Source organism: Microbacterium sp. 4R-513, assembly GCF_011046485.1.
Taxonomy (GTDB): domain Bacteria; phylum Actinomycetota; class Actinomycetes; order Actinomycetales; family Microbacteriaceae; genus Microbacterium.
In genome coordinates this window covers 2928512-2984512 of the sequence record NZ_CP049256.1, presented here as the reverse complement: position 1 = coordinate 2984512, position 56001 = coordinate 2928512, and the positions used below count along the sequence as shown (strand labels likewise).

General features: G+C 70.2%; 54 protein-coding genes and 1 riboswitch (2 of these 55 only partly in view). Of the genes, 23 read left to right on the top strand and 31 right to left on the bottom strand.

Translation table 11 applies throughout. The features are described 5' to 3' along the window. The 3 genes in view from G5T42_RS13100 to G5T42_RS13090 are tightly spaced (each overlapping or abutting the next) and all read left to right on the top strand, a layout consistent with a single transcriptional unit that may run on beyond the window. A protein-coding gene (locus G5T42_RS13100) for a CBS domain-containing protein (protein ID WP_165129131.1) crosses the window boundary here: on the top strand, positions 1 to 1001 show its 3' portion. Its footprint begins 292 nt before the window's first position; only the last 1001 of its 1293 coding nucleotides appear in the window; the start codon falls outside the window, past its left edge; the stop codon is at positions 999 to 1001. After that, on the top strand, positions 1001 to 1543 hold the full coding sequence (locus G5T42_RS13095) for a DUF1003 domain-containing protein (RefSeq protein ID WP_165129129.1): 543 nt from the start codon (positions 1001 to 1003) through the stop codon (positions 1541 to 1543). The genes G5T42_RS13100 and G5T42_RS13095 overlap by 1 nt, the downstream gene beginning before the upstream one ends. Beyond that, positions 1540 to 2682: an Mrp/NBP35 family ATP-binding protein gene (locus G5T42_RS13090; RefSeq protein ID WP_241245820.1), complete on the top strand. Its 1143-nt coding sequence runs from the start codon at positions 1540 to 1542 to the stop codon at positions 2680 to 2682. Before G5T42_RS13095 ends, G5T42_RS13090 begins: the two co-directional genes overlap by 4 nt. Before the next feature lie 6 nt (positions 2683 to 2688). On the opposite strand, the gene G5T42_RS13085 is transcribed toward G5T42_RS13090, so the two are convergent. Continuing rightward, positions 2689 to 3078, bottom strand: coding sequence for a Sec-independent protein translocase TatB (locus tag G5T42_RS13085; protein ID WP_165129127.1), 390 nt, complete (start codon positions 3076 to 3078; stop codon positions 2689 to 2691). Between the two features lie 72 nt (positions 3079 to 3150). Here G5T42_RS13085 and G5T42_RS13080 point away from each other — a divergent pair, with 72 nt between their 5' ends. Then, positions 3151 to 3786: a class I SAM-dependent methyltransferase gene (locus tag G5T42_RS13080; protein ID WP_165129125.1), complete on the top strand. Its 636-nt coding sequence runs from the start codon at positions 3151 to 3153 to the stop codon at positions 3784 to 3786. A 61-nt stretch (positions 3787 to 3847) separates the two neighbouring features. Here the strand turns inward: G5T42_RS13080 and G5T42_RS13075 are convergent, their stop codons facing one another. From G5T42_RS13075 to dapE, 3 genes are all read right to left on the bottom strand, one after another. Further along, positions 3848 to 4021, bottom strand: a complete 174-nt coding sequence (locus tag G5T42_RS13075; RefSeq protein WP_133543069.1) for a DUF3117 domain-containing protein — start codon at positions 4019 to 4021, stop codon at positions 3848 to 3850. A 95-nt stretch (positions 4022 to 4116) separates the two neighbouring features. Continuing rightward, on the bottom strand, positions 4117 to 5364 hold the full coding sequence (locus tag G5T42_RS13070; protein WP_165129123.1) for a hypothetical protein: 1248 nt from the start codon (positions 5362 to 5364) through the stop codon (positions 4117 to 4119). Next, positions 5346 to 6422: a succinyl-diaminopimelate desuccinylase gene (gene dapE, locus G5T42_RS13065; RefSeq protein ID WP_165129121.1), complete on the bottom strand. Its 1077-nt coding sequence runs from the start codon at positions 6420 to 6422 to the stop codon at positions 5346 to 5348. Before dapE ends, G5T42_RS13070 begins: the two co-directional genes overlap by 19 nt. A gap of 64 nt (positions 6423 to 6486) precedes the next feature. On the opposite strand from dapE, the gene dapD reads away from it, so the two are divergent. After that, positions 6487 to 7443, top strand: a complete 957-nt coding sequence (gene dapD / locus G5T42_RS13060) for a 2,3,4,5-tetrahydropyridine-2,6-dicarboxylate N-succinyltransferase (RefSeq protein WP_165129119.1) — start codon at positions 6487 to 6489, stop codon at positions 7441 to 7443. 24 nt (positions 7444 to 7467) lie between these two features. Here dapD and G5T42_RS13055 read toward each other — a convergent pair whose 3' ends face one another. Both G5T42_RS13055 and G5T42_RS17765 read right to left on the bottom strand, forming a co-directional pair. Then, positions 7468 to 8037, bottom strand: a complete 570-nt coding sequence (locus tag G5T42_RS13055; RefSeq protein WP_165129117.1) for a helix-turn-helix domain-containing protein — start codon at positions 8035 to 8037, stop codon at positions 7468 to 7470. A 138-nt stretch (positions 8038 to 8175) separates the two neighbouring features. Continuing rightward, on the bottom strand, positions 8176 to 8691 hold the full coding sequence (locus G5T42_RS17765) for a hypothetical protein (protein ID WP_241245819.1): 516 nt from the start codon (positions 8689 to 8691) through the stop codon (positions 8176 to 8178). Between G5T42_RS17765 and G5T42_RS17760 the strand changes: the two genes are divergently transcribed. Then, a complete protein-coding gene (locus G5T42_RS17760) occupies positions 8663 to 9598 on the top strand; it encodes an MFS transporter (protein WP_241245818.1) in 936 nt (311 codons plus the stop codon). The two genes, G5T42_RS17765 and G5T42_RS17760, sit on opposite strands and share 29 nt — an antisense overlap. A 67-nt stretch (positions 9599 to 9665) precedes the next feature. On the opposite strand, the gene G5T42_RS13045 is transcribed toward G5T42_RS17760, so the two are convergent. From G5T42_RS13045 to G5T42_RS13010, 8 genes are all read right to left on the bottom strand, one after another. Continuing rightward, positions 9666 to 10964 carry a citrate synthase gene (locus G5T42_RS13045; RefSeq protein WP_165129115.1) on the bottom strand — a complete coding sequence of 433 codons (1299 nt, stop codon included), beginning with the start codon at positions 10962 to 10964 and terminating at the stop codon, positions 9666 to 9668. A gap of 206 nt (positions 10965 to 11170) precedes the next feature. Continuing rightward, on the bottom strand, positions 11171 to 12277 hold the full coding sequence (gene dapC / locus G5T42_RS13040) for a succinyldiaminopimelate transaminase (RefSeq protein WP_165130243.1): 1107 nt from the start codon (positions 12275 to 12277) through the stop codon (positions 11171 to 11173). Positions 12278 to 12279: 2 nt separating this feature from the next. Next, positions 12280 to 12600 (bottom strand): ferredoxin, encoded by a 321-nt coding sequence (gene fdxA, locus G5T42_RS13035; protein ID WP_165129113.1) that lies wholly within the window; start codon positions 12598 to 12600, stop codon positions 12280 to 12282. 4 nt (positions 12601 to 12604) lie between these two features. Then, positions 12605 to 13015, bottom strand: a complete 411-nt coding sequence (locus tag G5T42_RS13030; RefSeq protein WP_165129111.1) for a DUF6113 family protein — start codon at positions 13013 to 13015, stop codon at positions 12605 to 12607. Between the two features lie 26 nt (positions 13016 to 13041). After that, complete coding sequence (locus G5T42_RS13025) at positions 13042 to 13356, bottom strand: AzlD domain-containing protein (protein WP_165129109.1); 315 nt, start codon at positions 13354 to 13356, stop codon at positions 13042 to 13044. Further along, entirely contained in the window at positions 13353 to 14114 is a 762-nt protein-coding gene (locus G5T42_RS13020; protein WP_165129107.1) for an AzlC family ABC transporter permease, read from the bottom strand. The genes G5T42_RS13025 and G5T42_RS13020 overlap by 4 nt, the downstream gene beginning before the upstream one ends. A 154-nt stretch (positions 14115 to 14268) precedes the next feature. After that, entirely contained in the window at positions 14269 to 16182 is a 1914-nt protein-coding gene (gene typA / locus G5T42_RS13015; protein WP_165129105.1) for a translational GTPase TypA, read from the bottom strand. A gap of 160 nt (positions 16183 to 16342) precedes the next feature. Further along, positions 16343 to 18154 carry an ABC transporter ATP-binding protein gene (locus tag G5T42_RS13010; protein WP_165129103.1) on the bottom strand — a complete coding sequence of 604 codons (1812 nt, stop codon included), beginning with the start codon at positions 18152 to 18154 and terminating at the stop codon, positions 16343 to 16345. A gap of 31 nt (positions 18155 to 18185) precedes the next feature. Here G5T42_RS13010 and G5T42_RS13005 point away from each other — a divergent pair, with 31 nt between their 5' ends. Continuing rightward, positions 18186 to 18794 (top strand): PH domain-containing protein, encoded by a 609-nt coding sequence (locus G5T42_RS13005; RefSeq protein ID WP_165129101.1) that lies wholly within the window; start codon positions 18186 to 18188, stop codon positions 18792 to 18794. 20 nt (positions 18795 to 18814) lie between these two features. Here the strand turns inward: G5T42_RS13005 and G5T42_RS13000 are convergent, their stop codons facing one another. The 3 genes from G5T42_RS13000 to G5T42_RS12990 form a co-directional block, all read right to left on the bottom strand. After that, on the bottom strand, positions 18815 to 20002 hold the full coding sequence (locus G5T42_RS13000) for an ABC transporter permease (protein WP_165129099.1): 1188 nt from the start codon (positions 20000 to 20002) through the stop codon (positions 18815 to 18817). Position 20003: 1 nt separating this feature from the next. Continuing rightward, positions 20004 to 21521, bottom strand: a complete 1518-nt coding sequence (locus G5T42_RS12995; RefSeq protein WP_165129097.1) for an ABC transporter permease — start codon at positions 21519 to 21521, stop codon at positions 20004 to 20006. 178 nt (positions 21522 to 21699) lie between these two features. Then, complete coding sequence (locus tag G5T42_RS12990; protein ID WP_241245817.1) at positions 21700 to 23547, bottom strand: ABC transporter family substrate-binding protein; 1848 nt, start codon at positions 23545 to 23547, stop codon at positions 21700 to 21702. Positions 23548 to 23705: 158 nt separating this feature from the next. On the opposite strand from G5T42_RS12990, the gene G5T42_RS12985 reads away from it, so the two are divergent. Beyond that, positions 23706 to 24569, top strand: a complete 864-nt coding sequence (locus G5T42_RS12985) for a CPBP family intramembrane glutamic endopeptidase (RefSeq protein ID WP_165129095.1) — start codon at positions 23706 to 23708, stop codon at positions 24567 to 24569. Positions 24570 to 24685: 116 nt separating this feature from the next. On the opposite strand, the gene gcvP is transcribed toward G5T42_RS12985, so the two are convergent. The 4 genes from gcvP to G5T42_RS12965 form a co-directional block, all read right to left on the bottom strand. Next, a complete protein-coding gene (gene gcvP / locus G5T42_RS12980; RefSeq protein ID WP_165129093.1) occupies positions 24686 to 27571 on the bottom strand; it encodes an aminomethyl-transferring glycine dehydrogenase in 2886 nt (961 codons plus the stop codon). Beyond that, positions 27571 to 27951, bottom strand: coding sequence for a glycine cleavage system protein GcvH (gcvH, locus tag G5T42_RS12975; protein ID WP_165129092.1), 381 nt, complete (start codon positions 27949 to 27951; stop codon positions 27571 to 27573). Before gcvH ends, gcvP begins: the two co-directional genes overlap by 1 nt. Next, on the bottom strand, positions 27948 to 29093 hold the full coding sequence (gcvT, locus tag G5T42_RS12970; RefSeq protein ID WP_165129091.1) for a glycine cleavage system aminomethyltransferase GcvT: 1146 nt from the start codon (positions 29091 to 29093) through the stop codon (positions 27948 to 27950). The genes gcvH and gcvT overlap by 4 nt, the downstream gene beginning before the upstream one ends. A 155-nt stretch (positions 29094 to 29248) precedes the next feature. Continuing rightward, positions 29249 to 29340, bottom strand: a riboswitch (glycine riboswitch). A 61-nt stretch (positions 29341 to 29401) separates the two neighbouring features. After that, on the bottom strand, positions 29402 to 30574 hold the full coding sequence (locus G5T42_RS12965) for a MarP family serine protease (protein WP_165129090.1): 1173 nt from the start codon (positions 30572 to 30574) through the stop codon (positions 29402 to 29404). Positions 30575 to 30712: 138 nt separating this feature from the next. On the opposite strand from G5T42_RS12965, the gene G5T42_RS12960 reads away from it, so the two are divergent. Genes G5T42_RS12960 through G5T42_RS12935 form a run of 6 tightly spaced genes read left to right on the top strand, consistent with a single transcriptional unit; the run spans position 30713 to position 37390 of the window. Beyond that, positions 30713 to 31438 (top strand): NUDIX domain-containing protein, encoded by a 726-nt coding sequence (locus G5T42_RS12960; RefSeq protein WP_165129089.1) that lies wholly within the window; start codon positions 30713 to 30715, stop codon positions 31436 to 31438. 12 nt (positions 31439 to 31450) lie between these two features. Beyond that, positions 31451 to 32800: a quinolinate synthase NadA gene (nadA, locus tag G5T42_RS12955; protein WP_165129088.1), complete on the top strand. Its 1350-nt coding sequence runs from the start codon at positions 31451 to 31453 to the stop codon at positions 32798 to 32800. Beyond that, positions 32797 to 34404, top strand: a complete 1608-nt coding sequence (gene nadB, locus G5T42_RS12950; RefSeq protein WP_165129087.1) for an L-aspartate oxidase — start codon at positions 32797 to 32799, stop codon at positions 34402 to 34404. Before nadA ends, nadB begins: the two co-directional genes overlap by 4 nt. Continuing rightward, positions 34404 to 35267, top strand: coding sequence for a carboxylating nicotinate-nucleotide diphosphorylase (nadC, locus tag G5T42_RS12945; RefSeq protein WP_165129086.1), 864 nt, complete (start codon positions 34404 to 34406; stop codon positions 35265 to 35267). The genes nadB and nadC overlap by 1 nt, the downstream gene beginning before the upstream one ends. A 9-nt stretch (positions 35268 to 35276) precedes the next feature. Continuing rightward, the gene (locus G5T42_RS12940) at positions 35277 to 36422 is read left to right on the top strand and encodes a cysteine desulfurase family protein (protein WP_165129084.1); all 1146 of its coding nucleotides are present in this window, start codon (positions 35277 to 35279) and stop codon (positions 36420 to 36422) included. Continuing rightward, positions 36419 to 37390, top strand: coding sequence for a glycosyltransferase family 2 protein (locus G5T42_RS12935; RefSeq protein ID WP_165129082.1), 972 nt, complete (start codon positions 36419 to 36421; stop codon positions 37388 to 37390). The genes G5T42_RS12940 and G5T42_RS12935 overlap by 4 nt, the downstream gene beginning before the upstream one ends. 123 nt (positions 37391 to 37513) lie before the next feature. Here G5T42_RS12935 and G5T42_RS12930 read toward each other — a convergent pair whose 3' ends face one another. After that, a complete protein-coding gene (locus tag G5T42_RS12930) occupies positions 37514 to 39559 on the bottom strand; it encodes an ABC transporter ATP-binding protein (protein ID WP_206535640.1) in 2046 nt (681 codons plus the stop codon). A 48-nt stretch (positions 39560 to 39607) separates the two neighbouring features. On the opposite strand from G5T42_RS12930, the gene G5T42_RS12925 reads away from it, so the two are divergent. Next, positions 39608 to 39814: a hypothetical protein gene (locus G5T42_RS12925; protein WP_165129080.1), complete on the top strand. Its 207-nt coding sequence runs from the start codon at positions 39608 to 39610 to the stop codon at positions 39812 to 39814. Positions 39815 to 39832: 18 nt separating this feature from the next. On the opposite strand, the gene G5T42_RS12920 is transcribed toward G5T42_RS12925, so the two are convergent. Further along, positions 39833 to 40477: a DUF1345 domain-containing protein gene (locus G5T42_RS12920; RefSeq protein WP_165129078.1), complete on the bottom strand. Its 645-nt coding sequence runs from the start codon at positions 40475 to 40477 to the stop codon at positions 39833 to 39835. A 116-nt stretch (positions 40478 to 40593) separates the two neighbouring features. On the opposite strand from G5T42_RS12920, the gene G5T42_RS12915 reads away from it, so the two are divergent. After that, on the top strand, positions 40594 to 42114 hold the full coding sequence (locus tag G5T42_RS12915; RefSeq protein WP_165129076.1) for an MDR family MFS transporter: 1521 nt from the start codon (positions 40594 to 40596) through the stop codon (positions 42112 to 42114). A 104-nt stretch (positions 42115 to 42218) separates the two neighbouring features. Then, positions 42219 to 42800, top strand: coding sequence for a carboxymuconolactone decarboxylase family protein (locus tag G5T42_RS12910; RefSeq protein ID WP_165129074.1), 582 nt, complete (start codon positions 42219 to 42221; stop codon positions 42798 to 42800). A 15-nt stretch (positions 42801 to 42815) separates the two neighbouring features. On the opposite strand, the gene G5T42_RS17925 is transcribed toward G5T42_RS12910, so the two are convergent. Then, complete coding sequence (locus G5T42_RS17925) at positions 42816 to 42938, bottom strand: hypothetical protein (RefSeq protein WP_277601754.1); 123 nt, start codon at positions 42936 to 42938, stop codon at positions 42816 to 42818. Between the two features lie 147 nt (positions 42939 to 43085). On the opposite strand from G5T42_RS17925, the gene G5T42_RS12905 reads away from it, so the two are divergent. Together G5T42_RS12905 and G5T42_RS12900 are read left to right on the top strand one after the other, a co-directional pair. Beyond that, entirely contained in the window at positions 43086 to 43634 is a 549-nt protein-coding gene (locus G5T42_RS12905) for a type 1 glutamine amidotransferase domain-containing protein (protein WP_165129072.1), read from the top strand. Positions 43635 to 43703: 69 nt separating this feature from the next. Then, positions 43704 to 44054, top strand: a complete 351-nt coding sequence (locus G5T42_RS12900) for a hypothetical protein (protein WP_241245816.1) — start codon at positions 43704 to 43706, stop codon at positions 44052 to 44054. Positions 44055 to 44064: 10 nt separating this feature from the next. Here G5T42_RS12900 and G5T42_RS12895 read toward each other — a convergent pair whose 3' ends face one another. From G5T42_RS12895 to G5T42_RS12870, 6 genes are all read right to left on the bottom strand, one after another. After that, entirely contained in the window at positions 44065 to 44895 is an 831-nt protein-coding gene (locus G5T42_RS12895) for a DNA-formamidopyrimidine glycosylase family protein (RefSeq protein WP_165129070.1), read from the bottom strand. Positions 44896 to 44954: 59 nt separating this feature from the next. Continuing rightward, entirely contained in the window at positions 44955 to 46922 is a 1968-nt protein-coding gene (locus G5T42_RS12890; protein WP_165129068.1) for an acetyl-CoA carboxylase biotin carboxylase subunit, read from the bottom strand. Between the two features lie 8 nt (positions 46923 to 46930). Continuing rightward, positions 46931 to 48517, bottom strand: coding sequence for a carboxyl transferase domain-containing protein (locus G5T42_RS12885; protein WP_165129066.1), 1587 nt, complete (start codon positions 48515 to 48517; stop codon positions 46931 to 46933). A 104-nt stretch (positions 48518 to 48621) separates the two neighbouring features. Continuing rightward, on the bottom strand, positions 48622 to 49632 hold the full coding sequence (locus G5T42_RS12880) for an alcohol dehydrogenase catalytic domain-containing protein (protein ID WP_165129064.1): 1011 nt from the start codon (positions 49630 to 49632) through the stop codon (positions 48622 to 48624). Positions 49633 to 49659: 27 nt separating this feature from the next. Next, on the bottom strand, positions 49660 to 51369 hold the full coding sequence (locus G5T42_RS12875) for an IlvD/Edd family dehydratase (RefSeq protein WP_165129062.1): 1710 nt from the start codon (positions 51367 to 51369) through the stop codon (positions 49660 to 49662). Between the two features lie 126 nt (positions 51370 to 51495). Beyond that, a complete protein-coding gene (locus G5T42_RS12870; protein WP_165129060.1) occupies positions 51496 to 52272 on the bottom strand; it encodes an alpha/beta fold hydrolase in 777 nt (258 codons plus the stop codon). Between the two features lie 69 nt (positions 52273 to 52341). Between G5T42_RS12870 and G5T42_RS12865 the strand changes: the two genes are divergently transcribed. The 3 genes from G5T42_RS12865 (at position 52342) to G5T42_RS12855 (ending at position 54794) form a co-directional block, all read left to right on the top strand. Further along, the gene (locus G5T42_RS12865; protein WP_241245815.1) at positions 52342 to 53496 is read left to right on the top strand and encodes an aminotransferase class I/II-fold pyridoxal phosphate-dependent enzyme; all 1155 of its coding nucleotides are present in this window, start codon (positions 52342 to 52344) and stop codon (positions 53494 to 53496) included. Positions 53497 to 53652: 156 nt separating this feature from the next. Next, positions 53653 to 53958 (top strand): YciI family protein, encoded by a 306-nt coding sequence (locus tag G5T42_RS12860; RefSeq protein ID WP_206535639.1) that lies wholly within the window; start codon positions 53653 to 53655, stop codon positions 53956 to 53958. Between the two features lie 68 nt (positions 53959 to 54026). Then, positions 54027 to 54794, top strand: a complete 768-nt coding sequence (locus G5T42_RS12855) for a patatin-like phospholipase family protein (protein ID WP_165129058.1) — start codon at positions 54027 to 54029, stop codon at positions 54792 to 54794. Between the two features lie 57 nt (positions 54795 to 54851). Here the strand turns inward: G5T42_RS12855 and G5T42_RS12850 are convergent, their stop codons facing one another. Continuing rightward, the gene (locus G5T42_RS12850; protein ID WP_241245814.1) at positions 54852 to 55325 is read right to left on the bottom strand and encodes a VOC family protein; all 474 of its coding nucleotides are present in this window, start codon (positions 55323 to 55325) and stop codon (positions 54852 to 54854) included. A gap of 179 nt (positions 55326 to 55504) precedes the next feature. Here G5T42_RS12850 and G5T42_RS12845 point away from each other — a divergent pair, with 179 nt between their 5' ends. Continuing rightward, positions 55505 to 56001, top strand: partial view of an MATE family efflux transporter gene (locus G5T42_RS12845; RefSeq protein WP_165129056.1) — the 5' end (the start) only. It continues 1033 nt past the right edge of the window; the window shows 497 of its 1530 coding nt (coding positions 1-497); the start codon lies at positions 55505 to 55507; its stop codon lies beyond the right edge, outside the window.

Below are 56001 nucleotides of genomic sequence, written 5' to 3'. Positions count from 1 at the left end.
AGGTCTACCTCACCGACGGCTCGGGCGTCGCGGTCATCGAGGACGTCGCGATCGAGCGCAACCGCCTCGGCGAGTGGGACATCGGGCAGCTCTTCCTCCGTCGCCCCAAGACGAGCGCCTCGCCGTTCGCGAAGGGCCCCACCACATTCGCGGAGTGGTCGCAGGTGCGCGAGACGCAGGTTCCCGGCGAGGCGCAGTCCGCCGAGCAGCTCGTCGCGACGTTCTCGGAGCTCAAGCCCGCCGACCTCGCGAACACGCTGCTCGACCTCCCCGACGAGCGCCTCCTCGAGGTGGCCGAGGAGCTCCCCGACGACCGCCTCGCCGACGCGCTCGAAGAGATGCCCGAAGAGGACCAGGTCCACATCCTCGAGGCACTCGGTGATGAGCGGGCGGCCGACATCCTCGATGCGATGGAGCCGGACGACGCGGCCGACGTGCTCGCGCAGCTCCCGGAGGACCGGCTCGAAGAGCTCCTCGACCTCATGGAGCCCGAGGAGGCCGAGGACGTCCGCGCACTGCTGAAGTACGGCGCCGACACGGCGGGCGGGCTCATGACGCCCGAGCCGATCGTCCTGTCCGCCGATGCGACGGTGGCCGAGGCGCTCGCGCTCATCCGACGCCACGAGCTGCACCCCGCCCTCGCCGCCGCCGTCTTCGTCACGCTCCCGCCCTACGAGACGCCGACGGGGCGCCTCCTCGGCACGGTGCACTTCCAGCGGATGCTGCGCTACCCGCCGCACGAGCGTCTCGGGGCGATCATCGACGACACGCTCGACCCGGTGCCCGCATCGGCGTCGGCCGCCGAGGTCGCCCGGCTCCTTGCGAGCTACAACCTCGTCTCGGTGCCCGTGGTCGACCAGGCGCATCGCCTCGTCGGCGCCGTCAGCGTCGACGATGTGCTCGACTACCTCCTGCCGGAGGACTGGCGATCTCACGACGGCGATGAACCCCTGGCGGAATCCGTCCCGACCACGACCGCGAGCATCCCGAGGAGGCGCTGATGGCACGTCCCAACCGCCAGCCGTCGCTCGACGCCCCTCGCGGGCGCTCGGGCATGCTCGCGCGCACGCCTCAGCCCTCGCGCGATCGCTTCGGCCGCTTCTCCGAGGCCTTCGCGCGTGCGATGGGAACCTCAGGCTTCCTCATCGGCATGACGGTCTTCGTCCTGGTGTGGCTGAGCTGGAACATCTGGGCCCCGCCCCAGCTGCAGTTCGACCCCGCGAAGACGAACTTCACGCTGCTGACGCTCATCCTGTCGCTGCAGGCCTCGTACGCCGCACCTCTCATCCTGTTGGCGCAGAACCGCCAGGACGACCGCGACCGCGTGCAGATCGAACAGGACCGCCAGCGCGCCGAGCGCAACCTCGCCGACACCGAGTACCTCGCTCGCGAGGTCGTCGCCCTCCGCATGGCCGTGACCGACTTCTCCGACGAGGTGGTGACCCGCGACGTGCTCCGCGCCGAGCTTCGGTCGCTGCTCGAGCAGCTCGAGGCGCGGCCGGCCGCGGAGCTCCCGAGCGGGCCGACCGGGTCGGCGCGGTGACCGATTCCGCAGCCGCCGTCCACGCGGCGGTCGGCGCCGTCGTCGACCCCGAGCTGCGCCGCACGCTCGACGAGCTCGGCATGGTCCGCGACGTCCGGGTGGAAGGGCAGACGGCGCACGTCGCGATCCTCCTGACGATCGTCGGCTGCCCCGCGGCCGATCGCATCTCTCGAGAGGTGACGGATGCCGCGGCATCCGTCCCCGGCATCGCCGAGGTCGACCTCGAGGTCGGTGTCATGTCGCCGGAGCAGCGCCGGGCGCTCACCGAGCAGCTGCGAGGCGGCCGCGCGGCGCGGACGATGCCGTTCGGGCCCGATTCGCTCACCCGCGTCATCGCCGTGACGAGCGGGAAGGGCGGCGTCGGCAAGTCCACCCTCACCGCCAACCTCGCCGTCGCCCTGGCGGCGAGGGGTCTGAGCGTCGGCCTCGTCGACGCCGACGTGCACGGCTTCTCGATCCCCGGACTCCTCGGCCTCGTCGACGCCGACGGCCGCACGGTCAAGCCCACGCGCATCGACGAGCTCATCGTGCCGCCCATCGCCTACGACGTGAAGACGGTCTCGATCGGCATGTTCTTGCGCGAGGGAGAGGAGCGCTCGGCCGTCGCGTGGCGGGGGCCCATGCTCCACCGCACCGTGCAGCAGTTCCTCACCGACGTGCACTTCGGCGACCTCGACGTGCTGCTCCTCGACATGCCGCCGGGGACGGGGGATGTCGCGATCTCGGTCGGTCAGCTCCTCCCCCATGCCGAGGTGCTCGTCGTCACCACCCCGCAGGCCGCGGCATCCGATGTCGCCATCCGCAGCGCGCTCGTCGCGCGTCAGATCGGACAGCGGGTCGCCGGGGTCATCGAGAACATGGCCGCCATGGTGCTCCCCGACGGCACGACGGTCGACGTCTTCGGCTCGGGCGGCGGCGCGTCGGTCGCGGCGAGCCTCTCCAGCGAGGCGGAACCGGTGCCGCTGCTCGCGTCGATCCCGCTCAGTCCCGCTCTGCGGTCGGATGCCGATGCCGGCGTTCCCGTGGTCGTGGCACACCCCGACGACCCGGCCGCGCGAGCCATCGCCGAGGTGGCGGAGCGCATCGCGGTCAAGCCCCGCGGGCTGGCGGGCCGTTCCCTGCCGATCAGTCCCCGCTGACGGGCGTCAGGTCGCCTCGCCGTCGAAGGGCGGCGTCTCGTTCGGCGCGAAGCCCCGGATCGCGCCCGGCGGCGGAGGGGGCGTGCCCGTCGCCTCGATCGCCGCTCCGGCCGACGCGGCACGGACTGTCGGCACGGGCGCATCGTCGAGGAGCGCCTCGCGGATGATCCGCCGAGGGTCGTAGCGGCGGGGGTCGAGGGTCCGCCAGTCGACGTCCTCGAACTCCTCGCCCATCTCGTCCTGCACGCGCGTCTTGGCGTTGCGGAGGAAGTCGCGCGTGCGGGTCGTGAGGTGCGCCAGCGTCTCCGCATAGCGGGGCAGACGCTCGGGCCCGATGAGGAGCGCCGCGATCACACCGATCACGAGGAGCTTCTCGATCGTCAGGCCGAAGAACATGCTCACAGGTTACCGCCGCGCCTGATCAGCGCGGACGAGGCGGGCGCTTAGGCTGGCCCGGGAGGAGGCCGCATGAGCGAGCAGGACGCGAACCATCGCTTCGCGAATGAGGCGACGGTCGAGCCGGATCAGATCGCCCGGGCGCGTGCACACGCCCTCGAATTGGGCGCGGCGCCGATCAGCGCCGCGGTGGGCGCCCAGTGCGCGCTGCTGGCCGCGGCATCCCAGTCACTGAACATCGTCGAGATCGGGACCGGTGCCGGCGTCTCCGGCCTCTGGCTGCTGCACGGCGCGCCGCGGGCGACGCTCACGACGATCGACAGCGAACCCGAGCATCTCGCCGTGGCACGGAAGGCCTTCGCCGACGCCGGTGTGCCGCCGGCGCGGGCCCGCTTCATCACCGGACGGGCATCCAATGTGCTTCCGCGCATGAACGAGGCGTCGTACGACATCGTGCTGGTGGATGCCGACCCCGACGGCGTCATCGAATATGTCGAGCACGGCCTGCGCCTGGTCCGCGCGGGAGGAACCGTCCTCGTCCCCCGCGTCCTGAACGGCGGTGCCGTCGCCGATCCGGTGCGACGCGACGCCGTGACGAGCGCATACCGCTCGCTCATCCAGGAGACGCAGTCCTCGCCGGCCGTCCTCGGCGCGCTCTCGATCGTCGGAGAGGGGCTGCTGCAGCTCACGACAATCCCCGCAGACTGAACCCCCGCGCATACGAGAACGGCCGGTCGAAAGACCGGCCGTTCTCGTGATCCCGCTCGTGTCAGGCGGCGTTGACCACGTCGCCCAGCACGTCGTAAAGCTCCTTCGCCTCAGCGTCGTTCACGGAGACGACAAGGCGGCCGCCGCCCTCCAGGGGGACGCGCACGATGATCAGGCGACCCTCCTTAACGGCCTCCATCGGTCCGTCTCCGGTTCTCGGCTTCATGGCTGCCATCGCGGCTCCCTTTCGTCGTAGGTCTGCCCGTCAAGTTTATCGTGCGCCTCCGACCCGGGGATAATCCGCCCACAGGCCGACCACCGGGCGCCGGCTCAGGGCACGGTCCAGATCGCCGTTCCGGCAAGTGCATACACCGTGTGGATCCACCACCACTGCCCCACGAGGCATGCCGCGAGAACTCCGACGCGCCAGGTGTTCGACCGGGGCATCGCCGCGGCGCCCCAGAGCGGCGAGATGGGGACGAGGAGCCGGAAGATGCTCGACTGCGGGAAGAACACCGCGAGGAGATACACCGCATAGCTCGCGCTCCACAGTCGCAGGTCGGCACCGAGTCGCTTCACGTGCGGGTCGAAGAGGAGCAGAGCCGCGAAGCCGCCGACAGCGAGTGCGACGAGCGCGAGCACGAGTGCCTGACTCGTTCCCCACTGTCCGGCCCAGAACCCGGCGGCCTGGACGAATCCCTCGAGCGGCACGAAGTGGGCCGGTGCATCGAGGATCCAGTTGCGTCGCCACGCCATCTCGGTGCTGAGGTAGGCGGACGGATCGCCCGTCGCGATCGAGGCGATGACCTGCCACGAGAAGCCGACGGCCGTCGCGAGCAGCCCGAGCAGCACGATGTGCGCGATGTGCCGTGCGGGGAGCGGTTCCCGTCGCCGGGTGATCCAGCGGGAGATGCCGTGAAGGCCCAGGAAGAGCGCGAAGGCGAGAACACCAGGGCGGGTGTAGCCCATCAGCGGAATGAGCAGGTACAGCCACGCGTACCGCCGGCGCATGACGCACCACAGCGCCAGGAAGAGCCAGAGGAGGAAGAGCGACTCGGCATACCCGATCTGGAAGAGCGCCGCGACCGGGGCGCACGCGAAGAACAACACGGCCCACGTCGCCATGGCGTCGTCGCCGCGCATCCGCAGCATCCTGTAGAGCACGAGGCACGAGAGATAGCCGGCGACGAGCGACACGACGACCGCCCCCGCGACCCACGAGCCGAAGAGCGCCCCCACCCCGAGCGCGGCGTATGCGTAGAGCGGCATGAATGCCCAGGCGTTCTCGGAGACGAGCCCGGCGTCGTTGACCGGCAGCGTCGTCGGATAGCCGTAGCCCGCGACGTACCAGTACCACCAGGCATCCCACCCCGCTGCGAAGCTGCCGACCGACGCGTCGCGTCCGAAGCGGGACCAGTTCGGTGCCAGCTGCGCCGCTGCCACGAAGAAGAGCGTCGTGACGAGCCGGGCGAGGATGTACAGGATGCCGATCCGCACGGCGACCGGAAGACCGGCGAGCCGGCGCCACGGCGTCGGGCGGACGGCGGGCGGCGCGGGCGTCAGGAGCTCGTCAGCCACGCCCGGAGCCCACGCTCGACGTCTTCGATCTGGTCGATCGGGACGCGCTCCTCGTCGTGGTGCGCGAGGTGCGGGTCGCCGGGGCCGTAGTTGACGGCCGGTACCCCGAGCGCCGAGAACCGGGCGACGTCCGTCCAGCCGTACTTCGGCCGGGGCTCGGCCCCGACGGCGGCCACGAACTCCTGCGCGAGCGGCGCGTCGAGGCCCGGTCGGGCACCGGCGGCGCTGTCGATGACCTCGACCTCGAATCCGGCGAGCACGTCCTCGACGTGGGCCGTCGCCTCCTCGACGGAGCGGTTCGGCGCGAAGCGGTAGTTGACCTCGACTTCGCAGAGGTCGGGGATGACGTTCCCCGCGACTCCACCGGCGATGCGGACGGCGTTGAGCCCCTCGCGGTAGACGAGGCCCTCGACGGGCACCTCGCGCGGCTGATACTCGGCGAGGCGGGCGAGGATGGGCGCCGCCTTGTGGATCGCGTTCTCGCCGATCCACGCCCGCGCGCTGTGCGAGCGGACGCCGTGCGTCCGGACGACGGCGCGTAGGTTCCCGTTGCAGCCGCCCTCGACCTGGCCGTTCGACGGCTCGCCGAGGATCGCGAAGTCACCCGCGAAGAGGTCCGGCCGTGACGCCGACAGCCGGTTCAGTCCGTTGAGCGCGGCATCCACCTCTTCGTGGTCGTACCACATCCAGGTGATGTCGATCCGCGGGTCGGCGAGCTCGGCCGCGAGCTTGAGCTGCACCGCGACACCGGCCTTCATGTCGACCGTGCCGCGGCCCCAGATGTGCGGGCGGCCGTCGATGTCGACGTCGCGGGTGGGGACGTTGTCGTTGATCGGCACGGTGTCGATGTGCCCCGCGATGACGACCCGTTGCGGCCGCCCGAGATCCGTGCGCGCCACGATCGTGTCGCCGTCCCGGAAGAGATCGAGGTGGCCGAGTCCGCCGATGGCACGCTCGATCGCATCGGCGAGTGTGACCTCATCGCCGGAGACGCTCGGGATGTCGCAGATGGCCCTGGTGAGGTCGACGGATGTCGCGGACAGATCGAGCTCCGGCATCCCCCGAGTCTACCGACCGACCCTCTGCCGCGAGCCGCCCCGGCGGGCGCGCTACCGTGGAGGGATGAGCGACGAGCGGTGGGTATGGGGCATGGGCCTCGCGACGACGGCGGCCGACGGCACGGTCCTCGACACGTGGTTCCCCGAGCCGAAGCTCGGCCACATCCCGCTCGGACTCGACCCCGCGATGCCGCCGGAAGACCTCGAGCACCTCGCGGTGCCCGACGCCCGGCGCGCCGTCGCGGTCGAGGTGGTCACGATCGAGGTCGACCTCGACGCGCCGCCGGCATCGACGTCTGATGCCTACCTGCGTCTGCAGGCGCTGTCGCACCGCCTCGTCAAGCCTAACGAGGTCGATCTCACCGGCATCTTCGGCCACCTTCCCAACGTCGCGTGGACGAGCGCCGGCCCGGTCCACCCTGACGACCTCACGCGGCTGCGACCCTTCCTGCAGCGCGACGGCATCCAGGTGCAGGGCCTCGACAAGTTCCCTCGGCTCCTCGATTACGTCACGCCGCCCGGGGTCCGCATCGCGGATGCCTCGCGCGTGCGCCTCGGCGCGTACCTCTCCCCCGGAACGACCGTCATGCACGAGGGCTTCGTCAACTTCAACGCCGGAACTCTCGGCGCCTCGATGGTCGAGGGCCGCATCTCGCAGGGGGTGGTCGTCGGCGACGGAAGCGACATCGGCGGCGGCGCATCGATCATGGGGACGCTCTCGGGCGGCGGCTCGCACCGCGTCTCGATCGGCGCGCGGACCCTCCTCGGCGCCAACGCGGGCATCGGGATCTCGCTCGGCGACGACTGCGTGGTCGAGGCGGGACTCTACGTGACCGCCGGTTCGAAGGTGGTCCTGGCGGACGAGGCGCCGAGGGCGGACGGCTCGCGTCCGACGGTGAAGGGCACCGAGCTGTCGGGGCGCGACGGCATGCTCTTCCGCCGCAATTCGCTCACGGGCGCGATCGAGGCCGTGCGCCGGGCGGGCGTCGGCGTGACGCTCAACGAAGCACTGCACGCCTGATCGGGCGGATGGCGTCCGCTGGAATCAGATGCGGATGCCTCGGATGGCAAGGTTGAGCACGCGCTTGCGCTGCGCCTCGTCCTCGTAGGACGAGACCGCCGCGACACCCGAGACGAGGCGCACGACGTCGCTGATCGTGACGTCGGGATCGACCTTCCCCGCCTTCTGGGCGCGGACGAGCAGCGGCTCGCCGGCCTCGAACATGATCGCCCGGCACTCCCCGAGCACGGTCGACTCGCGGTTGAGGCTGTCGAGAAGGGCGTGCTTCGTGCCGACGTACTGCACGAAACGGTCGAGCCACGCGGCGAACGCCTCCCACGGCTCCAGGCCCGACACGTCGTCGGCGGCGTCTGCGAGCGCTTCGACCTCGCGGATGTACAGCGTCTCGACGAGATCGTCCCGGGTCGGGAAATTGCGATAGAGCGTGCCGATGCCGACGCCCGCGCGTCGTGCGATGTCTTCGAGCGAGGCCGCCGATCCCTCCTCGGCGAAGACCTCCCGACCGGCCTCGACGAGCGCATCGAAGTTCCGCGCCGCGTCGGCGCGCCGAGGGCGTCGGGCGTCGAGGGGACGCACGCGTTCCGAGACCGCCATCATTTCCTTTCACGAGGTTGCTAACCGGAGGCATCCTCCGCTATGGTTCTAAGCGGAGGCATCCTCCGATCGGAGCCACCCTCCAATTCTAGACCGACATTCGTCGGATCGCATCCTCTGGAAGGACCCCTCGTGCGCTCATCCTCGACACGCGCGTTCCTCGCACTCGCCCTCAGCGTCGCATCCCTGGCGCTTCTTCAGAACCTCGTCATCCCCGTCATCCCCCTCATGCAGTCCGACCTGGGGGTGACGGCCGACGCCGCCTCGTGGACGATGACCGCCTGGCTCATCGCCGCAGCAGTCGCGACGCCCGTCCTGGGCCGCGTCGGCGACCTGCGCGGCCGCCGCGCGACGTTCCTCGCCGTGCTCGTCGTCATCGTCATCGGCGACCTCGTCGCGTTCAACGCCTCCAACCTCGGCGTCCTGCTCATCGGACGCGTCCTGCAGGGCGTCGGCGGCGCGCTGTTCCCGCTCGCGTTCGGCCTCATCCGCGACACCGTCCCCCGCGAGCGGGTGACAGGCGCGATCGGCGCCATGAGCGCCATCATCGGCATCGGAGGCGCCGGCGGGAGGCGTGCTCGCGGGCCCGCTGTCGGAGTCGGTGGGCTGGAGGGGACTGTTCCTCGTGCCGCTCGTCCTGTCGGTGGTCGGCATCCTGCTGACGGTCGCGTGGGTGCCCCGCTCTCGAGCCGTAGCCCAGGGCAGGCTCAACGTGGTCTCGGCGGTCCTGCTGTCCGGATGGCTCGTGGCACTCCTCATCCCGCTCACCTCAGGCGCGCGCTGGGGCTGGACGAGCCCCCTCGTCCTCACGCTGCTCGGCCTCGCCGCGGTCCTCTTCGTCGCATGGGTCATGGCGGAGCTGCGCTCCAAGGAGCCCCTCGTCGACATCCGGATGCTCCTCGACCGCGCGATCTGGCCGACGAACGCCGCCGCCTTCCTCGTCGGCGCCGCCGCCTTCGGCTTCTGGGGCTACCTCCCCCAGTTCCTCGAGACGGCGTCCGCGACGGGCTGGGGTCTCGGCCTCGACGCCCGGGGCGCGGGACTCGTGCTCGTGCCCCTCCTCATCGGCATGTCCGCGATGGGCTTCGCGACCGGCGCGATCGCCCGCGTCCTCCCGCTGCGGATGCAGCTCGCCCTCGGCTCGGCCGTCATGGGGATCGCCGTCGCCGGCGCCGTGGCGTTCCACAGCCAGGTGTGGCAGCTCGCCCTCGCCGGAGCGCTCTTCGGCATCGGCATCGGCGCCTCGTACGCCGCGGCCGCGAGCATCATCGTCCAGAGCGTCCCGAGCGACCGGGTCGGCGTCGCGACGGGCGTCAACGCCAACCTGCGCACGATCGGCTCGGCCTTCGGCTCGGCGCTCACGAGCGCGCTCGTGTTCGGGACGACGGATGCCTCGGGCTCGCCGTTCGAGGGCAACTACGACGCCGCGTGGCTCACGATGGCCGCTCTCGCCCTCACGGCCGCGGCGATCGTCGTGACGACCACCCGCCGGCCGCGCAGCGAGGTCGGGATGCCCGGGCGCCGGATCGACGAGCGTGAGCTCGTCGCCCTCAACGCCTGAGCGACACCCCCTCCGACGAAGAGACCGCGGACCCTCATGGGTCCGCGGTCTCTTGTTCGTCTGCGGGTCAGGCCACGCCCGGGTAGTTGCGCTGCTGCGCGCCCACGTAGAGCTGCTGGGGCCGGCCGATCTTCGTCTGCGGGTCGGACTGCATCTCGCGCCAGTGCGCGAGCCAGCCGGGCAGGCGCCCGATCGCGAAGAGCACCGTGAACATGCGGGTCGGGAAGCCCATCGCCTTGTAGATGACGCCCGTGTAGAAGTCGACGTTCGGGTAGAGCCGGCGCTCCTTGAAGTAGTCGTCGTTGAGGGCGATCTCTTCGAGCTCCTTGGCGAGATCGAGGAGCGGGTCGTGAACGCCCAGCTCGGTGAGCACCTCGTCGGCCGACTGCTTGACGAGCTTCGCCCGGGGGTCGTAGTTCTTGTAGACGCGGTGCCCGAAGCCCATGAGCTTGACGCCGTCTTCTTTGTTCTTGACCCGCTCGACGAAGCGCTGGACGCTCTCGCCCGAGTCCCGGATACGGCCGAGCATGTCGAGGACCGCCTCGTTCGCGCCGCCGTGAAGCGGGCCGTAGAGAGCGTTGATGCCCGCCGAGATCGACGAGAACTGGTTGGCGCCGGTCGAGCCCACGAGGCGGACCGTCGACGTGGACGCGTTCTGCTCGTGGTCCTCGTGCAGGATGAGCAGACGCTCGAGAGCGCGCGACATGACGGGGTTGATCTCGTAGATCTCGCTCAGGACGCCGAAGTTGAGTTTGAGGAAGTTGTCGACGAAGCTCAGCGAGTTGTCGGGGTACAGGAAGGCCTGTCCGATGCTCTTCTTGTGCGCGTAGGCGGCGATGACCGGGAGCTTCGCGAGCATGCGGATCGTGTTCAGCTCGATGTGCTCGGGGTTGTAGGGGTCGGACTCGCTCTCGTAGTACGTCGAGAGGGCGGCCGTCGCGGACGAGAGCACCGACATGGGGTGCGCCGTGTGCGGCAGCGCCGAGAAGAAGCGCTTGAGGTCCTCGTGCAGCAGGGTGTGGTGACGGATGCGCTCGTCGAAGGCCGCGAGCTCGTCGGGCGTGGGCAGCTCACCGTAGATGAGCAGCCACGCCACCTCGAGGTACGTGCTGTTCTGCGCCAGCTGCTCGATCGGGTACCCGCGGTACCGCAGGATCCCCTGGTCGCCGTCGATGAACGTGATCGCCGACTTGGTCGCCGACGTGTTGACGAAGCCGTAGTCGAGGGTCGTGTGGCCCGTCTGCCGCGTCAGCGTCGAGATGTCGATGCTGGGGACGCCGTCGGTGCCGCGCAGCAGCGGAAGCTCAGCGGTGCGCTCCCCGATCGTCAGGGTCGCTTTGTCCTGGTGCGTGCTCGCGTCCGTCACGGCGCCTCCTCGCGATTGCGGTTCGATCGGATCGGGGGTCGTCGGCTCGACGAGGCGGGTGTGGCCCGCGGTGAGCCTTCGCACGCGGCGACGGATGCCGTCGACGCGACGACTACAGCCTACTTGCCGTCCAGGCCTACCGTTGACACCGCCAAAGGCTCGAGGCATCCACTGGAGGAATGCTACGGATGCCTCGTATCGATGCGTCAGGGCGCGCTCAGGCGGGCGGCCGCCGCCGCGATGCGCTCGTCGGTCGCGGTCAGCGAGAAGCGCACGTGCTGTGGGAAGTGGCTGCCGTAGAAGTGTCCGGGACCGGCGAGGATGCCGATGTCGGCGAGGCGGTCGATGCTCTCCCACGCGTCGCGACCCTCGGTGGCCCAGAGGTAGAGCCCGGCCTCGCTGCGGTCGATGCGGAACCCGGCGGACTCGATCGCGGGCTTCAGCAGGTCGCGGCGCGCGCGGTACCGCGCCTTCTGCTCCGCGACGTGGGCGTCGTCCGACAACGCCGCCACCATCGCGGCCTGGACCGGCTGCGGCAGCATGAGACCGAGGTGCTTGCGCGCCGTCAGGAGCCGCTCGAGGAGGACCGGATCGCCGGCGAGGAACGCCGCGCGGTACCCGGCGAGGTTGGACTGCTTGCTCAGCGAGTAGGCGGCGAGGACGCCCGTGAGGTCGCCGTCCGTCACTCGGGGATCGAGGGCCGACGGGATGGGCTCCACATCCCACGGCGCCTCCCACCCGAGCTCGGCGTAGCACTCGTCGGAGGCGAGGACGGCGCCGAGGTCGCGCGCTCGGGCGACGGCGGCACGGAGGGACGCGGCATCCCACACCCGTCCGTCGGGGTTGCCGGGCGAGTTGATCCAGATGAGCCGCGTGCCTTCCGGCCACTCCCCCGGCTCGTCGGCGGCGACGGGGGTCGCACCGACGAGACGTGCGCCGACCTCGTAGGTGGGATAGGCCGCGCGGGGATGCACCACGGTGTCGCCCGGCCCGAGGCCCAGCAGCAGCGGCAGAAGCGCCACCAGCTCCTTCGAGCCGATCGAGGGCAGCACGTGGGCGGGCGTCAGGCCCGGCACTCCCCGGCGCCGGGCGAACCAGTCCGCGACGGCCTCACGAAGGGCCGGCGTGCCGACGGTCTGGGGATAGGCGTGCGCGTCGGTCGCGGCCGAGAGTGCCTCGGCGACGACGGCAGGAGTCGGGTCGACGGGCGAGCCGATCGAGAGATCGACGATGCCGTCGGGATGGGAGCGGGCCTTCGCGGCGTACGGCGCGACGGCGTCCCACGGGTAGTCGGCGAGGTCGGCGACTCCCACGGTCACTCTGCCTGAGGCGGCAGTTCGGCGATGATCGGGTGGTCCTTGTGGATCACGCCGACCTTGGCGGCGCCGCCCGGTGAGCCGATGTCGTCGAAGAACTCGACGTTGGCCTTGTAGTAGTCCTGCCATTCGTCGGGCAGGTCGTCCTCGTAGTAGATCGCCTCGACGGGGCAGACCGGCTCGCACGCGCCGCAGTCCACGCACTCGTCGGGGTGGATGTAGAGGCTGCGCTCACCCTCGTAGATGCAGTCGACCGGGCACTCGTCGATGCAGGCACGGTCTTTCACATCTACGCACGGGAGGGCGATCACATACGTCACGGGTTCAGTCTAGTTCGCCTGCCGCGTGCTCTTCTCGCCGCACGCCGGACAGATCCGGCCATGCGACGACCAGCACGACGAGCACGAGCACGGCGATCGTCCAGACCGTTCCGGCGTCGAAACGCCCCTCGGCCGCCTGCGCGACGATGACCGAGCCGCCGGGGCCGCGGCCCGAGAAGACGAGTGTGGCGACGGCGATGCCGAGTCCCGTCGCGAGCGCCGCCCACCGGTCGCTCGTGAGCAGCCGCACAGCGACGAGCAGCGCGGCGCTGCCGATGACGGCGAGCACGAGCCCGAGCGGGAACCAGCCGAGCATGTAGGTGTGCGCGATCGTGCCGGCGAGGCCGTAGACGGCGCCGACGATGAAGGCGACGACCCACGTCGCGACCCGGGCGAGCGCAGAGGAGGAACGCACCCGCCGACTCTACCCGGCCGTTCCTGTCAGGCGGCCCAGCCCCACAGGCGAAGGAGCGCGGCGACGAGCGCCGCCGCGGCGACCACCACCAGGAACGGCGCGCGCAGCGCGAGAAGCCCGGCGGCCACGAGCACCGCCGGGATCCGCGCGTCGACGACGATCGCCTGCCCGGCGCCGAGCGTCTGCACCGCCACGAGGGCTGCGAGGAGTGCGACAGTCAGCAGGTCGGCGATTCGCGCCGGCCGGGGCGCTTCGAGCACCTTCGGGGGCACGAGATAGCCGAGCGCCTTCCAGGCGATGCAGATGATGGATGCCACGAGCACCGCGGTCCAGAGCGTCACGGCATGCCCTCCCGCTCGGCGACGCCGGGCGGCTCCGCGGACGGCTCGTCGTCGCGGCCCAGCCAGTTGAACCATCCCACGAGCACCGCGACGACGGCGGCGACGAGGACGGGGACGCCCGGCATCAGGACGGGCGTCAGCACGGTCGCCACGACCGCGGCCGCGATGCCGACGGCGATCGCCTGTCGCCTGCGCAGGCGCGGCCAGAGCAGTGCCAGGAAGGCGGCGGCGGCCGCCGCATCCAGTCCGTAGGCCTTCGGATCGCCCAGCACGTCGCCGAGCAGGGCTCCCGCGAGGGTCGACAGGTTCCACCCGACGTAGATGCCGACGCCCGTCACCCAGAACCCGACGAGCCGCGCGTGGCTCGTCGTCTGGGCGAGCGACACGGCCGTCGACTCGTCGATCGTGAAGTGCGAGGCGGCGGCCCGCTTGACGAAGCCCGGCCCGATGACGGGCGACATCCGCATCCCGTAGGCCGCGTTGCGGACGCCGAGGAGCGCGGCCGACGCGATGGCGGAGGGAGCGGCGACGAGTCCGCCGGAGGCGATGACCCCGACGAAGGCGAACTGCGATCCGCCCGTGAACATCAGGAGGCTCAGCACGCAGGTCTGCCAGATGTCGAGCCCGGCAGCCACCGCGAGCGCCCCGAACGAGATGCCGTACGCGCTCGTGGCGAGGGCAACCCCCAGCGCCTGCCGCCAGGCCCGCCGCGCTTCGCCGGACGCGTGGGCGTCGTCGAAATGCGGGAGGGAGCTCACTTTCCGAGCCTATCGACGGCCGCCGACGACCCGAGCGGTCCGCCCTGCCATGCGTGGACGCCTGACCGCCAACGGTCGAGATCGCGCGGATGACGAGCGGATGCGGCATCCCTCCGCCATTCGTGCGACCTCGGCGACCGCACGGGAGCGATCGTCAGGCGTTGGCGTCCTGGCGCTTGAGGCGCGCTGCGGCGCGGCCGCGCTCGGTCGCGTCGAGCACGACCTTGCGGATGCGCACCTTCTCGGGGGTCACCTCGACGCATTCGTCGTCGCGCGCGAACTCGAGGCTCTCCTCGAGCGAGAGCTGCCGCGGCGGCGTCATGGACTCGAACGCATCGGAGGTCGAAGAGCGCATGTTGGTGAGCTTCTTCTCCTTCGTGATGTTCACGTCCATGTCGTCGGCACGCGAGTTCTCGCCCACGACCATGCCCTCGTAGACCTCTTCGGTCGGCTGCACGAAGAAGCTCATGCGCTCCTGCAGCGCGATCATCGCGAAGGGGGTGACGACACCGGACCGGTCGGCGACGATCGAGCCGTTCTGGCGCGAGACGATGTGACCCGCCCAGTCGTCGTAACCGTGCGAGATCGCGTTCGCGATGCCGGTCCCCCGCGTGATGGAGAGGAACTCGGTGCGGAAGCCGATGAGGCCGCGCGCCGGGACGATGAACTCCATCCGCACCCAGCCGGTGCCGTGGTTGACCATGGAGTCCATGCGGCCCTTGCGCGCCGCCATGAGCTGGGTGATCGCCCCGAGGTACTCCTCCGGCGCGTCGATCGTCAGGTGCTCGAAGGGCTCCTGCACCTGGCCGTTCGGACCCTTGCGCGTCACGACCTGGGGCTTTCCGACGGTGAGCTCGAAGCCCTCGCGGCGCATGTTCTCGACGAGGATCGCGAGGGCCAGCTCACCACGGCCCTGGACCTCCCAGGCATCCGGTCGCCCGATGTCGACCACCCGGAGCGAGACGTTGCCGACGAGCTCGCGGTCGAGACGGTCCTTGACCATGCGCGCCGTGAGCTTGTGGCCCTTGACCTTGCCCACGAGCGGCGACGTGTTGGTGCCGATCGTCATCGAGATCGCGGGGTCGTCCACGTGGATCGCCGGCAGCGGGCGCACGTCCTCGGGGTCGGCGATCGTCTCGCCGATCGTGATCTCCTCGATGCCGGCGATCGCGACGATGTCGCCGGGACCGGCCGACTCGGCGGGGTAGCGGTCGAGCGCCCGGGTCTTCAGGAGCTCCGTGATGCGGGCGTTGGAGTGCGAGCCGTCGTGCCGCACCCAGGCGACGGTCTGGCCCTTCTTGAGCGTGCCGTTGAAGACGCGGAGCAGCGCGAGGCGGCCGAGGAACGGGCTCGAGTCGAGGTTCGTGACCCACGCCTGCAGGGGCGCCTCGTCGTCGTAGGACGGCGCGGGCACGTGCTCGAGGATCGCCTCGAAGAGCGGCTCGAGGTCGTCGTTGTCGGGCAGCTCGCCGTTGGCGGGACGGTTCCGGGATGCCGCGCCCGCACGCCCGCTCGCATACACGACGGGCACATCGAGCAGCGCGTCGACGTCGAGGTCGGGTACGTCCTCGTGGAGGTCGGAGGCGAGGCCCAGCAGCAGGTCGTGGCTCTCCTCCTCGACCTCCGCGATGCGCGCATCGGGACGGTCGGTCTTGTTGACCAGGAGGATGACGGGGAGCTTCGCCTCCAGCGCCTTGCGCAGCACGAAGCGCGTCTGCGGGAGGGGTCCCTCGCTCGCGTCGACGAGCAGCACGACGCCGTCGACCATCGAGAGGCCGCGCTCGACCTCACCGCCGAAGTCGGCGTGGCCGGGCGTGTCGATCACGTTGATCGTGACCGGCACGTCGGTGTGGACGCCTTTGTACGTGATCGCCGTGTTCTTGGCGAGGATCGTGATGCCCTTCTCGCGCTCGAGGTCGTTCGAGTCCATCGCGCGCTCTTCCATGTGCTCGTGGGAGCCGAAGGAGCCGGTCTGGCGGAGCATGGCGTCGACGAGGGTCGTCTTGCCGTGGTCGACGTGCGCGACGATCGCGACGTTGCGGAGGTCGGGGCGGAGGGCGCGCGCCATGAAAGATCCTTGCGAAAGAGGGGAAGAGGTCATCGGCCCCTCGATGCTGCGGAGGGAGCCGGCCAGACCACTTTACCGGCCCAGCCTGGGCATCGCCCGTTCACGCGCGAATGCCGCCCGGTCAGACCGGGCGGCATCCGCCTGCGTGGGTGGGCGAGAGTCAGCTCTCGGCGCGTGCTCCGGTGCTCTCGAGGAGCGCTGCGCGGGCCTCGCGGCGACGGCGCTGCTCGCCGGGATCGGGCACCGGGACGGCGGCGATGAGGCGCTGTGTGTACGGGTCGGCCGCCCCGCGGAGGATCTCGTCGCGCGTGCCCATCTCCACGAGCTTGCCGTGGTGCATGACGGCGATGCGGTGGGCGAGGATGTCGACGACGGCCAGGTCGTGGCTGATGAACAGGCACGCGAACTGCAGCTGCTGTTGAAGCTCCTGCAGCAGGTCGAGGAATCGCGCCTGGACGGAGACGTCGAGGGCCGACGTCGGCTCGTCCGCGACGAGGAGCTGCGGCGCGAGCGCCAGCGCGCGGGCGATGCCGACGCGCTGACGCTGGCCGCCCGAGAGCTCGTGCGGGAAGCGGTTGCGGTACGACGTCGGCAGCTCGACCTGCGAGAGGAGTGCCTCCACGCGCTTGTCGAGCTGCTTGCCCTTGGCCTCACCGGACAGCAGCAGCGGCTCGCCGATCGACTGGCCGATCGGCATGCGCGGGTTGAGGGAGGATGCCGGGTCCTGGAAGACGATGCCTGTCTTCCGGCGGATCGCGAAGAGGTCCTTCGTGGAGGCCTTCGAGATATCGGTCCCCACCACCGTGAGCTTGCCCTCCGCGATGGGGAGCAGGCCGATCGCGGCGCGGCCGAGCGTGGTCTTGCCCGAGCCCGACTCGCCCACGAGGCCCATGATCTCGCCGGGGTAGATCGACAGGTTGATGTCTTCCGCCGCGCGGAACGCCGGGATGCGTCCCCGCTTGGGGTACTCGATCGCGACGTCCTCGAACGCGAGGATCGGCGTGCGGGTCTCGGGGAGCTCCTCGGCCGCCTCGCTCGAGCGCTCGCGGATGGCGGAGATGGCCGGCACCGTCGTCGTCTCGGTCTCGACCACGGTCGGCGCGTTCTCGTCGATCTCCTCGAGGACGCCGAGGCCGAGGTGCGGCACCGAGGCGAGGAGCTGCTGCGTGTAGGGGTGCTGCGGGTGGTGGAAGATCTCGTCGACCGACCCGGACTCCACCACGATGCCGTTCTTCATCACCATGATGCGGTCGGCGAGGTCGGCGACGACGCCCATGTCGTGGGTGATGAGGATGATGGCCGAGTCGAGGCGCTTGTGGAGGCTCCGCATGAGGTCGAGGACCTCGGCCTGGACCGTCACGTCGAGGGCCGTCGTCGGCTCGTCGGCGATGAGGAGCAGCGGGTCGCACGAGATCGACTGGGCGATCATGGCGCGCTGGCGCTGGCCACCCGAGAGCTGGTGCGGGTACTTCAGGAACGACTGCTCCGGATTCGGCATCTCCACCATGCGGAGGAGCTCTATCGCGCGCTCCTTGGCCGCCGACGGGGGCATCGAGCGGTCGTGCGAGCGCAGCGACTCCATGATCTGGAAGCCGATCGTGTAGACGGGGTTGAGCGCCGTCATCGGCTCCTGGAAGATCACCGCGATCTCGTTGCCGCGGAGCGAGCGCAGGGTCGCGTCATCCACCCCCCGCAGCTCCCTCCCGAGGAGCTTGATCGAGCCGGTGACGCGGGCGTTCTCGGGGAGGAGGCCCAGGAGCGCCATCGAGCTCGTGCTCTTTCCGGAGCCCGACTCGCCGACGATGGCGAGCACCTCGCCGCGTCGGACGACGTAGTTCATGTCGATGGCGGCGGGGTAGAACTCCCCTTCGACCCAGAACTCGACGCCGAGATTCTCGACCTCGAGGATGCGCTCGGGCAGGGTGTCGCGCGACGCGCTGAGATCGGCGTCGAGGCCCTTCGTGTCAGTCATTCGTGATGTCCTATCTGCGAAGCTTGGGTTCATGGCGTTCCAGGAGGTCGTTTATCGGCCGGTCTTCGGCCGTGCCCTCGCTGTCATCACCGTTGTCGTATGCGCTGTGGGTGTCGTCGCGCTGTTCTGGGGAGATCCTGCTGCGGGTCTGCGCTACGCGTGGCCCATCATCCTCGTGGCCGTCGTCGCGTGGGCGCTGTTCTGGCGCCCGACCCTGCGTGTCCAGCAGCACGGCATCACGGTCGAGAACGTCTTCCGCACGTACTTCGTGCCGTGGCCCGCCATCCGCCAGATCGACACCCGCTACTCGCTGACGCTCCACACGTCGCAGCGCAAGGTGTCGGTCTGGGCCGCTCCCGCCCCCGGCCGCCACCGCACGCTCGGCCTTGCGAGCAAGGACTTCGAGGGTGTCGGCGAATCGGCCAAGGGAGAGTACGGCGAGCTGCGTCCGGCCGATGCCGTCTCGACGCCGAGCGGCAACCTCGCGCAGCTCATCCGCGGTCGTTGGGAGGAGCTGCGCGAGACCGGCCTGCTCGCCGCCGGCGAGGACCCCGAAGCCGAGACCGTGTCGTGGCACTACGCCACGATCACGGCCATCGCGCTTCTGGTCGCCGCGACGGCGATCGGCCTGCTGGTCTAGCAGCACTGGGTCAGCCCGCCTCACCGCTCCGGGTTGAGCGGCTCGTTCGTCGGGTCGCCTGGCCGCTCGGGACGAGGATCGTGATAGTTCACGATGTCCTCACTGGCGTAGACGGCCTCGCCTGCGACCGTCACCGACGGCGCGTGGGCGGGCTCGGACGTGTCGAGGATCGGTGCCACGGGACCGCTGGCGCGGCCCGCGCGGGCCATCGCGCGCTCGCTCGGCTTCTTCTTCTGGCGCGGGTCGAACGCATCGCGCAGACCATCGCCGATGAAGTTGACGCACAGGGCGATCGCGATGATGAAGAGGCCGGGCCACCAGAACAGCCACGGACGCGTCGAGAACGCCGCCTGGTTGTCCGACACGATCTTTCCGAGCGAGGTGTCGGGCGACTGCACGCCGAAGCCGAGGTAGCTCAGCGCCGACTCGAGCAGGATCGCGCCCGCCATCAGCAGCGTCGCGTTGACGACGATGACGCCGACCGCGTTCGGGAGGATGTGGCGGAAGATGATCCGGCGATCGCGCGCGCCCGAGACCCGCGCGGCGTCGACGAACTCGCGCTCGCGGAGGCTCAGGAACTCGCCGCGCACGAGGCGGGCCATCGTCGTCCACGCGAAGAGCCCGATGACGATGCCGAGGACGGCCGCACCGAGGCTTCCGAACGCGTGACCGAGGACCGAGCCGATGACGATGAGCGGGATCGTGATGACGATGTCGGTGAAGCGCATGAGGATCGAGTCGGTGCGCGAGCGGTAGTAGCCCGCGAACGCGCCGATCACGACGCCGATCGCCGTGGCGACGACACCGGCGATGACCATCACCATGATCGACTGCTGCGCGCCGCGCATGACGACCGCGAAGATGTCACGGCCGACCTCGTCCTGACCGAACGGGTGCTCCCCGATCTGGAAGGGGATGATGCTGAGCGTCGGCACGCCGTTGTTGACCTTCGGCGGGATCTGGTCCCACGAGTACGGCCACCACCCGGTGATCCGCAGCCCCCACAGGTTCACGCCGACCGACGTGAACGCCATGATGACGATCAGGGCGAGCACGATCATCGAGATGAGGGCGCCGCGGTGGCGGAAGAACCGCCGGCGGACGATCTGCCCCTGGCTGAGGCCCTCGGTCTCCTTCTGCTCGATCGTGATCTCGGCGCGGGCCGAGTCTTCGCCCGTGTCGGGCTCTTGAGTGACTGTGGTGTTCATGTCAGCCCACCTTGATTCTCGGGTCCAGACCCGCATAGACGAGGTCCGCGATGAGGTTGAACAGCACCGCCAGGGTTCCGGTCACGACGAAGAACGCCATCACCGGGTTGGGGTCGGATGCTGCCAGGCCGGTCACGAAGAGCCGGCCCATGCCGACCCAGCCGAAGACGGTCTCGGTGATGACCGCACCGCCGATCAGCGCGCCGACGTCGAAGGCGATGACGGTCGTGATCGGGATGAGGGCGTTGCGGAACGCGTGGCGGACGACCACGGTGCGCTGCGTGAGGCCCTTGGCGCGGGCCGTGCGGATGTAGTCCTGGTTCATGACCTCGAGGAGGCTCGCGCGGGAGTACCGCGTGTAGCTCGCGAACGAGATCAGGATGATCGCGATCGTCGGCAGCAGCAGGTGCGTGAACAGGTCGATGCCCTGCACCCAGAAGTTGCCGCCGAGCCCGGGGGTCGAAGCGCCGACCGTCGCGATGGGCCGCCCGCGGACGCGACTCGAGTTCGCGTAGGCCTGCCAGTACGACATGTACTTGTCGAGCGCGATGAGGGCCGCCGACAGGAAGCCGACGATCATCGTCGTGCGGACGACGGGCCCGCGGTCCGGCGCGCCCATGAACCACCCGATCGCACCGCTCACGGCGAGCGTGAGCACGGCGAACACGAGGAACAGCCAGAGCGTCATCCCGTTGAGCAGCGAGTTCATCATCGGGAAGTACAGCGCGATGCCGATGACCGCCACGATGAGCGAGGCGTAGAGCGCCTTGCGGTTGCGGAGGCCGGTCGAGATCGCGGTGATGCCGAAGGCGATGCCGATCACGAGCACGGCGTATACGCCGATCCCGATGCTGGGGTCGGCGAACCACTGCGTCACCGAGAAGAAGGTGAGCACGGCACCGGTCGCGACGGCCGAGACGCCGAGCACGATGAGCTTGCGCTGCCATCTGCCGCCGATGAGCGACATCCAGATGAGGCCCGCGATGAGCGATACGCCGATGATCACCGGTACCGAGATCGTCGGATCGTTCAGCCAGTTGTTCAGCTGGATCGCACCGTACTGCTTGAGGAGCACGGCGACCCAGAAGATCGGCAGCGAGAAGAAGAGGAACGCCATCAGCGTCACGCTGTAGTCGAAGCCGCTGTACTGGCGCAGAGCCGAGACGATTCCGACCGTGATGCCGAGGAGGATCGCGAGCACCGTGGCCGTCGTGACCAGCGTCAGCGTTGACGTGATCGCGTTGGACAGCAGCGCGTTGACGGGCTGGTTCTGGATGCTGACGCCGAAGTCTCCGCGGAAGAGACCGCCGAGCCACAGGAAGTAGCGCAGCGGCGGAGGGACGTCGAGGTTGAGGAGCTTGGTGCGAGCCTGGATGAGCTCGGCCTTGTTCGGTGCACTGCTCTGTCTCAGGTCTTCGAGAGGATCGCCCGCGAAGGAGACGAGGATGTACATCAGGAACGTTGCGGCGAACAGCACGAAGATCGATGCGATCAGCCGCCGAAGAATGAATGAAGCCATGGTGTGGCCGCCTGCCAATCGGTGAATCGGCGCGGACACGCGGAGCCGGAAGATTACCTACCGCATGCCCGGCCGCTAGGAGGAGTCTAACGCGGGTGAGGTGCAGGTCCCCTCGGGGACCTGCACCCCACGTCGGTGCTTCTGCCGGATCAGGATCCGGGGAAGACCATCTTGCGGATTACTCCCCCGACGACGAGCCGGAGTCGGTCACCGACCAGTCCCACGCGTTCCAGAAGATCGTGGGGGCGAGGATCGACGGGTCGATGCCCTCCACACGGTCGCTGTAGGCGGTGACACCGGGGAACTGGAAGATCGTCACGCCGTAGAAGTCGCTCCACAGAGCCTTGTCGAGCTGCTTCTCCAGGTCGATCTGCTTGTCCTCGTCGAACTCGACGTTCAGCTTCGCGACGATGTCGTCAACCTCAGAGTTCGAGTAGAAGTTGAGGTTGTTGATTCCGCCGGTCTGGAACGTCGGGAGCGAGTTGGTCACACCGAGGCTCGTCGACTGCCAGCCGAAGAGCGAGGCGTCGTAGGCGCCCGGCGTGCCGAGCAGGCCACCCCAGTCCTCGGAGCCGCAGTCGGTGACGTTGAAGCCCGCCTTGGCGGCCGAAGCCTGGATGAGGGCGAACTCGTTGACACGGCGCGGGTTGTTCGAGGCGTAGAGGATGCAGACCGACGTGTCGGTGATGCCCGACTCGGCGAGGAGCTGCTTGGCACCGTCGATGTCGACCTCGGCGTAGGCGTCGGAGCCGTTCTCGGCGACCGACTCGTCGTAGCCCTTGGCGCCCGGGACGAAGATCTGCGAGCTGCGCAGGAGCGCGTCCTCGCCGACGATCGGCTTGATGAGCGTGTCGAGGATCTCCTGACGCGGGATGACCTTCATGAAGGCCTCGCGAGCCTTGGCGTTCGAGAAGATGTTCTGCGAGTTCTTGCCCTGGTCGAACTGCAGGTCGACGTGCTCGTACGTGCCCTCGACACCGGTCTTGACCGTGATGCCGTCGAGCGCGTCCAGCGCCGTCTTGATGTCAGCCGTGGCCTGGGGCGAGATGATGTCGACCTCGCCGTTCTGGAGCGCCTGCACCGCCGCGAGCGGGTCGGGGATGAAGCGGACCGTGATCTCCTCGATGTTGGCCTTGTTCTTGCCCTTGTACTCGGGGTTGGCCTTCAGGGTGATGTACTGATCGGCGACGAAGTCGGTGATCATGTACGGGCCGCTGGCCAGGTACAGCTCCGGGTCGTCCGGAAGCTCGGTGAAGTTGAAGCCCGAGTTCCAGAAGGCCGAGATCGGGGCGAGTGCCGCGGCGTCGTCGTTCTGGATGGCGTCGACGACGGCCTTCTTGGCCTCTTCGCTGTCCGAGATGCCGAGCGCGTTCTTGCCCACGACGTGAGCCGGCAGCGGCGACGGGAACGAGAGCTCCCAGTCGACGAACGGCTGGTCGTACTCCATGGTGATCGACTTGTTGTCGTCGCTGACCTCGGGGGTCTTCGTGACGAGGCCGAGGCCCGCCGTCGGGGTCGCGCCGGAGTCGAAGTAGACGACGTCGGTCGGGAACGCGTCGGTGAACTCACCGGTGTCGGGGTCGGTGTACTCGCCCGGGTCGAAGTCCGGCGTGTCGAGCGCACGCGAGAGAGCGGCCCAGTTGAGCAGCAGGTCGGATGCGTCGACGGGGGTGCCGTCCGACCAGTTGACGCCGTCGGCGATCGTGTACTTGACCGTGAGCGGGTCTTCGCTGACCACTTCGTACGAGCCGAAGGACTCGTTCTTCACGAGCTCAGGCGTGTTGTTGTAGTAGTTGAAACCGTCGAGCGTCAGGTAGTTGATGTTGTTGTTGGCCGTCGCATTGCCGTACGACGTGTTGCCGTTCATCGAATAGAACGCCTGGTTCCACGCAGCGGTGATCGACGAGCCCTCGACGAGACCGGAGTCGTCGCCGTTGTTGTCGCCGCCACCGGCGGCGCAGCCCGAGATCACCAGTGCGCCGGCTGCGGTGAGGGCCACCGCGGCCGAGATGCGCTTAATTCTCACTGTTCCTCCTGTGCAGGGTTGTGCGCGCACGTCAAGCAGGGACTCGACGGCGCGCGGATGAAGAAACGATAAGCACGCCCTTTGAGATGGTCAAAAGGATCGGCCAAAACGTTACAGAGCCTTAACTCAATCGCCCTTGAGTGTGGCAATCTGACAAGATGACCTCGCCCGATGGGCCTCGGAGTGGGAGGGAACCCACTACGATCCCCGCCCTCACCCCCTACGACCGTCGGCGCTACACGTGGGAGGTCTCCCTCGTCCTGGCCGTTTCGGTGGGGCAGTCGGCCTTCTACTCCCTCCTGACGCTCGTCCGGCGACTGCTCACACCGGTCCCGCTCGGGCAGCAGCAGGCGCAGGTGAACCCCTCGCGGGACGCGCAGGCGTTCTGGGACATCCTGTACCAGACCCTCGCCGTGGTGTTCGCGCTCGCGCTCGTCGGACTCGTCGTCTACCTGCTCTGGGAGCCGGGCAGCAACGCCCTTCGGCGCATCGGCCTCGACTTCACCCGGTTCGGCGGCGACCTCGGCCGAGGCATCCTGCTCGCCGCCGCCATCGGCGTCCCGGGGCTGGCGCTCTACGCCGCCGGCCGCGCACTCGGGGTGACAGTGGCGGTCGTCGCGTCCCCGCTGGATGCCGCGTGGTGGACCGTCCCGCTCCTCGTGCTCTCGGCGATCCGGGCCGGGCTCACCGAAGAGGTCGTCTTCATCGCCTACCTCTTCGATCGGCTGCGCCGGCTGGGGTGGAACTGGTGGGCGATCATCCTCTCGACGGCCGCGCTGCGCGGCGCGTACCACGCGTATCAGGGCATCGGCGCGATCGTCGGCAACTTCGTCATGGGGGTCGTCTTCGGCTGGTGCTACCGGCGGTGGGGCCGGATCATGCCGCTCGTGATCGCGCACACCCTGCTCGACATCGTGGCCTTCGTCGGCTATCCCCTGGCGGCGGCTCTCTGGCCGGGCGTCTTCGGCCCTCCCCCTTCGCCGTCCCCGACCCCCACCCCGAGCCCAACCCCGACCCCGTAGCGGAGTCGGCCGGCGGAGGGGAACAGCCGAAGGGAGGACTCGACCTCGGAATCCGTCCTCCCTCGCTCGGTTCCCCTCCGCTCAGCCCGATGAGCGGAGGAGAGACCGGCGCCCGGTCAGGCGAAGGCTTCGATGGGCGGGCAGGCGCAGACCAGGTTGCGGTCGCCGTACGCCTGATCGATCCGGCGGACGGGCGGCCAGTACTTGGTGCGCACCAGCGAGTGGAGCGGATACACGGCCGTCTCCCGCGAGTACGGGTGCGTCCACTCCCCCGCGACGACCGACTCCGCGGTGTGCGGGGCGTTCACGAGCGGGTTGTCGTCGGCGGGCCACTCGCCCGCGGCGACGGCGGATGCCTCGGCACGGATCGCGATCATGGCCTCGATGAAGCGCTCGATCTCGCCGAGGTCCTCGGACTCCGTCGGCTCGACCATGAGCGTCCCCGCGACCGGGAACGACATCGTCGGGGCGTGGAAACCGTAGTCGATGAGGCGCTTGGCGACATCGTCGACCGTGATGCCGGTCTCCTCGCGCAGCGGGCGGAGGTCGAGGATGCACTCGTGCGCGACCAGCCCGCCGTCGCCGGCGTAGAGCACCGGGTAGTGGTCCTTCAGCCGGGTCGCGATGTAGTTCGCCGCGAGGACCGCGGCCGCGGTGGCATCCTGCAGGCCTTCGGCGCCCATCATGCGCAGGTACGCCCACGAGATGGGCAGGATGCCCGCCGACCCGTGCGGTGCGGACGAGACCGCCCCGCCCTGGAACACGCCGCCCGCGTGGTCCTTGCGCTGCGAGAACGGATGTCCCGGCAGGAAGGGGGCGAGGTGGGCCTTCGCGGCGACGGGGCCGACGCCGGGTCCTCCCCCGCCGTGCGGGATCGCGAACGTCTTGTGGAGGTTCAGGTGCGAGACATCGCCGCCGAGGTCGCCGAAGCGCGCGAACCCGAGGAGGGCGTTCAGGTTGGCTCCGTCGACGTAGACCTGCCCGCCCGCGTCGTGCACGGCCTGCGTGATCTCGAGCACGTCGTGCTCGTACACGCCGTGAGTCGACGGGTAGGTGATCATGAGCGCCGCGAGGGCGTCGGCGTGGGTCTCGATCTTGGCGCGGAGGTCGTCGAGATCGACGTTCCCGGCCTCATCGCACGCCACCACGACGACCTTCATGCCCGCCAGCACCGCGGAGGCGGCGTTGGTCCCGTGGGCCGACGACGGGATGAGGCACACGGTGCGCTCGGCCTCGCCGTTCGAGAGGTGGTAACCGCGGATCGCCAGGAGGCCGGCGAGCTCGCCCTGCGAGCCGGCGTTCGGCTGCAGCGACACCGCGTCGTAGCCCGTCACCTCGGCGAGCCAGACCTCGAGCTGCTCGATCATGGCGAGGTAGCCGCGCACGTCCGCCTCGGGTGCGAACGGGTGGACGCGCGAGAACTCGGGCCACGACACGGCCGCCATCTCGGTCGCCGCGTTGAGCTTCATCGTGCACGAGCCGAGCGGGATCATGCCGCGGTCGAGGGCGTAGTCGCGGTCGGCGAGCTGCTTGAGGTAGCGCATCATCGCCGTCTCGGACCGGTGCGAGTTGAAGACGGGGTGCGTCAGGTACTCCTCCACCCGGTGCAGCCCCTCCGGCACGCCGGCGAGCGGCGTCGCGCCGGCGAACGGCAGGTCGCGCACGTCGTGCTCGTCGGCCGCCGGCAGCCCGAAGGCCCACGCGACGGCGGCGAGATCGTCGGCGGTCGTCGTCTCGTCGACCGAGACGCCGACGGTCGCGTCGTCGACCCAGTGCAGCTGGTAGCCCTTCGACCGCGCCCGCTCGATGACGCGCTCGGAGGGACCCGGCGTCACGACGCGGATCGTGTCGAAGAACGAGTCCGACACGAGATGCAGGTCGTAGTCGCGAAGGCGGGCGGCGAGCGCCTCGGCCTTCTGCGCCGCCTCGGTCGCGATCGCGCGCAGGCCGGCAGGTCCGTGGTAGACGGCGTACATCGCGGCCATGACCGCGAGGAGCACCTGCGCCGTGCAGATGTTGGACGTCGCCTTCTCGCGGCGGATGTGCTGCTCGCGGGTCTGCAGCGAGAGTCGGTAGGCGGGCTGGCCCGAGGCATCCACCGACACGCCCACGAGGCGACCCGGCAGCTGACGCTCGAGACCCGAGCGCACCGCCATGTACCCGGCGTGCGGGCCGCCGAACCCGAGCGGCACGCCGAACCGCTGCGTCGTGCCGACCGCGATGTCGGCGCCGAACGTGCCGGGCGACCGCAGGAGCGTCAGCGCGAGCAGATCGGCGGCCGCGACGACGAGTCCCCCCGCGATGTGCGTCGCGTCGACGACTCCGCTGGGGTCCCACACGTTCCCCGAGGCGCCGGGGTACTGCACGAGCGTGCCGAAGAGCCCGTCGGGCAGCGTCCCGCCGTGCGCGAAGTCGACCTCGACGAGCTGGATGCCGACGGCCGCCGCCCGCGCGTGCAGGAGAGCCTTCGTCTGGGGCAGCGCGTCGGTGTCGACGGCGAAGACGTTCGAGGACGACTTCGAAGCGCGGCGCGCCACGAGCATGCCCTCGACGACGGCGGTGGACTCGTCGAGCATCGACGCGTTCGCCGTGTCGAGGCCGGTCAGGTCGGTGACCATCGTCTGGAAGTTGATGAGCGCCTCGAGGCGTCCCTGCGAGATCTCGGGCTGGTACGGGGTGTAGGCGGTGTACCAGGAGGGGTTCTCGAGCACGTTCCGGGCGATCACCGAGGGCGTGAAGGTGTCGTAGTACCCGAGCCCGATCATCGGCCGCGCGGTGCGATTCTGCGAGGCGAGGGCGCGCAGCTCCGCGAGCGCCTCGGCCTCCGTCGCGGCGGGCGGGATGTCGGTCGTCTCCCGCGGAGCGACGTGGATGGATGCGGGCACCGCCCGCTGGACCAGCTCTTCGACCGTGTCGTAGCCGAGCGCGTCGAGCATGACGCGCTGGGCCGCGGCATCCGTCCCGATGTGGCGGGCCTGGAACGAGTGGAGGGTGCCCGTCATCACGCGCCTTCGGTGAGCGCGACGTACGCCGCGCGGTCGAGCAGGCCGTCGACGGCGGATGCCTCGACCCGCAGCTTCACGAGCCACCCCTCGCCGTACGGGTCCGAGTTGACGAGCGACGGGTCGTCCACGACCGCGTCGTTGACCGCCAGCACGTCGCCCGTGAGCGGCGCATAGAGCTCGCCGACCGACTTCGTCGACTCGATCTCACCGCAGACCTGTCCGCCCGAGACGCCGGAGTCGACGGCCGGAAGGTCGACGAACACGACGTCGCCCAGCTTGTCGGCCGCGAAGTCCGTGATGCCGACGGTGGCGACATCGCCGTCGAGGGCGATCCACTCGTGCTCGGCGGTGTACTTGAGGCTGTCGAGATCGGTCATTTGATCCTCCTGTAGAAGGGAAGGGCGGTGACGGTCGCGGGGATCCGCGTGCCGCGTACGTCGATGGAGAGCTCGGTTCCGGGTGCGCTGGAGCCGGGTGCGACGAAGGCCATGGCGATGGGATGCCCCAGGGTCGGGCTGAGCGCTCCGCTCGTGATCTCGCCGACCTTCGTCTCGCCGTCGAACACGCCGTAGCCGGCGCGGCCGGCGCGCTTGCCGTCGGCGGTCAGGCCGACGAGCACGGGCAGGGTCGCGGCATCGACGGCTTCGAGGCCCTCCTTGCCGACGAACCGCTCCTTGCCGTCGACGACGACGCGGCCGAGGCCCGCCTGCGCGGGGACGATGTCGAGCCCCAGCTCGTGGCCGTACAGCGGCATGCCCGCCTCGAGGCGCAGGGTGTCGCGGGCGGCGAGGCCTGCCGGCACGAGGCCATGCTCCTCGCCTGCGCTGAGGAGCGCGTCCCACAGGGCGGGCGCGTCGTCCCAGCGGACGAACACCTCGAAACCGTCCTCGCCGGTGTAGCCGGTACGGCCGACGTGCACGGGCGACGGCTCGGCACCGGACTGAGGGGTGAAGGCCGCATGTGTCATGCGGTAGTACTTGAGGTCGTCGAGCGGGGTCGAGTAGCCCGTGAGCTGGGGCGTCGCCTCGAGGATCCGCTGCGCGGTGGGGCCCTGCACGGCGACGAGGGCGATGCGCTCCGTCCAGTCCTCGACGGTGACGTCACCCTCGGACAGGTCGAGGAACCGATTGCGCCGGTCCGAGAAGGCGTCGGCCACGGCATCCCGGTTCCCCGCGTTCGCGACGACGATGAAGCGATCCGGGTGCTGGCAGTAGACGATGACGTCGTCGACGATGCCGCCCGACGGGTCGAGCACGAGGCTGTACTTGGCCTGGTCGTCGGAAAGGCCAGAGAGCCGCCCGGCGAGCGCGTAGTCGAGGAACGCGCCGGCCCCCGGACCCTCGACGACGAACTCGGCCATGTGCGAGATGTCGAAGAGACCCGCGGCCTCACGCACGGCGCGATGCTCGGCCAGGTCGGAGGTGTAGCGCACCGGCATGGCCCAGCCGCCGAAGTCGGTGAACGAGGCTCCGAGCGCCTCGTGCTGCTGCCGCAGCGGTGTGTAGCGGGGGTCTGTCATCGAGTTCTCCCGGTCGTCGACGGGCGGACGCCGGGAATCGGCGGTCCGAGGAACTCCCCCTCTGTCATGGGCCTGAGAGCTTCGCCCCGGCATCCGGAGGGATGGCGGGGCTTTCACCGTCGGCGGGTGCACGAGGCACCGCTTTTCAGAGCGGCCGGACGTGGGCGGTACGCGGACCTGAGAGATTGACGGGGAGGCTTGCTCCTTCGGTGCCCGGCCGGAACCGGGGCTCTCCCGCACACGTCATGCGGCCTTCTTCAGTTGCGCGTACAGCATAACGGCACGAGGCGCCGGCGCGGGGAGCGGCGTCAGCTCGTGCAGGACCCCGACGAGACCGGGTTCTGCAACGAGGGTGCCGAGGCCGCGACGGGATCCAGTTCGGCCATCGTCATGGCGTAGCCGCGCGTGTCGTCGTTCTCGCCGCGCGCGAAGACGAGTCCGGCCACGACCCCGTCGGCCGTGAGGAGGGGGCCGCCGGAGTTGCCCGGCCGGACCGCGGCCTGGAGCGCGTAGATCTCACGCGGCGCGCCGCCTCGCGAATAGATGTCGGGGATGTCGACGGTCCCCACAGACAGGACGTCGGCGTTGATCTGCGAGAACGGCCCGCCGTAGGGGTAGCCCTGCACGACCGCCGCCGCGCCCGGCGCGAGCGTCGGGCCGAGCTGCAGCGGCGCCGCGCCCAGATCGTCGACGGCGATCACCGCGAGGTCCGCAGCGGCGTCGAACGCGACGATGCGCCCCTCGCGCGCTCCCGCACCCGGCACCTCGACGACCGGCGCATCCACGCCGGCCACCACGTGGGCGTTCGTGACCACGCGGTCGGGGGCGATGACGAACCCCGTGCCGGTGGAGCTCGTGCCGCACGCGTAGGCCGTGCCCGAGACTCGGACGACGGATGCCGCGGCCTGCGCCAGCTCGGGGTCTGCAAGGTCGATCGGGGGCTCGGTCGGGCGCGTCACGCCGCCGAGGAGGTCGCCGAACGTCGGCAGCGCATCGTCGAGGACGACGGAGCGCAGCTGCGCCAGACCCGCCGCGACGGGGGGCGGAGTGAGCCGGTCGATCGTCCGGAGCACCTGGGAGGAAGCGATCGCCGGAGCGAGGATGGGTCCGCCGGTCACGGCGATGCTCGAGCCCACGAGCGAGATGGCGAGCGCCGCGACGATGACGCTCGCGACGGCCCCGAGGATCCTGTCGACGACCCGCAGCGATGTGCGATCGACGCCTCGGCGGAGTGCCGCGCCGATGGCGCCTCCCGCCGCACCGCCGAGCCCCAGCAGGAGCAGCACGAGAACGACCACGACGACGGGGCGCCACTGCTGCCATGGCCACGCATCGTTCACGATCGGCGCGATCCAGTACGCCGCGATGCCGCCGGCGACGAGCCCGACGAGAGCGCCCGCGCTCGCGACGAGCCCGCGGTGCGCGCCCACGACGAGGGCGACCAGCAGCACCGCGACGAGCACGACGTCGACCACGATCACGGCACTTCCCTCCCCTCGGCGCGCTGCGAGGAAAGGCTACGCGGCCTTTCTGGGCCGGAACTGCGTCACCGCGCCGTGGCGCGGTTTGGCGTTCTGGTCGGAATGACTCTAAGATGATTTGCGTTAGTTAGAGTCAACATGACACAAACAGTCTTCACTCCCGCAGACGCCGCGACGCGAACCGCCGCGGACGATGTCACGCGCGTCGCCGTCTCGACCGTGATCTTCAGCCTGCGCCGCGAGCCCGGGCACGAGACCCCGTCGCTCGCTCTCCCGCTCGTGCGCCGCACGCGCGACCCCTACGAGGGTCTGTGGGCGCTTCCCGGCGGCTGGCTCGACATCCGCGAGAGCCTGGATGCCGCGGCATCCCGAACCCTCGCCGAGACGACCGGGCTCGCACCCAGCTATCTCGAGCAGCTCTACGCCTTCGGCGCGGTCGAGCGATCGACGAGCCGGGTCGTCTCGATCGTCTACTGGGCCCTCCTCCGCACCGACGAGGTGCGTGCCGACGACGCGCTCGAGAACGTGGCGTGGTTCGATGCGGCATCCCTCCCCCGCCTCGCCTTCGACCACAACGACATCGTCGACTACGCCCTGTGGCGCCTGCGCAACAAGGTCGGCTACAGCCGCATCGCGCACGGACTCCTCGCGGACGAGTTCACGCTCGCCGAGCTGCGCGAGGTGTACGAGTCGATCCTCGACCGGCGCCTCGACCCCGCCAACTTCCGCCGTCAGGTGGAAGGATCCGGCACCCTCATCCCCACCGATCGCTTCCGCACGGGCAGCCACCGCCCGGCGCGGCTGTACCGCTACAACCAGGACGTCGAGCTGGCCGACCGCGGCCCCCTCGCCGCCCGCACCTGAATCGAGTACGACATGCCCGCTGTCAACATCACGCTTCAGCCTCGCCCCATCGACCCGTCGGTCGACCACGAGATCCAGGCGATCGTCGCCGGAGCCTCCGCCGGTGAGACATGCAACACCGATCTCGCCGCCGGTCCGTGGAACTTCGACGTGCGCCCCGGCTATGGCCCCGGCGCCTCCATGGGCGACGTCATCCCGACGGGCTCCCCTCGGCAGGGCGAGCTTCCGCAGGAGTACCGGGATGCCTCTGCGGAGGAGCTCGACGCCCGCGTGCGCGCCGCCAAGGCGGCGCTGGGCGACCGCGTCGTCATCCTCGGCCACTTCTACCAGCGCGAAGAGGTCGTGCAGCACGCCGATTACGTCGGCGACTCGTTCCAGCTGGCCAATGCCGCCCTCGAGCACCCTGAGGCCGAGGCGATCGTGTTCTGCGGCGTCCACTTCATGGCCGAGACGGCCGATCTGCTGTCCCGGCCGGAGCAGGCCGTCATCCTCCCCAACCTGGCCGCCGGCTGCTCCATGGCCGACATGGCCGACATCGATCAGGTGGAGGAGTGCTGGGAGCAGCTCGAAGACGTCTACGGCGACATGGCGGCCACCGATGCCGACGGCCTCGTCCCGGTGATCCCCGTGACGTACATGAACTCGTCGGCCGCGATCAAGGGCTTCGTCGGGCGCCACGGCGGCATCGTGTGCACGTCGTCGAACGCGCGGACCGTCCTGGAGTGGGCCTTCCAGCGCGGACGCCGCGTGCTCTTCTTCCCCGACCAGCACCTCGGCCGGAACACGGCGAAGGCGATGGGCGTGCCGCTCGAGCAGATGCCGATGTGGAACCCGAACAAGCCGTTCGGCGGCTCATCCCCGGCCGAGCTGGCGGACGCCCGCGTCATCCTCTGGCACGGGTTCTGCTCGGTGCACCGGCGCTTCTCGGTCGACCAGATCGAGAAGGCGCGGGCGGAGCACCCCGGCGTGCGCGTCATCGTGCACCCGGAGTGCCCGATGGCGGTCGTCGACGCCGCAGACGAGTCGGGCTCGACCGACTACATCCGCCGGGCGATCGAGGCGGCGACCGAGCCGACGACGTTCGCGATCGGCACCGAGGTGAACCTCGTGCAGCGCCTGGCCGCCGACAACCCGCAGCACACGATCTTCTGCCTCGACCCCGTGGTCTGCCCGTGCTCCACCATGTACCGCATCCACCCCGGCTACCTCGCCTGGGTGCTCGAGGGGCTCGTGGCCGGCGAGGTGCTCAACCGCATCACCGTGCCGGCCGACGTCGCCGACCCGGCTCGCCTCGCGCTCGAGCGGATGCTCGCTGCCAAGCCGCCGGCCGCGCCCGCGGCGGACTGGGAGAACGCCTCATGACCACTCCGGAGGTGCTCGTCGTCGGGAGCGGCATCGCCGGGCTCATCACCGCGCTGCACGCCGTTGAGCACGGCTGTCGCGTCACGCTCGTCACGAAGGACGTGCTGGAGCACGCCAACACCCGCTACGCGCAGGGCGGGATCGCCGGCGTCATGTTCGCGGACGACCGCGTCGAGGACCACATCCGCGACACGATGACCGCCGGCGCAGGGATCAACGACCCCGCGGCGGTGCGCGTGCTCGCGCAAGAGGGTCCGTCGCGGATTCGCGAGCTCGTCGAGCTGGGCGTCGCCTTCGACCGCGATGCGTCCGGCGACTTCGTGAAGGGCCTCGAGGCGGCACACTCCTATCCGCGCATCCTGCATTCGGGAGGGGACGCCACGGGGACGGCGATCGAGAAGGCGCTCGTGGCGCGGCTGCGCGCGAGCGACGTCGCGGTGATCGAGCACGCGTTCCTCATCGATCTCGTCGTCCGCGACGGACGCGCACGTGGAGTGGAGCTCCTCATCGGCGACGCGCCGGAGGTGCGGGGGCGCCGCCAGACGCTGACCGCCGACGCCGTCGTCCTCGCGACCGGCGGAGCGGGCGAGCTCTACGCGCACACGACGAACCCGCCCGTGGCCACCGGCGACGGGATCGCCGCCGCGATCCGCGCCGGCGTCGAGGTGAGCGACATGGAGTTCTTCCAGTTCCACCCGACGATCATCGGCGTGGGCGATGCCTTCCTCGTCTCGGAGGCCGTGCGCGGTGAGGGCGCGACCCTCATCGACGAGCACGGCCGCCGCTTCGCCTTCGACGCGCACCCCGACGGCGAGCTCGCGCCGCGTGACGTCGTCGCCCGGGCGATCGCACATCAGATGGAGCTGCAGCACGGCCGCCCGGTCTTCCTCGACGCGACGCATCTGCGCCCGACGTACGAGGAGCGGGCGTCGTTCCTCGCGAATCGGTTCCCCACGATCGACGCCGCGGTGCGCGAGCGCGGGCTCGACTGGGCCCGCGAGCCCATTCCCGTGACGCCGGCCGCGCACTACCTGATGGGCGGCGTCTCGACCGACCTCTTCGGGCGCACGTCGCTGCCGGGCCTCTACGCCGTGGGCGAGGTCGCCCGCACGGGCGTCCACGGGGCGAATCGCCTCGCGTCGAACTCTCTCCTCGAGGGAGCCGTTTTCGGCGCTCGCGCCGGCGACGTGATCGCTCAGGATGCCGCGTCCCGGGCGTGGCCCGTCACGCCGGCGGTCGCCGAGCCGGCCACGGTCGCCCAGCGCCCCCCGATCCCTGAGCATGTCGAAGGGTCGAACCCCGACCGCCCCGTCCCGCCCTTCTCACGCCGCGCACTCCAGCTCCTCCTGTGGGAGGACGCCGGCCTCGTCCGCGACGAAGCAGGCCTCGCGCACGCGGCATCCGTCCTCGCAGCCTGGCGGAGCGATGCGCGCACGCCCCGCACCGAGGCGGAGTTCGAGGACGAGAACCTCCTCGTCGTCGCCGAGCGCGTCGTCGCCGCGGCCCTCAGCAGGAGGGAATCCGTCGGCGCGCACTACCGGCGCGACGATGCCGAGGCATCCGTCCCCTCCGCGGCCGGTGCCCTTGCGGCGGAGGTCGCCTGATGCTCACACCTGCAGCGATCGACCGGACCGTCGCGGCGGCGCTCGAAGAGGATGCCCCCTGGGGAGACCTCACGAGCGAGTTCCTGATCCCCGAGGACGCGTCGGCGCGCGCCGACCTCGTCGCACGTGAAGGTGGTGTCTTCAGCGGGGGCGCGGTGTTCGAGGCGTCCTTCCGGCTCACCGATCCGCGGGTCGAGGTGCAGCTCGTGGTCGAGGACGGCGAGTGGTTCGAAGAGGGTGCGGTGCTCGCGGTGGTGACCGGCCCTGCCCGCTCGGTGCTCACCGCCGAGCGGATCGGGCTCAACTTCGTGCAGCGCATGTCGGGCATCGCGACGCTCACGGGCCGGTACGTCGCCGAGGTCGCGCACACGAAGGCCCGTATCGCCGACACGCGCAAGACGACCCCGGGGCTTCGCGCGTTCGAGCGGCACGCCGTCGTCAACGGCGGGGGCCACAACCACCGCTTCTCGCTCTCGGATGCGGTCATGGCGAAGGACAACCACCTGGCCGTCCTCGCGCAGAAGCACGCGTCGGTGACCGAGGCGCTCCGCGCAGCGAAGTCGCGCCTCCCCCACACCACCCACATCGAGGTCGAGGTCGACCGCCTCGAACAGATCGAGCCCGTCCTCGCCGCCGGCATCGGCACGATCATGCTCGACAACTTCTCGCTCGACGACCTGCGCCGCGGGGTCGAGGTCGTCGCGGGACGCGCGACGGTCGAGGCATCCGGCGGGGTCTCTCTCGACACCGTGCGCGCGATCGCCGAGACCGGCGTCGACGTCATCTCGGTCGGCGCGCTCACGCACTCCGCGCGCGCGCTCGACCTGGGGCTCGACGTCCGCATCGAGGTCAGCGGGGCCTGAGCCGTGTCGATGCTGTACTTCGACAACGCCGCGACGACCCCCGTCCGGCCCGAGGTGCTGGACGCCATGATGCCGTACCTCACGCGCTGGTACGGCAACCCGTCGAGCCACCACACGGTGGGCGAGGCCGCCGCCGAGGCACTCGCCGATGCGCGGCGCCGCATCGCTCGCGTGCTCGGGATGCGCGCGAGCGACATCGTCTTCACGTCCGGGGGCACGGAGGCCAACAACCTCGCGATCAAGGGCATCGCGATAGCTGCGCAGCTGCAGCGGGACGCGGAGCGATTCGTCACGACGCCCATCGAGCACGAGTCGATCCTCGAATCGGGCGACTACCTCGCCCGCATCCACGGCTTCGAGGTCACGCATCTGCCGGTCGATCGATTCGGACGGGTGTCGACGGATGCCGTCGCCTCGGCCCTCCGCGACGACACGGCGCTCGTCAGCATCGGCTACGCCAACAACGAGATCGGGACGGTCCAGGACATCGCGGCGATCGCCGAGGTGACGCGGAGCCGAGGCATCCCGCTGCACATCGACGCCGTCCAGGCCGCCGGGTGGCTGCCGCTCTCGGCGGCCGACCTCGGCGTCGACGCGATCTCGATCGCGGGGCACAAGCTCGGGGCACCCAAGGGCACGGGCGTGCTCGGCGTGCGCGGGAGGATCCCGCTCGAGCCGCTCATGCACGGGGGCGGCCAGGAGCGCGGCCGCCGCAGCGGCACGGAGGACGTCGCCGGCGCCGTCGGCCTCGCTACCGCGCTGGATCTCGCCGAGGCCGAGCGCGAGGAGTCCGCGGCACGCGTCGGCGCTCTTCGAGATGCCTTCGTCACCCGGGTGCTCGCCGGTGTGCCGACCGCCCGGCTCACGGGCGACCCCGTGCATCGGCTGCCGGGAACGGCGAGCTTCACCTTCGAGGGGACGAGCGGCGAGGCTGTGCTGCTCGAGCTGGAGCGTCGCGGGGTCGTCTCGTCGAGCGGGTCGGCGTGCGCTGCCGGAAGCGACGAGCCGTCGCACGTCCTCGTCGCTATGGGCATCTCTCCCGAGGTCGCGCAGACGGCCGTGCGGTTCACGTTTCCACATGCGCTGAGCGGGTCGCTGGACGCCGTCGCCGCGGCGGTCGAGGCATCCGTCGCCGCTGTACGATCGGGCGGGTGAGCCACCCGAGCGACCGCGCGGCGGTCACGATCATCGTGCCCGGCTACGAGGTGGCGGCGTATGCCGAAGAGGCGCTCGACTCGCTGCGCGCGCAGACGCGCGACGACTGGGCGGCGATCCTCGTCGACGACGCATCGACGGACGGAACCGCCGAGATCTTCGCGGATGCCGCCGCCGATGACCCTCGCTTCCGACTCGTGCGCCACGACATCCGTCAGGGACTCGCGGCGGCGCGCAACACGGGGCTCGACCTCGTCGAGACGCCGCTCGTGGGCTTCCTCGACGCCGACGACCTCTTCACGCCGACGGCGCTCGAGCGGCTGGTCGGGACGCTCGACGAGACGGGGAGCGACTTCGCGCTCGGTGCCTACGTGCGGCTCCGGCCCGACAGGAACGGCGGCTACACGACGGGGATCGTCCAGCCGTGGGTCGCCGCCGCCACCGACCCCGAGCGCCGCGCCACGAACATCGACGCGCACCCCGCGGCATCCGCCAACATCGTCGCGTGGTCGAAGGTGAGCCGTGTCGAGTTCTGGCGTCGTGCGGGCCTCCGGTTCCCGGTGGGCCGGCTGTACGAGGACCAGGTCGTCGCGCAGCGCATGTACGCCGCCGCGCGGGCCTTCGACGTCGTGCCCGACGTGCTCGTGCACTGGCGGGAGCGCGCCGACGGCACGTCCATCACGCAGCGCAAGGATGCTGTTCTCGTGCTGCGCGACTACCTCGACGGCATGGCCGGGGGAATCGCCGAGCTCGAGGGCGCGGGGCACGCCGCCGCAGTCCAGGAACGTGTGCGACTCATCCTCGCGATGGACCTTCCCCCGCTCGTGCGCATCGCGCAGGAGCACCCGGACGACGCCTACCGCCGCGCTCTCGGCGCGTTCACGCGCGACCTGTGGGCGCGCGGCGGCGCCGTGGCTCCTCTCGACGACGAGTCCGCCCATCTCGCCGCCGCAGCCCAGCTGTGGTGATCGGGCCGAGCTCGCGAGACGAGGAGTAATCCCGGGTCGAGGGGGTGGGGGCCGATCGTCCTCGTTCCGAGAGAAATCCTCATCCCCGGAGGACGGCGAGGGCGGCGAGGACGGCGCCCGGCGTCAGTGCGGGCCGGAGTCGGGCCAGGAGCGCCCCGCGGGGGCCTGGTCGAGCACCTGCACCTGCGCCGGCGCCGTGGCCGCGATCACGGCCTCGACCGGAGTGTCGGGGGCGCGATCGGCGCGGCGATCGGGGTGGTCGGCGTGGGCTTCGGCGGCCTCGGTCTCGAGGATCCGGGATGCCGCGAGCTGCTGCGCCGCGAGCTCGGCGTAAAGGCCGTCCCGGGCGATGAGCTCGGCGTGGGTGCCCGACTCGACGATGCGCCCCGCGTCGACGACGTGGATGACGTCGGCCCCGATCACGGTCGAGAGCCGATGCGCGATCGAGAGCGTCGTGCGGCCGCGGGCCGCGGCATCCAGTGCCTCCTGCACGACGCGCTCCGACACGGTGTCGAGCGCCGACGTCGCCTCATCCAGGAGCAGCACGGGCGGATCTTTCAGGAGCACCCGCGCGATGGCGATGCGCTGCTTCTCGCCGCCGGAGAGCCGGTAGCCCCGCTCCCCCACGACCGTGTCGTACCCGTTCTCGAAGTTCGTGATGATGTGGTGGATGTTGGCGGCGCGGCACGCGGCCTCGAGCTCGGCATCCGTCGCCTCCGGCTTCGCGTAGCGGAGGTTCTCGCGGATCGTGGCGTGGAAGAGGTAGGTCTCCTGCGACACGATGCCGACGTTGTCGATGATGGACTCGCCGGTGAGGTCGCGCACGTCGGCGCCCGCGAAGAGCACGGACCCGCCGGATGCCTCGTACATGCGCGGCGTGAGGTAGAGCACCGTCGTCTTGCCGGCGCCGGACGGACCGACGAACGCGACGTGCTCGCCCGGGTCGGCCGTGAACGAGATGCCGTCGAGCGTCGGACGGGCGTCGGGCGCGGCATCCGGATACCGGAAGACCACGTCGCGGAACTCGATGCGTCCGACAGGGCCCGGCGCCTCGGACACCGACACGGCACCCGGGCGGTCACTGATCGCCGGAGCGAGGTCGAGATACTCGAAGATGCGCGCGAACAGGGCGGCCGACGTCTGCAGATCGAGCGCGACGCGCATGAGCCCCATGAGCGGCATGAGCAGCCGCGCCTGCACCGTCGTGAACGCGACGATCGTGCCCGCCGTGATGGTGGAGTCGACGCTGCCGGTGATGAGGTAGCCGGACACGAGGTAGATGACCGCGGGAACCGACGACATGATGACCTGCACGACGGCGAAGAAGCCCTGGCCGCTCATGGCGCGACGCACCTGCAGTCGCACCTGGTTGCGGTTCTCATCCTGGTAGCGCGCCGACTCGGTGCGCTGCCGGTTGAACGACTTCGAGAGCAGGATGCCCGAGACGCTCAGCGTCTCCTGCGTGATCGCGGAGAGCTCCGACAGCGACTCCTGCGTCTCCCCCGCGATGCGGGCGCGGACCTGGCCCACGCGCCGTTGGACGAGGATCAGCAGCGGCATGAGGAAGACGGCGATCAGGGTGAGCCGCCAGTCGATGATGATCATCGCGATGAGCGAGGCGATGACCGTGACGAGGTTGCCGAGGATGCTCGTGACCGTGTTGGTCAGCACGCCCGAGACTCCGCCGACATCGTTCTGCAGGCGGGATTGGATGACGCCGGTCTTGGTGCGCGTGAAGAACGCGAGCTCCATCGCCTGGAGATGGTCGAAGAGCTTGACGCGCAGGTCGCCGGTGACGCTGTTGCCGATCGTGGCGGTGTAGTACGTCTGCACGACGCCGAGCGCGGCCGACAGCAGGAAGAGCCCGATCATCGCGAGCACGAGCCGGATGAGGAGGGGGATGTCGGGCGGCGCTCCGTCGACCGGGAAGAGGGCGTCGTCGAAGATGCGCTGCACGAGGAGCGGCGGCACGACGGCGATCGCGGCACCCGCGACCACCAGGAAGCCGGTGAACGCGAGTCGTCCGCGGTAGGGGTGGAAGAGCCCGACGACGCGGGCTCCGAGATCGGGGATCTTCGGCGCCTCGGCGTTGAGCTTTCGCTGCGCCTCGATGTCGACGCCGCGGAAGGTGGCGCCCCCTGCTCCGCCCCCGCCACGACCCATGCTCATGCGCGAAAGCCTAATCAGCGCCAGGGACGTCGGGGCTACGCTGGACATATGACCTCGATCCCCGAGCAGCCCGACGGACCCGATCTCGACGCGCTCCGCAAGGACATCGACGAGCTGAAGAACACGCCGACCGAGGCGCTCATCGAGCCCGAGCCCGCCGAGCTGCTGCAGAACGAGCCGGAGCCCGAGCGGACGGATGCGATCGGCTCGGAGAAGTGGGACGAGCCCGGCGACGAGGAGCGCACCGAGGTCTGACGCGCCCGGGGCGCGACCTCAGCCCAGGTCGACCACGAGGTTGATGACGGTCGCGATGATCACCGTCGCGAAGAGGTACGCGAGCGCCGATTGGGCGAGGACGATCCGGCGCAGCTGATTCGTCCGCAGGTTGGTGTCGCCGATCTGATAGGTCATGCCGAGCGTGAGCGCGATGTACGCGAAGTCGCTGTACATCGGGTCCTCGGTCTGGTTGAAGTCGATGCCTCCGACGGGGTCCGAGTAGTACTCGGCCGCCAGACGGAGCATGTAGTCGGTCTGGATCAGAAACCAGGATGCCGCGACCGCCACGACGGCCAGGCCCGCGAGGATCCACGACTCGATCTCGGAGACGTTCCGCGTCTGGATGAGGACGGCGGCCACGGCGAAGAGGCTCGCGAGGCTGCCGACGAGGGCGATGACGCGTGCCGTGCTGCGCCCGGGATCCTCGGCTCGCGCATGCGTGCGGGTCTGCGCGGCATCCATCCGCCACGCCATCGTGAACGCCCACAGCCCCGCGACGAGGGAGGTCGCGGCCCATCCCGCGAGAATCCCGACCCACACATCCGCTACGATCGACAGCCACACCCCCACCACGAGGCCCACGGCGACAGCCGCCATTCCGCGCGGTATGACCGTCGAATGCGTGGGGATCGAAGCGTCCATAACCGAATGTTGACATCCCGCCGGGGAATGGGATGTCCGACGTGGCCGTTAGCGTTCTTCGTGCACCACCTCCGGTGGTCGCCTTCCCCCCGCCCAGAGCTCTGAGGAGACGACCCATGGCTGCAACCGACACTTCGTCCTCCACCGGAAGCGTCCGAGCCGTCGCGCCGTCCTCGGGCGTGCTGCGGCCCGAAGAGAGCCGGGTCATCTGGCTTCTCCTTGCGGCGGCCTTCGTGGCGATCCTCAATGAGACCACGATGGGCGTGGCGATCCCGCACCTCATCACCGACCTCGGCATCACGGCGCTGCAGGCGCAGTGGCTCACCACGGCGTTCATGCTGACGATGGCCGTCGTCATCCCGATCACGGGCTTCCTGCTGCGCCGCTTCACGACGCGTCAGATGTACATCGCGGCGATGAGCCTCTTCTCGCTCGGCACGCTGATCGCACTTCTGTCGCCGGGCTACCCGCTTCTCGTGGTGGCCCGTGTGGTGCAGGCATCCGGGACGGCGATCATGATGCCGCTCCTCATGACCACCCTCATGACGGTCGTGCCGCCGAATCAGCGTGGCCGGATGATGGGGCGCGTGAGCGTCGTGATCTCGCTCGCTCCGGCGATCGGGCCCACGCTCTCCGGCTTCCTCCTCGACACCCTGAGCTGGCGCTGGATCTTCGGCATCGTCCTGCCGATCGCGCTCGTGGCGCTCGCGATCGGCGCGCGCTGGATCCACAACCTCGGCGAGACGACGCGCGCACCCATCGATGTCCTGTCGGTCGTGCTCTCGGCGTTCGGCTTCGGCGGTCTCGTCTACGGGCTGAGCCAGATCGGCGGCACGGCGGCGCACACGGACACGGCGGCCGAGGCCGCGGCGGGCACGGTCTCGAGAGTCTCGCTCATCGTGGCGCTGTCGGTCGGGGTCATCGCACTCGGGCTGTTCATCTGGCGACAGCTGCGGCTGCAGAGGACCGACGACGCACTGCTCGACCTGCGGGTCTTCCGCTCGGCCAACTTCTCGCTGTCGATCGGCCAGATGGGACTCCTGTCGGTGTCGTTCTTCGGCGTCATCACCGTCGTGCCGCTCTTCCTCCAGAACACGCTCGGTGTGTCCGCCCTCCAGACCGGGCTCGTCGCCCTGCCGGGTGCGTTGATCATGGGACTCACCGGACCGATCATCGGCCGCATCTACGACCGCTGGGGCACCCGCGTGCTCCTCATCCCCGGCACGTTCCTCGCCAGCGGGATGCTGTGGTTCTACACGACCTTCGACGAGACGACGTCGATCTGGACGGTCGCGGTATCCCAGACGCTCCTCTCGCTGGGGCTCGCGCTCTCGTTCACGCCGCTGTTCACGGCATCCCTCGCGTCGCTGCAGCCCAAGTTCTACTCGTACGGTTCGGCCATCGTCGGAACCGTCCAGCAGGTCGCAGGCGCCGCCGGCATCGCGCTGATGGTCGCGATCCTGTCGGCGTCCCAGGCCTCCGCCGCCGAGGCGGGCGCGTCCGACGCCGTCGCGGGCGCCGCCGGCGCGCACGCCGCGTTCCTCGTCGCCGCGATCGTGTCGCTTCCCCTTCTGGTCGGCGCCTTCCTGATCCGCAAGCCTGCCGATCAGCCGATGGGCGCGCCCGCCGGGCACTGATCCTCGGCAGCCACCGCGGCGTCCGTCCCCCGGGACGGGCGCCGCGGTGGCATGCTGGGCACTGGCCGACGCCCGCGACGCCGGCTCGCAGGAAGGAGCCGCCCATGATCGTCACGCCGCCGCCCCTCGAGGGCGCCGAGGGTCACGTCGCCGAGATGTACGACGCGGATCTGGCATCGGACGGGTTCGTCTTCAGCCACACGCGGGCCATGGCCGTCAACCCCGAGGCGCACACGGCGTTCGAGGCCCTCATCCGAGCGGTCGTCCCGTCGATCGGGGTGCGCAACTACGAGCTCGCGACACTCGCCGCGGCCCGCGCCATCCGTTCTCCGCACTGCCTCCTCATGCACGGACGGAAGACGCTGCGCGCGGGCGCGATGGACGAGGAGCAGCTCGAGCGCGTGGCGCGCGACTACACCGAGGCGGGACTCGGCGACGCGGACGTCGCTGTCATGCGCTTCGCGGAGCGTCTGTCGACGGATGCCGCATCCATGACCGATGCCGACTCGCAGGAATTGCGCGACGTCGGCTTTACGGACCGGCAGATCGTCGACATCGCGCTGGCCGCGGCCGCTCGCAACTACTACAGCCGTGCTCTTCAGGCCCTCGCGGTGCCGGTGGAGGACGTGCCCGGACTCAGCCCTGAACTGGCCGAGGCGCTGCTCTCGCCCGTCGAAGGGGGTTGAGCGCGGGGAATGTCGTCAGTCGATGCTGCAGGAGCCGCCGCCGCAGCACGAGGACGCGTTCGCCTCGACGACCGTCAGCAGGTTCTTCTCGTCCGCGATCGGCTGGAGCGTCGGGACAGGCAGGTTCGAGGTGGCCATGCGGACGATCCTAACCCGGTCCCGCGGGCGCGGGGCTCGGCCCCGGTAGGCGATCCCCGCCGAGAGCGCAAGCCCCGCGCGGTCTGTGCGACCGCTTCTTAGCGTGGACGCCCCGGCTGTTCCGCCGGCCCGAGCGAAGGGAACTCCATGAGCAGACTCGACGGCAAGCGTGTCGCATTCCTCCTGACCGACGGATTCGAAGACAGCGAACTGACCTCTCCCTGGCAGGCGGTGACGGATGCCGGTGCCACCGCGTCGCTCGTCTCGCCGGCCGACGGCTCGATCACCGGCAAGAACGGGCATGAGCAGGACGTCGACGTCTCGGTCGGCGACGCCGACCCCTCGGAGTACGACGCCCTCGTCCTGCCGGGAGGCGTCGTCAACGCCGACGCGATCCGGATGGACGAGGCATCCATCGCGTTCGCCCGCTCGTTCTTCGAGCAGCACAAGCCCGTCGGCGTCATCTGCCACGGCCCCTGGCTGCTCATCGAGGCGGGCGTCGTCGACGGCCGGACCATCACGAGCTGGCCGAGCCTCAAAACCGACCTCGAGAACGCGGGCGCGGACTGGGTCGACGAAGAGGTCGTCGTCGACGAGGGGCTCGTCTCGAGCCGCAAGCCCGACGACCTCCCCGCCTTCAACGCGAAGGTCGTCGAAGAGATCGCCGAGGGCGCGCACGTCGGTCAGACCGCCTGACGGCCACAGCGCGGAGGCGGGGTCGGCAGCGCGGCCCCGCCTTCGTCATGCGCGCCTACGCTGGGCGCGATGAACGATTTCGCGACAGCGCGCTGGTGCCGCAGTCGACGTGACGGGGCGGTGTGCACGCGCCCCGCGGGGCACGCCGGGCTTCACAACCGGATGGGCACGGGCCAGATGTGGTCGGATCGAGAAGCCGACCCGGCAGCGTGCCCGGGCTCGGGGGCGTCGGCGACCGCGGCGCCGAATCTCGCGGACGGCTTCCCCGACAGCCGAGCCCTGTGCGAAGTCTGTCTCGATTTCGTGCCGCTGACGGATGCCGGCGCCCTCGAACCGCACGATGCCTTTCGCGGCGCGCGCACTCCCGGCGAAGCGGCCGACCGGGCCGAATGGTTCAACTCGTTCGGCTGGACTCGCTGATGCGCGCCGATCAGAGCTCGACGCCGCCGGTCTGACACGTCGGGCAGTATTCGGCGGTCGTGCTGCCGAACTTGAACTCGCGGATCGTGTCGCCGCACACGGGGCACGCCTCACCCGCGCGTCCGTGCGCGCGCATGGCCGCGACCTTCGCCGCCTTCAGCTGGTCGATCGGGATGCCACGGCGAGCCTCGATCGCACCCCGCACGGTCTCGATCGTCCGGACGTAGACCCGATCCAGCGCATCGCCGTCGAGCGCAGCGGCGTGGGCGACCGGCGAGACTTTCGCAGCGTGGAGTATCTCGTCCGAGTAGGCGTTGCCGATGCCCGAGAGCGACTCCTGCTCCTGGAGGATCGCCTTGATCTGCTTGCGGCGCCCGCGTACGGCCTTGTCGAAGTCGCGCCGGTCGAAGTCGGCGCTCGCCGGGTCGGGGCCGAGCTTGGCGACAGCGGCCACTTCGGTCGGATCGTCGACGACCGAGAGACCCAGGCTCACCCAGTCGCCGGCATCCGTCGTCTCGAGGACCGCGCCGTCGTCGAAGGCGAACGTCGCGAGCGTGGGCGGCGCCTCCGCATCGGGCTCGCCTGTGTCGCCGGGTTCGCGCAGGCGGATCCAGCCGTGACGGCCGAGCGTCACGACGAGGTGCTGATCGCCGAGCCGCAGGTCGACGTGCTTGCCGAAGCGCTCGGCACCCGCCACCTGGGCACCCGCGAGCGACTCGGGCGAGCGCCCGCGCGTCTTGACCGTGCGGAACTCGATGACGTCGACATCCTGCAGGGTGCGGCCCGACAGGCGATCGGCGAGGAACTCGGCGAGCACCTGCACCTCTGGAGACTCCGGCATAGCGTCATCCTCCCACTTGGAACGGACACCCGAGCCGCCGCGCCGTGGACCCCGCGCAGTCAGTCCTCCGGGGCGACGGTCGCGAGTGTCTGCCCGCGCAACACCTGGTCCCCCACCCCGACGTGGAGCGACACGATGCCGGCGATCGCGGCCTTGACGACGTGCTCCATCTTCATCGCCTCCACCACGGCCACGGCGTCGCCTGCCTCAACCCGTGCGCCGTCCGCCACGGGCACCATGACGACGGTGCCCGGCATCGGCGAGTCGAGGTGCGGCTTCTCGTCGGCGCCGTCGCCGGCGCCGTGCTCGTTATCCTCGATCCGGATCCTGAAGGTCGCGCCGTCGCGCGTGAGCTCGACCTCCCCCTCTGAAGCGAGCGCCGGGAACGACCTGGCCACCCCGTCGAGGACGACCTGCGCCCGGTCACCGAGCCGCACCCCGGCCGAACGCCGGTCAGCGCTGTCGACCGAGACCTGAAGCGCCTCGCCCGTGCCCCAGATCCGCACGACGGCACGCTCCCCGCGTTCCTCGCGGAGCCCGTAGACGCGGGGCGCGGCCGGGCCGAGCCTCCACCCGTCGAGGCGATGCCAGGGGCCGGTCGGCCGGCCAGCGCTCGCGGCCGCATCAAGCAGGAGCGCCGCTTCGGCCCAGGCCGAGGCATCCGTCTTCGCGAAGGCGAGACCGTCGAGCTCCCGAGCGATGAGACCCGTGTCGAGGTCGCCCGCGGCGACGGCCGGCAGCTCCAGCAGGAGCCGCAGAAACTCGACGTTCGTCGTGACACCGAACACGGCGGTCTCGTCGAGCGCCCGCACGAGGCGGCGGCGGGCCTCGTCGCGCTCCGGTCCCCACGCGATGATCTTGGCGAGCATGGGGTCGTAGTCACTCGAGACGTCCAGGCCGTCCTCGAGCGCGGTGTCGACGCGGATGCCCTCGCCCGAGGGGTGCCGCACCGCGGCGACGCGTCCCCCGGTGGGAAGAAAGCCCGCCTGAGGGTCCTCCGCATAGACGCGAGCCTCGATGCTGTGCCCGTTCAGGCGCACATCGTCCTGGCCGAACGTCAGCGGCTCGCCGGAGGCGACGCGCAGCTGCTGCTCGACGAGGTCGACCCCCGTGACCTGCTCGGTGACGGGATGTTCGACCTGCAGACGGGTGTTCATCTCCATGAAGAAGAACTCGTCGGGCCGATCCGCCGACACGATGAACTCGACCGTCCCGGCGCCCAGATAGCCGACGGACCGAGCCGTCTCGCACGCGGCTTCGCCGATGCGAGCGCGGGTCGCGGCATCCAGGAGCGGAGACGGCGCCTCCTCGATGACCTTCTGGTGGCGGCGCTGCAGCGAGCACTCCCGCTCGCCGAGGTGCACGACCGCGCCGTGCGCATCGGCGAGGACCTGCACCTCGATGTGCCGGGGGTTCTGCACGTACCGCTCGAGGAAGAGCGTGTCGTCGCCGAAGCTCGCCGCCGCCTCGCGCCGCGCCGCCGCCAGAGCACGGGGCAGATCGTCGGCGGCTTCGACGACGTGCATCCCCTTGCCCCCGCCGCCCGCGGACGGCTTGATGAGCAGCGGGTAGCCGACGTCGTCGGATGCCGCGATCAGGTCGTCGTCGGTGAGTCCGGCCCGTGCGATGCCGGGAACCGTGGGCACACCGCGTTCCTGCACGGCGAGCTTGGCGGTGATCTTGTCGCCCATGACAGCGATCGCGTCGGGTCTGGGCCCGATGAAGACGATCCCGGCCTCGTCGCACGCACGCGCGAATGCGGCGTTCTCGGCGAGGAAGCCGTACCCCGGATGGATGGCCTGCGCCCCGGTCCGCCGGGCGGCATCGATGATGGCGGCGACGTGCAGATAGCTCTGCGCGGCGGCCGCAGGCCCGAGCCGCACCGCCTCATCGGCGAGGTGGACGTGGCGGGCCGAGGCATCCGCGTCCGAATAGACGGCCACCGAGCGGATGCCTAGCCGGCGCAGCGTCGCGATGATGCGGCACGCGATCTCGCCGCGGTTGGCGATGAGGACTGAATCGAACATCGTCCGCCTCACATCCGGAAGACGCCGTAGCCCGGCTGGCGCTGATCGGTCGCAGTTCCGGTCCAGGCCCGCATGCAGACGTCGAGGGCGAGTCCGAGGACGTCGCGGGTCTGGGCGGGCTCGATGATGCCGTCGTCCCAGAGGCGCGCGGTCGAATAGTAGGGGCTCCCCTGCTCCTCGTATTGCGCGCGGATGGGTGCCTGGAACTCCGCCTCCTCGTCGGCGCTCCACGAGCCGCCGGCGGCCTCGATCTGATCGCGGCGCACGGTCGAGAGGACGGACGCCGCCTGGGGGCCGCCCATGACCGAGACCCGCGCACCCGGCCAGAGCCACAGGAACCGCGGCGAGTACGCCCGCCCGCACATCGAGTAGGTGCCGGCGCCGAAGGATCCGCCGACGACCACGGTGAGCTTCGGCACCGATGCGCACGCGACGGCGTTCACCATCTTGGCGCCGTGCTTCGCGATGCCCCCCGACTCGTACTCGCGGCCCACCATGAAACCGGTGATGTTCTGCAGGAAGACGAGGGGGATGCCGCGCTGGTCGCAGAGCTCGATGAAATGCGCACCCTTGAGCGCTGACTCGGCGAACAGCACGCCGTTGTTGGCGAGGATGCCGACGCGGTGGCCATGCAGCCGCGCGAAGCCGGTGACGAGCGTCTCGCCCCACTCGCGCTTGAACTCGTGGAACGATCCCGCGTCGATGATCCGATCGATGATCTCGCGGGCGTCGTACGGGCTCGTGAGCTCGACGGGCACGACGTCGGCCAGTGTCTCGGGCTTGTGCGTCGGCGGTCGGGTCGCCTCCGGCTCGTACGGCAGTGGCGGCGAGGGCGGCAGCGTGGCGACGATGTCGCGCACGATCTGCAGCGCGTGCTCGTCGTTCTCGGCGAGGTGGTCGGTGACGCCTGAGACGCGCGTGTGCACGACCCCGCCGCCGAGATCCTCGGCCGTCACGACCTCACCGGTCGCCGCCTTCACGAGCGGCGGCCCACCGAGGAAGATCGTCCCCTGATTGCGGACGATGACGGTCTCGTCGCTCATCGCCGGCACGTAGGCACCTCCCGCCGTCGACGAGCCGAGCACCGCCGCGATCTGCGGGATGCCGTCGCGCGACATCCGCGCCTGGTTGTAGAAGATGCGGCCGAAGTGCTCCTTGTCGGGGAACACCTCATCCTGCATCGGCAGGAACGCGCCGCCCGAGTCGACGAGGTAGACGCACGGGAGCCGGTTCTCGGCCGCGATCTCCTGTGCGCGGAGGTGCTTCTTGACCGTGATCGGGTAGTACGTGCCGCCCTTCACGGTGGCGTCGTTCGCGACGACCATGACATGCCGGCCGTGAACGAGGCCGATGCCCGCGACGACACCCGCGGACGGCGCGTCGCCGCCGTAGAGGTCGTACCCGGCGAGCGGGGCGACCTCGAGGAAGGGGCTTCCCCGATCCAGCAGCAGATCCACCCGGTCCCGCGCGAGCAGCTTCCCGCGCTCGGTGTGCCGCACGCGCGCCTTCTCGGGGCCGCCGAGCGCCGCTTGAGCGCGCCGCTCGCGCAGCTCGTCCACCAGATCGCGATACGTCGGCTTCGTCGCCGTCGGCATCAGCCGCTCCTTCGGTTATTGACCATTAACCGAAATCAGGGTACACCGTCCCTGCGGGATGAGCGAGCGATGCGCCTCACCGCGTGCCCGCGACGACCGAGTCCTCATGCCACCGCGACGTGGAACTTGGGTCCGGGCCCGGCGTCGGCGGGCCGCTCGCCCGCCAGAATGGCGGGCAGCTCATCGAGCGACACGGTCGCGGCGATGAGCTTGCGCGGGTCGACCGAGCCCGACGCGTAGGCGGAGATCGTGCCGTCCAGGCCGGGCGAGGCGCTGAGGATCCCGGTGGCCGTCACATCGCGCAGCGCCAGCTCCCGCGTATCGAGCAGGCTGGGTGTGCCCGAGAGGCCGATGAACACGACTCTCCCACCCGGCTCGACCAGTTCGACCGCCCGCGCCGGCAGCTGAGGAGCGGTGGATGCCTCGATCACGGCGTCCCATCTGAGTCGGGGCAGCGAGGGCTCGGTCCACACCCCGTCGAACCCGAGTCCGCGCGCGAAGGCGAGCGAGCGCTCCTCCACCCCGACGAGGTGCACCTCCGCCCCGGCCGCCCGGGCGAAGAGTGCGCACAGCAGGCCGATGGTCCCAGGGCCGAGGATGAGCACGCGTTCGCCGCGGCGGAGGGCCGCGGCATCCGTCACCCGGAAGGCATTGCCGCCCGGCTCGACCATGGCGCCCATCGCATCGTCGACGGCGTCGGGCAGTCTGCGGAGGGCCCGAACCGGCACCGCGAGCTGCTCCGCCAGGGCACCCGGGCGACCTCCGCGGATCCCGATCTCGGTTCGGTCTGCGCAGACGTGCTGGCGCCCGCCGCGACACCGATGGCACACACCGCAGCCGAGCATCGTGTCGCCCGTCACCCTCGTCCCGATCCAGCCGGGGTCGACGCCGTCGCCGACGGCGCTCACCGTGCCCATCCACTCGTGTCCGATCCGCATCGGGAACGCGGCGTGCCCGGTATGCAGGTACTGCATCTCGCCCGTGTAGAACTCGACGTCGGTGCCGCAGATGCCGGCGCGGTGCACGTCGACCACCACTTCGCCCGGCACCGCTTCGGGCGGGGCGACATCCTGCACCTCGGCGTGGTTCGGACCGACGATGACGAGCGCCCTCATCGGCCGCTCCGGCGCGGGTCTGCCATGTCAGTGGGACTCACGAGCGACCTTCGATCCGGACGATCCGACGAGGAAGTCCAGGTCCGCTCCCCGGTCCGCCTGCAGGACGTGGTCGACGTAGAGCCGCTGCCAGCCTCGGCGCGGATTCGCATACCCGGCCACGGTCTGCGCGCTGGGGGTGCGGGCCTCGAGCTCGTCGGCGGGAACGTCGAGGTCGAGGCGGCCCGCGCGTACGTCCAGCGTGATCCAGTCCCCTGTCTGCACGAGAGCAAGCGGTCCGCCGGCGGCCGCCTCCGGTGTGACGTGCAGCACGACCGTGCCGTACGCGGTGCCCGACATGCGGCCGTCGCAGATGCGCACGACATCGCGCACGCCTCTCTCGAGCAGCTTCTTCGGCAACGGCATGTTCGCGACCTCGGGCATCCCCGGATAGCCCTTCGGGCCGCAGCCGCGCAGCACCATCACCGAGTTCTCGTCGATCTGGAGGTCGGGATCATCGATCCGGGCGTGGAAGTCCTCGATCGAGTCGAACACCACTGCTCGGCCGCGGTGCGCGAGCAGATGAGCGGATGCCGCGGCCGGCTTGATCAGCGCTCCGCCGGGTGCGAGCGATCCGCGCAGGACAGCTATGCCCGCCGCAGGCTGCAGAGGGCTCTCGCGCGGCGAGATGACGTCGGCGTCCCAGATCTGCGCGTCGTCGAGGTAGTCGACGAACGGTCTGCCGGTGACGGTCAGCGCGTCACCGTCGAGCAGGTCGCGCACCTCGCGCATGACGGCGAGGAATCCGCCGGCGCGATACAGGTCGTCCATCAGGTACAGGCCGGCGGGCTGGAGGTTGACGAGCAGCGGCACGTCCGCGCCGATGCGGTCGAAGTCGTCGATCGTGAGGTCGATGCCCAGCCGGCCTGCGATCGCCAGCAGGTGCACGACGGCGTTGGTGGATCCGCCGACCGCGGCGAGCGCGACGATCGCGTTGTGGAAGCTTCCAGCCGTGAGGAATGTCGACGGGCGCCGGTCTTCGGCGACGAGCTGCACCGACAGGGCTCCTGTCTCGTGCGCCGCTTCGAGCAGCCGCGCGTCGGGGGCGGGCGTGCCCGCGAGGCCCGGCAGGACGACGCCGAGCGCCTCGGCGACGAGCGCCATGGTCGAGGCCGTTCCCATCGTGTTGCAATGGCCCTTCGACCGGATCATCGACGACTCGCTCTTGAGGAACATCTCGTCGCTCAGCGTCCCCGCCCGCACCTCTTCGCTCAGCCGCCACACATCGGTGCCGCACCCCAGCGCTTCGTTGCGGAAGTGACCCGTCAGCATCGGGCCGCCGGGCACGACGACGGCAGGGAGATCGACGGATGCCGCGGCCATGAGCAGCGACGGGATGGTCTTGTCGCAGCCGCCGAGCAGCACGACGCCGTCGATGGGATTGGCCCGCAGCATCTCTTCCGTCGCCATCGCGGCCATGTTGCGCCACAGCATCGCCGTCGGGCGCACCTGCGTCTCGCCGAGCGACACCACCGGAAGCTCGAGGGGGATGCCGCCCGCCTCGTAGATCCCGTTCTTCACCGACTGGGCGACTTCGGCGAGGTGGGCGTTGCACGGCGTGAGATCCGAGGCCGTGTTCGCGATCGCGATGTGCGGACGACCGTCGAATGCGTGGGCCGGGATGCCGCGTCGCATCCACGCTCGATGGATATACGAGTTCCGATCATCGCCGAAGTACCACTCAGCGCTTCGGGTCATCGCCGACCCCCCTTCATCGCGGCGCTCCGGCGCTCGGGCGGCGCCGAGGCATCCGGTTCCGTCACCGTACAGCGCGTGCGAGCGGCGTACGAGACAACGACGCGGACATGCGACCGTCGCTCGGCGCTACGCGACCCGCTCCGTGATGACGCGCGCCGTCGCCTCGGGGTCGGCGCGGTGCATCACCGACTCGGGAACGACGACAAGCTCGGCGTGCGGGATCGATTCGGCGAGTCGGTCGGAGCCCGTGATGAGGATCGGGAACGTCTGCTCGCCGCGGAGCACGGTCACGGGCTGCGACACCGACAGCATCTCGGCGGTCGGAACCGAGACCTGGTTCGTGAGCTTCGTGTCGTAGACGGTCGACTGTGCGATGGCCGCGAGGGGTGCGAACTGCGGGCTGGCGCGGAAGCCGTCGACCATCTCCTTGGGAAGACCCACACCCTCGAGCTGGAACGTCACGACGGCATCTTCGCCGCGCCCCTCGTCGACGAGCTGCTGCAGCCGCTCGGCCAGGTCGGCGGCGGGCTCGCTCTCGCCGAATCGCAGCGGCGGCTCCGACAGGAACAGCGCCCGGATGGGCACGCCGAGTGACGCGGCGAACAGGGCGAGCACGGCGCCCGAGGAATGGCCGAGCACGACGGCATCGCCGCCCACCGCTCCGATGACCGCAGCGAGGTCATCGGCCTCGTCTTCGGGCGTGCTGCCCTCCTTGTCACCGCTCGACCCGCGGGCCCGTCTGTCCCACGTCACAGCCCTGAAGCCCGCGTCGGCCAGCGCGGAGGCGAGGGGCCCCGCATCGACCGCTTGAGACAGAGCGCCGTTCACGATGACGACGACAGGGCCCTCGCCGACCTCGTCATAGGCGATCGGCGTACCGTCAGCGGAGTTCACGATGTGCATGGCGCCCACCATAGTGACGGCGTGGGACAGTAGGGATTCGAACTTCGCGACGCCCGGGAGGACCGCACCGTGAGCCATGCCGATGCCATCGACGTCCTGCGCCGTCGGGAGAGCGAGAAATGGACGGCCTACCCGGACGACGTCCTCCCTCTCTTCGTCGCCGAGATGGACTTCGCGCTGGCTCCGGCCATCAAGGCCGCGCTCGCGTCAGCCCTCGACCGGAGCGACACCGGGTACGTCAACACGCTCGACACCCGCACCGCCCAGGCCTTCGCCGACTTCGCGCACGATCGGTGGGGGTGGCGTCCGCGAGTCGAGAGCATGGGGTACGCGACTGACGTCAGCACGGTCATCGTCGAAGGGCTGCGTCGGCTCATCGCGCCGGGCGACGGCGTCGTCATCACGCCTCCCGTCTATCCCCCGTTCTGGGACTTCATCACGGAGGCGGGCGGCGTCGTCGTCGAGGTGCCGATGCTCGACGACGGCCAGTCGTACGGACTGGACCTCGACGCCATCGACAGGGCTCTCGCCGCCGGTGCGCGGGCGGTGCTCCTGTGCAACCCCGGCAACCCGACGGGCACCGTGCACACGCGGGAGTCGCTCGCCGAGCTGTCGCGCATCGTGGCGAGGCACGAGGCATCCGTCATCAGCGATGAGATCCATGCGCCGCTCGTCCACTCCGGAGGCGTCTTCACCCCGTACCTCACCGTGTCGGACGAAGCGCGCGACCACGCGATCGCCGCCGAGTCGGGCAGCAAGGCCTTCAACCTCGCGGGCCTGAAGACGGCGATGTTCGTCGCCGAGTCGGAGCGGATGACGCAGCTCATACGCAGCCTCCCCGAGGAGGTCGCGGTGCGCGCGGGGCTCTTCGGCTTCATCGCGACGCGGGAGGGCTTCACGAAGGGACGGGACTGGCTGGATGCCACTGTCTCAGCCATCGAGTCGAACCTGGATCTGCTCGGTCAGCAGGTCGCCGACCACCTTCCCGGCGTCCGCCTCCGCCGCGGCCAGGCTACCTACCTCGCCTGGCTCGACTTCTCTGCGCTCGGCCTGGGCGACGACCCGGCGGCCTGGATCCTCGAGCATGCGAAGGTCGCATTCGTGGGCGGTCCGGACTTCGGCTCGCCAGGCAAAGGCTACGCACGCCTGAACGTCGCGTGCGCCCCGGACACCATCGTCGAAGCGGTGGGCCGGATCGCCGCGGCGCTCGCCTCCCGCGGCTGACGATCGACCGGATGCCGCGACCCGTGGCGAGCGTCGGCGGCACCGTTCAGAATGTTGCGGTGTCTGCGGCCAGAAGCGTCGCGACGGAAGAGGAGCGCTGTATGACGAAGTACCTGATCGCCCCCAGCGGATTCCCGCGCGAAGAGGCGTCCTGACATGGCCGAGATGCCCCAGTGGACGGAACGCTTCGTGCTGCTCTACTTCTCGGGCCCGGAGGCGCGGACGCGCATCCCCGAGATGTTTCCGGCACACCACGCCTACACGCTGGACTTTCAGGCGTCCCGCCCCGGCGAGCTGCTGCTGACGGGGCCCTTCGCCGACACGATCGAAGGCCAGGCGGGCGCCATGAACGTCTTCACCACGCGGGAGGCGGCCGAGACTTTCGCAGCCTCCGACCCGTTCGTGACCGAGGGCGTCGCCGAATCGTGGCTGGTGCGCACCTGGCTCCTCGGCGGCGAGTGACCGTTGTGGTCGCGCGGCGCGGGTGAGGACCGCTCGGGTCGCCCGCTCCACGGTGCTACGTTCGCGCCGTGTCGCGCGATGACCCGACCCTCGGTCTCACTCTGGGTGGCGGCGGTGCCTTCGGCGCCGCGCACGTCGGGGTGCTGCAGGTGCTCGCGGAGCGAGGCATCCGTCCCGGTGTGGCGACGGGCACGAGCTCCGGTGCGCTCGTCGCCGCCGCCTACGCGGCAGATGTCGATCCCTCCGCGATCGAGCGCGCCGCGCTCGCGTTCAAGTGGCGCCAGATCGCCGGCTGGTCGGGCGCGCCGCGATGGGGCCTCCTCGATTCGAGCGTCGTCGCCAGGTCCGTGCGGCGCGCGCTCGGCACGGACCCGCTCATCGAGGAACTCCCTCGCCGCTTCGCCGCGGCGGCCACCGATCTGCGCACCAGACGGCTCGTCGTGATCGATCACGGCCCGCTCAGCATCGCACTGCGCTCGACCATCGCCGTTCCCGGGTTGATCCCGCCCGTTCGTCGCCACGGTGCGCTGCTCGCCGACGGCGGGATGATCGACAACGTTCCCGTCCAGGCCACGCGTCTGCTCGGAGCGGAGCGTGTGATCGTGGTGCGACTCCACGCGAAGTGGGAGAACGTCCGCATGATGCGCACCGTCACGCGAACCGCCGACCTCATGCGGGATCCGTCGGTGCTCCTCATCCAGCCCGAGATGGAGCGGATGGCGCAGTGGACGATGTCAGACGTGCCCCGCCTCATCGCAGAGGGCCGCCGCGCGGCGATGGCCGCCCTCGACGAGACCGATCCGGCCGTGTGGGCGCCGGGTGAGCGCACCTCGTAGATATCACTTGGGATCGGCTCGCGCGCGGCGTCAAGCCGCCCGTCCGGGCCGAAGTTCTCAGGACTTGGGAGGGTTGAACATGAACTCGAGGCGGATGCCGTTGTCGTCCTCGACGAAGGCGGCGTAGTAGCGCTCATTGAACCGCGGGTAGAGCTTAGGTTTCCGCACCGCGGTCCAGCCCGCGGCGAGCGCGAGGTCGTGCAGCCGGTCGACCTCGTCGCGCGAGGCGACGTCGAAGGCGAGATGCTGCCATCCCACCGTTCCATGCCGATGCGGGCCCGTTCCCGGCTCGCGAGCCGGGAACAGGATGAGCTCCGTCTCGCCCTCCGCGTACCAGGAGACGGAGTCCGCCGCGTCGGTCCGCTCGAACCCGAGAGCCGTGAGGACCGGATCGAACTGCGCGACCCCGCGGGGCAGGTCTTCGACGGTGATTCCGAGGTGGTCGACCAGAGGCATCCCCTGAGTCTTGTGGATGCCGCGCTCGCCGACGCCCATCGACGCGCACGACCGCCGCCGCTGGATTGTGGTCACCCAGACAATCGGACCGAGGCGGGGCAGCCGGCCGGAGTTCACAGGCCCGGTCTGATCGCGCACGCCTCGCCCGCGACACGAAGCTCGCGCACAGGATTCGCCGAATCGTTTCGATAGACTTGACGGTCGGCTTTTCCGGCATCCTCCCCTCCCCTTCTTCTCCCTTCGAGAGCACGTTCATGTCCACTGCCCTGACGACGGGCCGCCCTTGGCGCGTCATCGCCCTGTTCTCCGTGCCCCTTCTCATCGGCAACGTCGTGCAGCAGCTGTACCAGTTCGCCGACGCGATCGTCGTCGGACGCCACCTCGGCGTCGACGCGCTGGCAGCCGTCGGCGCGACGGGCAGCATGCTGTTCCTGCTGCTCGGGTTCGCGTGGGGACTGACGTCCGGCTTCGCGATCCCCACCGCTCAGGCGTTCGGCGCTCAGGACTTCCGCGCCGTGCGCCGTTCGGTCGCGGCGGGCACGCTCCTCACGGCCGTGTGCTCGGTGCTGCTGACGGTGGGCGCTCCGCTTCTGAGCCGCCCCCTTCTCGAGCTGCTGCAGACTCCGCCCGAGCTCATGGACGACGCCGTCGTCTTCGCCCAGATCAGCTTCCTGGGCGCCGGCGCGCTCATGTTCTTCAACTATCTGTCCGCGATCATCCGCGCGATCGGCGACTCCCGCACCCCGCTCAT

Coding starts and splice junctions, on each gene's coding strand:
- G5T42_RS13095 (WP_165129129.1), top strand. CDS start 1,001: ATGGCACGTCCCAACCGCCAGCCGTCGCTCGACGCCCCTCGCGGGCGC.
- G5T42_RS13085 (WP_165129127.1), bottom strand. CDS start 3,078: ATGTTCTTCGGCCTGACGATCGAGAAGCTCCTCGTGATCGGTGTGATC.
- G5T42_RS13080 (WP_165129125.1), top strand. CDS start 3,151: ATGAGCGAGCAGGACGCGAACCATCGCTTCGCGAATGAGGCGACGGTC.
- G5T42_RS13075 (WP_133543069.1), bottom strand. CDS start 4,021: ATGGCAGCCATGAAGCCGAGAACCGGAGACGGACCGATGGAGGCCGTT.
- dapE (WP_165129121.1), bottom strand. CDS start 6,422: ATGCCGGAGCTCGATCTGTCCGCGACATCCGTCGACCTCACCAGGGCC.
- dapD (WP_165129119.1), top strand. CDS start 6,487: ATGAGCGACGAGCGGTGGGTATGGGGCATGGGCCTCGCGACGACGGCG.
- G5T42_RS13055 (WP_165129117.1), bottom strand. CDS start 8,037: ATGGCGGTCTCGGAACGCGTGCGTCCCCTCGACGCCCGACGCCCTCGG.
- G5T42_RS17765 (WP_241245819.1), bottom strand. CDS start 8,691: ATGCCGACCACCGACAGGACGAGCGGCACGAGGAACAGTCCCCTCCAG.
- typA (WP_165129105.1), bottom strand. CDS start 16,182: ATGGCGCGCGCCCTCCGCCCCGACCTCCGCAACGTCGCGATCGTCGCG.
- G5T42_RS13010 (WP_165129103.1), bottom strand. CDS start 18,154: ATGACTGACACGAAGGGCCTCGACGCCGATCTCAGCGCGTCGCGCGAC.
- G5T42_RS13005 (WP_165129101.1), top strand. CDS start 18,186: ATGGCGTTCCAGGAGGTCGTTTATCGGCCGGTCTTCGGCCGTGCCCTC.
- G5T42_RS13000 (WP_165129099.1), bottom strand. CDS start 20,002: ATGAACACCACAGTCACTCAAGAGCCCGACACGGGCGAAGACTCGGCC.
- G5T42_RS12995 (WP_165129097.1), bottom strand. CDS start 21,521: ATGGCTTCATTCATTCTTCGGCGGCTGATCGCATCGATCTTCGTGCTG.
- G5T42_RS12985 (WP_165129095.1), top strand. CDS start 23,706: ATGACCTCGCCCGATGGGCCTCGGAGTGGGAGGGAACCCACTACGATC.
- gcvP (WP_165129093.1), bottom strand. CDS start 27,571: ATGACGGGCACCCTCCACTCGTTCCAGGCCCGCCACATCGGGACGGAT.
- gcvH (WP_165129092.1), bottom strand. CDS start 27,951: ATGACCGATCTCGACAGCCTCAAGTACACCGCCGAGCACGAGTGGATC.
- gcvT (WP_165129091.1), bottom strand. CDS start 29,093: ATGACAGACCCCCGCTACACACCGCTGCGGCAGCAGCACGAGGCGCTC.
- G5T42_RS12960 (WP_165129089.1), top strand. CDS start 30,713: ATGACACAAACAGTCTTCACTCCCGCAGACGCCGCGACGCGAACCGCC.
- nadA (WP_165129088.1), top strand. CDS start 31,451: ATGCCCGCTGTCAACATCACGCTTCAGCCTCGCCCCATCGACCCGTCG.
- nadB (WP_165129087.1), top strand. CDS start 32,797: ATGACCACTCCGGAGGTGCTCGTCGTCGGGAGCGGCATCGCCGGGCTC.
- nadC (WP_165129086.1), top strand. CDS start 34,404: ATGCTCACACCTGCAGCGATCGACCGGACCGTCGCGGCGGCGCTCGAA.
- G5T42_RS12940 (WP_165129084.1), top strand. CDS start 35,277: ATGCTGTACTTCGACAACGCCGCGACGACCCCCGTCCGGCCCGAGGTG.
- G5T42_RS12930 (WP_206535640.1), bottom strand. CDS start 39,559: ATGAGCATGGGTCGTGGCGGGGGCGGAGCAGGGGGCGCCACCTTCCGC.
- G5T42_RS12925 (WP_165129080.1), top strand. CDS start 39,608: ATGACCTCGATCCCCGAGCAGCCCGACGGACCCGATCTCGACGCGCTC.
- G5T42_RS12920 (WP_165129078.1), bottom strand. CDS start 40,477: ATGGACGCTTCGATCCCCACGCATTCGACGGTCATACCGCGCGGAATG.
- G5T42_RS12915 (WP_165129076.1), top strand. CDS start 40,594: ATGGCTGCAACCGACACTTCGTCCTCCACCGGAAGCGTCCGAGCCGTC.
- G5T42_RS12910 (WP_165129074.1), top strand. CDS start 42,219: ATGATCGTCACGCCGCCGCCCCTCGAGGGCGCCGAGGGTCACGTCGCC.
- G5T42_RS17925 (WP_277601754.1), bottom strand. CDS start 42,938: ATGGCCACCTCGAACCTGCCTGTCCCGACGCTCCAGCCGATCGCGGAC.
- G5T42_RS12905 (WP_165129072.1), top strand. CDS start 43,086: ATGAGCAGACTCGACGGCAAGCGTGTCGCATTCCTCCTGACCGACGGA.
- G5T42_RS12900 (WP_241245816.1), top strand. CDS start 43,704: ATGAACGATTTCGCGACAGCGCGCTGGTGCCGCAGTCGACGTGACGGG.
- G5T42_RS12895 (WP_165129070.1), bottom strand. CDS start 44,895: ATGCCGGAGTCTCCAGAGGTGCAGGTGCTCGCCGAGTTCCTCGCCGAT.
- G5T42_RS12890 (WP_165129068.1), bottom strand. CDS start 46,922: ATGTTCGATTCAGTCCTCATCGCCAACCGCGGCGAGATCGCGTGCCGC.
- G5T42_RS12885 (WP_165129066.1), bottom strand. CDS start 48,517: ATGCCGACGGCGACGAAGCCGACGTATCGCGATCTGGTGGACGAGCTG.
- G5T42_RS12880 (WP_165129064.1), bottom strand. CDS start 49,632: ATGAGGGCGCTCGTCATCGTCGGTCCGAACCACGCCGAGGTGCAGGAT.
- G5T42_RS12875 (WP_165129062.1), bottom strand. CDS start 51,369: ATGACCCGAAGCGCTGAGTGGTACTTCGGCGATGATCGGAACTCGTAT.
- G5T42_RS12870 (WP_165129060.1), bottom strand. CDS start 52,272: ATGCACATCGTGAACTCCGCTGACGGTACGCCGATCGCCTATGACGAG.
- G5T42_RS12860 (WP_206535639.1), top strand. CDS start 53,653: ATGGCCGAGATGCCCCAGTGGACGGAACGCTTCGTGCTGCTCTACTTC.